At 40.7% G+C, this 57,671-nt stretch carries 53 protein-coding genes and 2 pseudogenes (1 of these 55 running past the window's edge); 13 read left to right on the forward strand and 42 right to left on the reverse strand.

The genetic code is table 11. From position 1 onward, the window contains the following. Window positions 1-402: 402 nt before the first annotated feature. From ACTQ45_RS06230 to ACTQ45_RS06300, 15 genes are all read right to left on the reverse strand, one after another. Complete coding sequence (locus ACTQ45_RS06230; RefSeq protein ID WP_441753182.1) at window positions 403-597, reverse strand: YwbE family protein; 195 nt, start codon at window positions 595-597, stop codon at window positions 403-405. Further along, a complete protein-coding gene (locus tag ACTQ45_RS06235; RefSeq protein ID WP_441763335.1) occupies window positions 594-1,454 on the reverse strand; it encodes an aminoglycoside 6-adenylyltransferase in 861 nt (286 codons plus the stop codon). The genes ACTQ45_RS06230 and ACTQ45_RS06235 overlap by 4 nt, the downstream gene beginning before the upstream one ends. A gap of 48 nt (window positions 1,455-1,502) precedes the next feature. Further along, on the reverse strand, window positions 1,503-2,222 hold the full coding sequence (locus ACTQ45_RS06240; RefSeq protein ID WP_441763271.1) for a YebC/PmpR family DNA-binding transcriptional regulator: 720 nt from the start codon (window positions 2,220-2,222) through the stop codon (window positions 1,503-1,505). Window positions 2,223-2,299: 77 nt separating this feature from the next. Beyond that, window positions 2,300-2,788, reverse strand: coding sequence for a PaaI family thioesterase (locus ACTQ45_RS06245; RefSeq protein ID WP_441753186.1), 489 nt, complete (start codon window positions 2,786-2,788; stop codon window positions 2,300-2,302). 195 nt (window positions 2,789-2,983) lie between these two features. Further along, window positions 2,984-3,937, reverse strand: a complete 954-nt coding sequence (locus tag ACTQ45_RS06250; protein ID WP_441753187.1) for a Gfo/Idh/MocA family protein — start codon at window positions 3,935-3,937, stop codon at window positions 2,984-2,986. A gap of 97 nt (window positions 3,938-4,034) precedes the next feature. Continuing rightward, window positions 4,035-4,448 (reverse strand): GNAT family N-acetyltransferase, encoded by a 414-nt coding sequence (locus ACTQ45_RS06255; protein ID WP_441753189.1) that lies wholly within the window; start codon window positions 4,446-4,448, stop codon window positions 4,035-4,037. A gap of 434 nt (window positions 4,449-4,882) precedes the next feature. Further along, window positions 4,883-5,785: an SDR family oxidoreductase gene (locus ACTQ45_RS06260; protein WP_441753191.1), complete on the reverse strand. Its 903-nt coding sequence runs from the start codon at window positions 5,783-5,785 to the stop codon at window positions 4,883-4,885. Window positions 5,786-5,921: 136 nt separating this feature from the next. Then, window positions 5,922-6,254: a DUF1294 domain-containing protein gene (locus ACTQ45_RS06265; RefSeq protein WP_441753193.1), complete on the reverse strand. Its 333-nt coding sequence runs from the start codon at window positions 6,252-6,254 to the stop codon at window positions 5,922-5,924. A 60-nt stretch (window positions 6,255-6,314) separates the two neighbouring features. Further along, a complete protein-coding gene (locus ACTQ45_RS06270; RefSeq protein WP_441753352.1) occupies window positions 6,315-7,307 on the reverse strand; it encodes a tRNA dihydrouridine synthase in 993 nt (330 codons plus the stop codon). Window positions 7,308-7,801: 494 nt separating this feature from the next. Continuing rightward, window positions 7,802-8,257: a PPC domain-containing DNA-binding protein gene (locus tag ACTQ45_RS06275; protein ID WP_441763272.1), complete on the reverse strand. Its 456-nt coding sequence runs from the start codon at window positions 8,255-8,257 to the stop codon at window positions 7,802-7,804. 192 nt (window positions 8,258-8,449) lie between these two features. After that, window positions 8,450-9,319, reverse strand: coding sequence for a MurR/RpiR family transcriptional regulator (locus ACTQ45_RS06280; RefSeq protein ID WP_441753197.1), 870 nt, complete (start codon window positions 9,317-9,319; stop codon window positions 8,450-8,452). 54 nt (window positions 9,320-9,373) lie between these two features. Further along, window positions 9,374-10,837 carry a PTS transporter subunit EIIC gene (locus tag ACTQ45_RS06285; protein WP_441753199.1) on the reverse strand — a complete coding sequence of 488 codons (1,464 nt, stop codon included), beginning with the start codon at window positions 10,835-10,837 and terminating at the stop codon, window positions 9,374-9,376. Between the two features lie 54 nt (window positions 10,838-10,891). Beyond that, complete coding sequence (gene murQ / locus ACTQ45_RS06290) at window positions 10,892-11,779, reverse strand: N-acetylmuramic acid 6-phosphate etherase (protein ID WP_441753201.1); 888 nt, start codon at window positions 11,777-11,779, stop codon at window positions 10,892-10,894. After that, window positions 11,776-12,873, reverse strand: a complete 1,098-nt coding sequence (locus ACTQ45_RS06295; protein ID WP_441753202.1) for a DUF871 domain-containing protein — start codon at window positions 12,871-12,873, stop codon at window positions 11,776-11,778. The genes murQ and ACTQ45_RS06295 overlap by 4 nt, the downstream gene beginning before the upstream one ends. 168 nt (window positions 12,874-13,041) lie before the next feature. Beyond that, window positions 13,042-13,461 carry a cupin domain-containing protein gene (locus tag ACTQ45_RS06300; protein WP_441753204.1) on the reverse strand — a complete coding sequence of 140 codons (420 nt, stop codon included), beginning with the start codon at window positions 13,459-13,461 and terminating at the stop codon, window positions 13,042-13,044. A gap of 132 nt (window positions 13,462-13,593) precedes the next feature. Here ACTQ45_RS06300 and ACTQ45_RS06305 point away from each other — a divergent pair, with 132 nt between their 5' ends. Further along, window positions 13,594-14,112 (forward strand): hypothetical protein, encoded by a 519-nt coding sequence (locus ACTQ45_RS06305; protein ID WP_441753205.1) that lies wholly within the window; start codon window positions 13,594-13,596, stop codon window positions 14,110-14,112. A gap of 687 nt (window positions 14,113-14,799) precedes the next feature. Here the strand turns inward: ACTQ45_RS06305 and ACTQ45_RS06310 are convergent. Further along, entirely contained in the window at window positions 14,800-15,855 is a 1,056-nt protein-coding gene (locus ACTQ45_RS06310; RefSeq protein ID WP_441763273.1) for a hypothetical protein, read from the reverse strand. A gap of 333 nt (window positions 15,856-16,188) precedes the next feature. On the opposite strand from ACTQ45_RS06310, the gene ACTQ45_RS06315 reads away from it, so the two are divergent. Further along, the gene (locus tag ACTQ45_RS06315; protein WP_441753208.1) at window positions 16,189-17,103 is read left to right on the forward strand and encodes a glycerophosphodiester phosphodiesterase; all 915 of its coding nucleotides are present in this window, start codon (window positions 16,189-16,191) and stop codon (window positions 17,101-17,103) included. A gap of 77 nt (window positions 17,104-17,180) precedes the next feature. Here the strand turns inward: ACTQ45_RS06315 and ACTQ45_RS06320 are convergent, their stop codons facing one another. From ACTQ45_RS06320 to ACTQ45_RS06330, 3 genes are all read right to left on the reverse strand, one after another. After that, on the reverse strand, window positions 17,181-18,371 hold the full coding sequence (locus tag ACTQ45_RS06320) for a DUF998 domain-containing protein (protein ID WP_441753210.1): 1,191 nt from the start codon (window positions 18,369-18,371) through the stop codon (window positions 17,181-17,183). An 88-nt stretch (window positions 18,372-18,459) separates the two neighbouring features. Then, window positions 18,460-19,143, reverse strand: coding sequence for a Crp/Fnr family transcriptional regulator (locus ACTQ45_RS06325; protein WP_441753212.1), 684 nt, complete (start codon window positions 19,141-19,143; stop codon window positions 18,460-18,462). Window positions 19,144-19,242: 99 nt separating this feature from the next. Continuing rightward, on the reverse strand, window positions 19,243-19,689 hold the full coding sequence (locus ACTQ45_RS06330; protein ID WP_441753214.1) for an organic hydroperoxide resistance protein: 447 nt from the start codon (window positions 19,687-19,689) through the stop codon (window positions 19,243-19,245). 242 nt (window positions 19,690-19,931) lie between these two features. On the opposite strand from ACTQ45_RS06330, the gene ACTQ45_RS06335 reads away from it, so the two are divergent. Then, window positions 19,932-20,771, forward strand: coding sequence for a DUF72 domain-containing protein (locus tag ACTQ45_RS06335; protein ID WP_441763274.1), 840 nt, complete (start codon window positions 19,932-19,934; stop codon window positions 20,769-20,771). A gap of 177 nt (window positions 20,772-20,948) precedes the next feature. Then, window positions 20,949-21,545, forward strand: coding sequence for a nitroreductase family protein (locus tag ACTQ45_RS06340; RefSeq protein WP_441753217.1), 597 nt, complete (start codon window positions 20,949-20,951; stop codon window positions 21,543-21,545). Between the two features lie 44 nt (window positions 21,546-21,589). On the opposite strand, the gene ACTQ45_RS06345 is transcribed toward ACTQ45_RS06340, so the two are convergent. Further along, a complete protein-coding gene (locus ACTQ45_RS06345; RefSeq protein ID WP_441763275.1) occupies window positions 21,590-22,918 on the reverse strand; it encodes an MATE family efflux transporter in 1,329 nt (442 codons plus the stop codon). A gap of 790 nt (window positions 22,919-23,708) precedes the next feature. Here ACTQ45_RS06345 and ACTQ45_RS06350 point away from each other — a divergent pair. The 3 genes and pseudogenes from ACTQ45_RS06350 to ACTQ45_RS06360 all read left to right on the forward strand — a co-directional run bounded on the left by ACTQ45_RS06350 (window position 23,709) and on the right by ACTQ45_RS06360 (window position 25,080). Then, window positions 23,709-24,119 (forward strand): annotated as a pseudogene (locus ACTQ45_RS06350) (aldehyde dehydrogenase family protein). Between the two features lie 4 nt (window positions 24,120-24,123). Next, window positions 24,124-24,732 (forward strand): annotated as a pseudogene (locus tag ACTQ45_RS06355) (aldehyde dehydrogenase family protein). Window positions 24,733-24,891: 159 nt separating this feature from the next. Continuing rightward, window positions 24,892-25,080 (forward strand): aldehyde dehydrogenase family protein, encoded by a 189-nt coding sequence (locus tag ACTQ45_RS06360; protein ID WP_441753221.1) that lies wholly within the window; start codon window positions 24,892-24,894, stop codon window positions 25,078-25,080. A gap of 238 nt (window positions 25,081-25,318) precedes the next feature. On the opposite strand, the gene ACTQ45_RS06365 is transcribed toward ACTQ45_RS06360, so the two are convergent. The 10 genes from ACTQ45_RS06365 to ACTQ45_RS06410 form a co-directional block, all read right to left on the reverse strand. Then, a complete protein-coding gene (locus ACTQ45_RS06365) occupies window positions 25,319-25,486 on the reverse strand; it encodes a hypothetical protein (RefSeq protein ID WP_441763276.1) in 168 nt (55 codons plus the stop codon). 509 nt (window positions 25,487-25,995) lie between these two features. Further along, entirely contained in the window at window positions 25,996-26,175 is a 180-nt protein-coding gene (locus ACTQ45_RS06370; RefSeq protein ID WP_441753222.1) for a hypothetical protein, read from the reverse strand. Between the two features lie 19 nt (window positions 26,176-26,194). Beyond that, entirely contained in the window at window positions 26,195-26,458 is a 264-nt protein-coding gene (locus ACTQ45_RS06375; protein ID WP_441753223.1) for a cupin domain-containing protein, read from the reverse strand. Then, window positions 26,455-26,583 carry a hypothetical protein gene (locus ACTQ45_RS06380; protein WP_441753224.1) on the reverse strand — a complete coding sequence of 43 codons (129 nt, stop codon included), beginning with the start codon at window positions 26,581-26,583 and terminating at the stop codon, window positions 26,455-26,457. The genes ACTQ45_RS06375 and ACTQ45_RS06380 overlap by 4 nt, the downstream gene beginning before the upstream one ends. 500 nt (window positions 26,584-27,083) lie before the next feature. Next, entirely contained in the window at window positions 27,084-27,788 is a 705-nt protein-coding gene (locus ACTQ45_RS06385) for an MIP/aquaporin family protein (protein WP_441753226.1), read from the reverse strand. 78 nt (window positions 27,789-27,866) lie between these two features. Continuing rightward, window positions 27,867-29,696: a type 1 glycerol-3-phosphate oxidase gene (glpO, locus tag ACTQ45_RS06390; RefSeq protein ID WP_441753228.1), complete on the reverse strand. Its 1,830-nt coding sequence runs from the start codon at window positions 29,694-29,696 to the stop codon at window positions 27,867-27,869. Window positions 29,697-29,712: 16 nt separating this feature from the next. Next, complete coding sequence (gene glpK / locus ACTQ45_RS06395) at window positions 29,713-31,224, reverse strand: glycerol kinase GlpK (protein ID WP_441753230.1); 1,512 nt, start codon at window positions 31,222-31,224, stop codon at window positions 29,713-29,715. A 208-nt stretch (window positions 31,225-31,432) separates the two neighbouring features. Continuing rightward, on the reverse strand, window positions 31,433-32,893 hold the full coding sequence (locus ACTQ45_RS06400) for a helix-turn-helix domain-containing protein (protein WP_441753232.1): 1,461 nt from the start codon (window positions 32,891-32,893) through the stop codon (window positions 31,433-31,435). After that, complete coding sequence (locus tag ACTQ45_RS06405; protein ID WP_441763277.1) at window positions 32,883-34,232, reverse strand: FAD-dependent oxidoreductase; 1,350 nt, start codon at window positions 34,230-34,232, stop codon at window positions 32,883-32,885. The genes ACTQ45_RS06400 and ACTQ45_RS06405 overlap by 11 nt, the downstream gene beginning before the upstream one ends. A 377-nt stretch (window positions 34,233-34,609) precedes the next feature. Further along, window positions 34,610-35,335, reverse strand: a complete 726-nt coding sequence (locus ACTQ45_RS06410) for a YcjF family protein (protein ID WP_441753235.1) — start codon at window positions 35,333-35,335, stop codon at window positions 34,610-34,612. A gap of 367 nt (window positions 35,336-35,702) precedes the next feature. Here ACTQ45_RS06410 and ACTQ45_RS06415 point away from each other — a divergent pair, with 367 nt between their 5' ends. Further along, entirely contained in the window at window positions 35,703-36,299 is a 597-nt protein-coding gene (locus ACTQ45_RS06415) for a nitroreductase family protein (protein WP_441753236.1), read from the forward strand. Window positions 36,300-36,479: 180 nt separating this feature from the next. On the opposite strand, the gene ACTQ45_RS06420 is transcribed toward ACTQ45_RS06415, so the two are convergent. Then, window positions 36,480-37,808: an MATE family efflux transporter gene (locus ACTQ45_RS06420; RefSeq protein ID WP_441753238.1), complete on the reverse strand. Its 1,329-nt coding sequence runs from the start codon at window positions 37,806-37,808 to the stop codon at window positions 36,480-36,482. 423 nt (window positions 37,809-38,231) lie between these two features. On the opposite strand from ACTQ45_RS06420, the gene ACTQ45_RS06425 reads away from it, so the two are divergent. Then, the gene (locus tag ACTQ45_RS06425) at window positions 38,232-39,704 is read left to right on the forward strand and encodes an aldehyde dehydrogenase family protein (protein ID WP_441753240.1); all 1,473 of its coding nucleotides are present in this window, start codon (window positions 38,232-38,234) and stop codon (window positions 39,702-39,704) included. Window positions 39,705-40,176: 472 nt separating this feature from the next. Here the strand turns inward: ACTQ45_RS06425 and ACTQ45_RS06430 are convergent, their stop codons facing one another. Both ACTQ45_RS06430 and ACTQ45_RS06435 read right to left on the reverse strand, forming a co-directional pair. Beyond that, the gene (locus ACTQ45_RS06430) at window positions 40,177-41,133 is read right to left on the reverse strand and encodes a 2-hydroxyacid dehydrogenase (protein WP_441753242.1); all 957 of its coding nucleotides are present in this window, start codon (window positions 41,131-41,133) and stop codon (window positions 40,177-40,179) included. A gap of 29 nt (window positions 41,134-41,162) precedes the next feature. Continuing rightward, complete coding sequence (locus ACTQ45_RS06435) at window positions 41,163-41,558, reverse strand: cupin domain-containing protein (protein WP_441753243.1); 396 nt, start codon at window positions 41,556-41,558, stop codon at window positions 41,163-41,165. A 549-nt stretch (window positions 41,559-42,107) separates the two neighbouring features. Between ACTQ45_RS06435 and ACTQ45_RS06440 the strand changes: the two genes are divergently transcribed. Together ACTQ45_RS06440 and yaaA are read left to right on the forward strand one after the other, a co-directional pair. Continuing rightward, complete coding sequence (locus ACTQ45_RS06440) at window positions 42,108-43,076, forward strand: nuclease-related domain-containing protein (protein WP_441753245.1); 969 nt, start codon at window positions 42,108-42,110, stop codon at window positions 43,074-43,076. A 721-nt stretch (window positions 43,077-43,797) separates the two neighbouring features. Beyond that, the gene (gene yaaA / locus ACTQ45_RS06445; RefSeq protein WP_441753354.1) at window positions 43,798-44,544 is read left to right on the forward strand and encodes a peroxide stress protein YaaA; all 747 of its coding nucleotides are present in this window, start codon (window positions 43,798-43,800) and stop codon (window positions 44,542-44,544) included. 81 nt (window positions 44,545-44,625) lie between these two features. Here the strand turns inward: yaaA and ACTQ45_RS06450 are convergent, their stop codons facing one another. The 4 genes from ACTQ45_RS06450 to nox all read right to left on the reverse strand — a co-directional run bounded on the left by ACTQ45_RS06450 (window position 44,626) and on the right by nox (window position 50,381). Then, on the reverse strand, window positions 44,626-45,585 hold the full coding sequence (locus tag ACTQ45_RS06450; protein WP_441753246.1) for a hypothetical protein: 960 nt from the start codon (window positions 45,583-45,585) through the stop codon (window positions 44,626-44,628). Window positions 45,586-46,144: 559 nt separating this feature from the next. Continuing rightward, on the reverse strand, window positions 46,145-48,448 hold the full coding sequence (gene cphA / locus ACTQ45_RS06455) for a cyanophycin synthetase (protein ID WP_441753247.1): 2,304 nt from the start codon (window positions 48,446-48,448) through the stop codon (window positions 46,145-46,147). Between the two features lie 9 nt (window positions 48,449-48,457). Next, complete coding sequence (locus ACTQ45_RS06460) at window positions 48,458-48,775, reverse strand: cyanophycin synthetase family protein (protein ID WP_441753248.1); 318 nt, start codon at window positions 48,773-48,775, stop codon at window positions 48,458-48,460. A 265-nt stretch (window positions 48,776-49,040) separates the two neighbouring features. Next, window positions 49,041-50,381, reverse strand: a complete 1,341-nt coding sequence (gene nox, locus ACTQ45_RS06465; protein WP_441753250.1) for a H2O-forming NADH oxidase — start codon at window positions 50,379-50,381, stop codon at window positions 49,041-49,043. Window positions 50,382-51,047: 666 nt separating this feature from the next. On the opposite strand from nox, the gene ACTQ45_RS06470 reads away from it, so the two are divergent. Then, window positions 51,048-51,584 (forward strand): hypothetical protein, encoded by a 537-nt coding sequence (locus tag ACTQ45_RS06470; RefSeq protein ID WP_441753252.1) that lies wholly within the window; start codon window positions 51,048-51,050, stop codon window positions 51,582-51,584. Window positions 51,585-51,758: 174 nt separating this feature from the next. Next, window positions 51,759-51,914: a hypothetical protein gene (locus ACTQ45_RS06475; protein WP_441753254.1), complete on the forward strand. Its 156-nt coding sequence runs from the start codon at window positions 51,759-51,761 to the stop codon at window positions 51,912-51,914. A 62-nt stretch (window positions 51,915-51,976) separates the two neighbouring features. On the opposite strand, the gene ACTQ45_RS06480 is transcribed toward ACTQ45_RS06475, so the two are convergent. The 5 genes from ACTQ45_RS06480 to spxB all read right to left on the reverse strand — a co-directional run. Then, complete coding sequence (locus ACTQ45_RS06480) at window positions 51,977-52,162, reverse strand: hypothetical protein (RefSeq protein WP_441763278.1); 186 nt, start codon at window positions 52,160-52,162, stop codon at window positions 51,977-51,979. 100 nt (window positions 52,163-52,262) lie between these two features. Beyond that, window positions 52,263-52,925, reverse strand: a complete 663-nt coding sequence (locus tag ACTQ45_RS06485) for a DUF6320 domain-containing protein (RefSeq protein ID WP_441753255.1) — start codon at window positions 52,923-52,925, stop codon at window positions 52,263-52,265. After that, the gene (locus ACTQ45_RS06490; RefSeq protein WP_441753256.1) at window positions 52,918-54,300 is read right to left on the reverse strand and encodes an alcohol acetyltransferase; all 1,383 of its coding nucleotides are present in this window, start codon (window positions 54,298-54,300) and stop codon (window positions 52,918-52,920) included. The genes ACTQ45_RS06485 and ACTQ45_RS06490 overlap by 8 nt, the downstream gene beginning before the upstream one ends. Next, the gene (locus ACTQ45_RS06495) at window positions 54,269-55,240 is read right to left on the reverse strand and encodes an alpha/beta hydrolase fold domain-containing protein (protein ID WP_441763279.1); all 972 of its coding nucleotides are present in this window, start codon (window positions 55,238-55,240) and stop codon (window positions 54,269-54,271) included. The genes ACTQ45_RS06490 and ACTQ45_RS06495 overlap by 32 nt, the downstream gene beginning before the upstream one ends. 946 nt (window positions 55,241-56,186) lie before the next feature. After that, window positions 56,187-57,671 carry the 3' portion of a pyruvate oxidase gene (gene spxB, locus ACTQ45_RS06500; protein WP_441753260.1) on the reverse strand. The gene runs 297 nt beyond the window's last position, so only the last 1,485 of its 1,782 coding nucleotides appear in the window; its start codon lies off the right edge, out of view — the gene reads right to left on this strand; the stop codon is at window positions 56,187-56,189.

Raw genomic sequence — 57,671 nt, forward strand, 5'->3', positions numbered from 1 at the left:
TCGCGAGTGGGATAATTAAAATCAGATTCTCTGGTAAAATTAAATTCACCGAATTATTCACCATCTTTGGACACTTTTTCTAAGCGAACTCTCACACTCGCTATGTAATCCATACTAATTGTCCCACTCGGAGTTTGAGTGGAACAATTAAAACTTTAACGTGACCACTCGGAGTTTGAGTGGAACAATTAAAACTCTAATGTGACCACTCAGATTCCGAGTGGGACAATTAAAACTTTAATGTGTCGCCTCGAGAAATAAGTTCACGGGTTAGACAGGTGCGTGTAGAGCACCTTAATCAATCCCCCCTCCCCCTACCAACACAAAAAAACGAGCGATCAATTTATTTCAATCGATCGTCCGCCCGCCTTATATTAGTCCTATTTTTCCGAATAAGTTTAATTAAATTATTTCCTTCACGCGCCCAACAATGTTGGATTCAAGCATTACTTTAATCCCGTGGGGATGTTTGGGTGAATTTGTCAAAATGCGTTTGACGACGCCTTCCGTTAGTTTGCCTGTGCCTTGATCTTGTTTCTGCACAACTCTTACTTGTGAGCCGATTTGGATATTGGCTCTTTGTGTTCCTGCTGTCATAAACTGCCTCCTTCGTAATAAATTTGCGTGTAGCGGCGAACGTTCTCGACCTCGGACGATGAAAATGGATAATCCAAGGCGCCCGCCAATTCTTGTGATACTTCTAAATACAATGCTTGGCTGGTTAACAAGGCCTGCCAGATGGAGTTTTCATTCGATAAATCATAAGTAGACTGCAAACGCCGCTCGGTGTCCTCATCCAAAAAGTCCGGCAAAAATTTATAGGCCTTGCCCAAATCCAGCGAGTGCCCCGCTTGATAGACCGCTCGCCAGGCCAACACCTTTAACAATTCCTGACGCACAATCTGTTCGAAATGAGCCGTCGCATACAGATACTCCCCGCGACATAAACCCTTCACCACGTAAGTCGACACCCACCAAAACTCATTACATGCCTTGGCAAACACCTCCGCCGCAGGTAAATGTGTGTGGTACATGACCTCTTGCGACTTTGGCGGACCAAGCAAACGCTGATCCTTATCCAGCAAAACCTGCACGGATGCTTCCACCGCTTGATAATGCTCCCATTCAGCCAGTGGCAGCACAAATAAATCAATCCGATTACCATCTTCAAACAACATCAGATAGGACAAACCCTTTTCAAATGGCGCTTCCGGCTTCTGCATTATCAACCGCGGACCGAAATAATCCAACCACTCATCACTTGCTTCAAAACCAACAATATCACTGACAAAATAAGACACATCGTAGTCTTGAAAAGAATCCCGAATGACAGCCGCCTTCGACCTTGACCCCTCTAACGTAATCAAGCGAATGTGTTCATTCTCTTTGGCAAAACTGAGCAACAAAGCCAGCATATCTTCTTCTGTTCGAATGGCAACCCCCTCCTCACTAATAGAAAATAGGAAAGACGCTCACATTATCCGGAGCGTCTTAGTCTCATGTTAGTAATCTGCGTTATGAATCACATCGGTCACATCATCATCATCTTCCAATGCATCAATCATCTTTTCAAATTGTTCGACACTTTCTGCTGGCAATTCGATTGTCACATTGGGGATCATAGCTAGCTCAGCTTGTGCTAACTCATAGTCAGCTTCCAACACCTCGCGAACCGATTGGAAATCCGCTGGGTCAGAATAGATTTCAAAGACTTCATCAGATGTTATTAACTCCTCGGCACCTGCTTCAAGCACAGCCAACATCATCGTATCTTTATCCACCTCTAAACCTTCTCGCTCAACTGCAAGATAACCTTTGCGCTCAAATTGGAAAGCGACAGAGCCTCTTTCCCCCAGCGTGCCGCCATTATGGGTGAAGGCGGTTCGGACTGAGCCACCCGTGCGGTTACGGTTGTTAGTTAAAGCATAAACTAATACAGCCACACCATTTGGTCCATAGCCTTCATAACTCACTTCATCATAATTTTCACCAGCGCCAGCATCGGTAGCTCGCTTGATGGCGCGCTTAACATTCTCGTTGGGTACGTTAGCTGATCGCGCCTTATCTAAAGCTTGACGAAGCGCTGGATTTAATTCTGGATCTGCACCATTTTTAGCGGCCACATAAATTTCACGCGCTATTTTTTGAAATATTTTGCCACGTTTGGCGTCTTGTGCATTTTTACGGCCTTGTATATTTTTCCATTTTGAATGTCCTGCCATTTCCTCACGTCCTATCTTGTAGTCTCTTTAGCTTATCATATTGCCTTGTTAGCGACAAATCCGACTCAACATTCTAATCAATCTGTAAATTTCGGTGGAATTGATGTAATACCGTATTTTTCATACTGGCTCTTCATTTGCTCTTGACGTTCTTTAATCACCAGTAGTTTCGAAGTTCCATGACACAATAATTTACCGCTTTGGTCAGTAATGGTCGCTTCCGATAGGCAGACCGTACGCCCAACCTTAACTGCTTTTGATGTAACAATCAACGTTCCCTTTGTAACGGTTCCCAATAAATCAGCCTTTAGATCAATCGTCGTCAAGCCATCCGCTTCATCTAGCTGGCCGTATGCCGCCCAGTAAGTCGCGCTATCGATTAAAGATTCGTAGACACCACCATGAATGCCACCATAAGGATTCAAGTGTTTTTCTTCTACTATCATTTCCATGCGGCAAGAATCAATGCCCAACTCGATTGTTTTCATTCCTAATAGCGAAGCGAATGGACTCGCGTTCGCAAATTTTAATAAGACGTCTATATGTTCTGGATTTAATGTTTTCATGTTATGCTCCCTTCAATTATACCCTGTCGAAATACTATGTATTACTTATATTAACCAGTGCTATGACCGTTTTTCAGCCTCTAGAAGATCCTTTCACCTCGCGTGACTAGGGCATTCCCCACCAATCTTTGTCAAATCCAGCCAAACAAAAAAAGCGCCTAGCCACACACGGTAGACACTCTCCATTGATTTCTCTTAGCCTAAGCCAACAGACGCTTTCAATTGATCAACTAAACGTGCAATGTTCAAGGTATCCTGATGGGACATCAAAGGACTCTCAAGCTTTTGCTCACGAAGACAGTCAACCGCATGCTGAATTTCACTATAGAAATCGTCATGGTCGTAGCCAACGTCAATCCGCTCTGTTTCCCCATCAATCGTCAACTCATAGCTAGCCGCCCGGTGGAAATCTGGAATACGTACTGACCCCTTCGTTCCTTCAATGATAGCAACCGTCTCAGTTTCACGGTCAAAAGCCGTTTCAATCACACCTGTCACTCCACCTGCTTCCAGAGTCGCGTTAACATAAATTTCAATATTATTCGGATGCATCACATACTCAACCTCCACCACTTCCATCGGCGACGGCATAAAATCCTCCAGGACTGATAGATTGTAAACGCCCATATCCAACAACGTCCCGCCTTGCACCGGTTCGAAATGATAGCTCGACGTCGCCTCATTGAACACATGACATAAAGAAGTCGTCACTTTACGAATTTCACCAATTTCTCCCTGGTCAACACGAGCCTTTAACTCGATATAAGCCGGCACAAATCGACTTTTCTGCGCCTCCATAAAGAAAACTCCCTCAGCGGCCGCTAAATCTATCATTTCCTTAGCTTGAGTATGTGTCAAAGCCGCAGGCTTCTCACATAATACCGCCACTTTCGCCTTCAAAGCTTGCTTAACCCACTGAGCATGGTATTTGTGCGGCACCGCAATATAGACTGCGTCGACCGCTGGATCCTCCAATAAGGCTTGATAGCTATCGTAAGCACGCTCACTGGGATGAACTGCACGAAACTGCTCGGCCTTCTCCATCGTACGACAAGCCACCGCATATAAACTCGCCCCCTCAACTAACTCTAAAGCTTCCGCAAAGCGATTCGCAATATTGCCTGCACCAATAATTCCCCATTTGACCATTTGACACCTCAATCTCTAAATTTTCCTACTTAAACAATAAGCGTTTCCAACCTCAAGAATAGCACAATCCGTCACATTCTCAAAACAATTTAACTAGTTATTGACGCAACCTAGTGAAAGCTCGTATCCCGATCTGATTGACCCTTTCAAAGCCCAGTGACTCGTAAAACAACTGCGTTTTCTCGGTATCATCAGTCATCAAATGTAATTGATAAACTTTTGAGAATTCGGACACAATAAGATTCAACAATTTCTGGCCAAGGCCACGGCGTTGAAAATTTGGATGAATTAATAAATCTTGAATAAAAACAATTGAATAGCCATCGCCAACCACACGAATGATGCCGACTAATTGCTCCCCCTCAAAAGCAGCCAATACTTTTAAGGAATGTTTGAAGGCACTGCGTAACATTTGAGGATTTTGCGTATAATTGGTCCAGCCAACACTTGCATAAAGCGCCAAAACTTCTGCCTCTTGATAAGTTTCATAGACCTGAATCGTCACCGTCATCTGTTCCACTCCCTTTCTAGACCACCTAAAAGACAAACTAAAAAATACCAACTATTGACTAATAAAGACAAACACATTGAGCGCTTGCCACTTAGACTTGTTTGTCTTAAATATTAACACAGTTACTTCATTCATTGCAGTCGCAAGCATGAAGTCCTGTTAATTTCCACTGCCACATCCCATGATTAATGCTCCTTAATCGCAGCCTATCAACTTTTCCATAAGGAACCCCACCTGATAGGCTTCTACTCAATAACTCTTACTCAAAACGAAGAACTTTTAGACGGCTTGATCCATTAAAAGCCAAGTTCTCACTTAGATTCTATTCCATAAAGAATCCCCCTTATAGACGGTTGCAAAAAGCAGCCGTCTATAAGGGGGATTTGTTAGTCATTCTGATAGCAGACCTTCATCAAGTGCAAGCTCACTAATTGTTATAAGTCTGTTTCCGAACCACCTGTGACACCATAAATTTGACCAGTGACATAACTGGCTTCTTGAGAAGCTAAGAAGACATACACTGGGGCTAATTCAACAGGTTGTCCAGCACGTTCTAAGGTCTCTGATTGACCAAAAGTTTCTAAATCGCCGTCTAATTTCCCGCCATCTAATTGGAGTGGTGTCCAAATGGGTCCCGGTGCCACACTATTCACGCGCACACCTTTTTTACCAAAATACTTGGACATTCCAACTGTAAAGTTTGAAATGGCCGCTTTGGTTACTGCATAATCCAATAGTGAAGCAGATGGATCTGTCGCTTGAACAGAACTGGTTGTGATGACTGCACTCCCTGCTTTTAAATGCGGTTCAGCCGCCTTTAAGGCCTCATACATACTTATAATATTGACTTGGAACGTATCATTTATTTGTTCCATTGTTAAATCCGTTAAAGTTTCTGTTGCGATTTGTTGGGCGGAATTTAAGACTAGAATGTCTAAGCCACCTAAAGCTTTGACGGTTTGTTCCACTAATTGCGTTGCGACACCTTGTTGACGTAAATCGCTAGGAATAGCAACGGCCTTACGACCGGCTGCTTCAATTAACTTCGTCACCGCTTCGGCATCTGGCTCTTCGCCTGGGAAATATTGAAAGACGACATCAGCACCTTCACGTGCATAAGCAATAGCAACGGCTCGTCCAATCCCCGAATCAGCACCCGTAATTAGCGCACGACGCCCTTCCAAACGCCCCTTACCTTCATAAGACTCTTCTCCACAATCTGGTACTGGCATCATGTCTTCTTGTAAAGCGGGTGATTTTGCAATTGCTTCGTTTTCTTGTGAGAAACCTTCTGTGTAATATTGCTTTCTAGGATCTTTGACTTTGTCATTTGTCATAAAATTGCCCTCTCTATGTTTAGATACTCTTAGTATAGCATGCAAGAAAACACATCGTTAATGATATGCAAGCTCTAATACCTAAGCACATGATAAAGAAGCTAAGGACATTCTTTTCTTTATAAAATATTAATTTTTATAAAGAAAAGGTTAAACCAACAATCCCTTCAATCATTAAGACATCCAGCAAATGAACGAGTAGCCAAACACCGACGCAAAGTGTGAACAAAGCACTCAAGGGGACAACAATCTGGAATAATAAATGTTTCGTTTTATGACGGGCGATTCGCATGGCCAAAAGCGCACCCACGCCTCCTAAACACACACTTGAAAGAACTAAACGCTTTTCTGATAGACGATAAGCCCCGCTTCGCGCTAGCTTTTTATCTTTTGTAAATAAATAATAACTATAACTATTTAAAACCAATAATAATACCATTGCAATCAGTATTCCTTCGATTTTTCTCATTCCTTTCCTAAAAAAACACCTTCTAATCATAATGTTTAGAAGGTGTCGATTAGATTTAAATTAATCATTTTCAAAAGCCAAAGCTTCTTCTGCTTGTTTTACTTCAAAGTCATCTAACATCACACGAACTTCGTCAGTTGACTTGGTATCCATTAAGGCCACACGTAAATCACTTGCGCCACGGAATTCGCGCACATATATTTTGAAAAAGCGTAAGAGCGGTCTGAAATTACGCGGCTCTTCAGTAGAATGTTGATCAAATAAATCAAGATGTAATCTCAATAGATTCAATAAATCCTTGCTGTCGTGCTCTTTAGGTTCGATTTCAAATGCATAAGGATTGTGGAAGACACCGCGACCAATCATCACACCATCCACGCCATATTTGTCAACTAATTCTAAACCAACTTGACGATTGGGAATATCACCGTTAATCGTTAATAAGGTATTCGGCGCAATTTCGTCACGCAATTGTTTAATTTCCGGAATCAATTCCCAATGTGCATCCGCTTTACTCATTTCAACTTTCGTACGTAAATGAATCGATAAGTTTGCAATATCTTGCTCCAATAAATGTCTCAACCATGTACGCCATTCCTCAATCTTCGCATGACCTAAACGCGTTTTAACACTGACTGGTAAACCACCCGCTTTAGCCGCTTGAATCAAATCAGCTGCCACTTCAGGACGTAAAATCAAGCCTGCACCGCGTCCATGTTTAAAGACGTTTGGCGCCGGACAGCCCATATTTAAATCGATGCCCTTGAAGCCCATCTCGGCCATCCCAATGCTCATACGCTCGAAGTATTCAGGCTTATCCCCCCAAATATGCGCCACAATCGGCTGCTCATCCGCTGTAAACGTCAAACGCCCACGTACACTCTCGATACCATCTGGATGACAATAGCTCTCACTATTCGTAAATTCCGTAAAGTATACATCCGGTGCCGCCGCCTCAGCAATCACATGACGAAAGACGACATCCGTCACGTCCTCCATCGGCGCTAATACGAAAAATGGCCGTGGCAATTCTTGCCAAAAGTTTTCTTTCATTTTCTCACAAATTCCTTTCATTCACACTCGCTCTTCCCTTTGATTCTTGAACCAAAGTCAAACAGCCAGTCAATCTCCCGTTTATAAACAAAGAAAAAGCAGATTTAATCTGCTCATTTAAAGTGCATTTAATTGTTATTAGTCCTATATTCCAAGAAATTCTATTGTAACAAACTTCGCTCAAAAAGACAGTACTAATTGCACTCTGGACGCTTTTTTAGAGAATTTTTAAGCAATTAAGTCCGCTTGTAACCAGTCATTAGACACAATGACGCGCTTTGCTTCATAAACAGATGATCAGCCTCGTAAATAATCTGGACTTTCACCCCTTCAACATTCTGCCGCTAGTTTACGGCGGTTAAAACCAGGATGAATGCTATCCGACTAAACGCTCCAAATTTTATTCTCGCCTGATAACAATAAAAAACGCCTCCCTTGGCATAACTTTCGCCAAAGAAAACGTTCCCTTCAGAATAGGACTTTAAGCCACATGACTATTTATCAAAATCCATTAACTTCAAACCGACGGCCTCATCCTGACTCCGCTCAATAGTACCGTCTAACATAGTACCGTCTAACATAGTACCGTTTAACACCGTTGCATAACTCTCCATTGTGACACTCGTATAAGCTTCGTTTAAATGTCCACCAATTGTCGACAGATCACTACGCCCCAGCACAATATGTAAGGGCGGATGGTACTTGCCGTCATTTAAAGTCAAGCTTCCCGTTAAAGAGAGTACCTCAAATTCTTCTTCTAATTGGTGTTTTTCATAATCACGCGTATTTAGATGGAAGAACGCTAAATCAACCTTATCCACAGCGCCAATGCCAGTAATAGTCGCCGCTTGAATTGTCCCCTTTTCAGTTAAAGCCTCCATACTAGCCATGATTTTCTCACCAACTGCTAATTTCACAATAATCTGTTCACCAAATAGTTTGTATTCCAAGCCAAATTCTCCTTTCGAAAGTGGTCTTCCTAGCCAATCTAACCGTCGCTTACTCTACTTTAGTCTATCGAAGCTTGCCCTTAGTTTTTTTAAAAAAAGAAGATGCTCGACAGCTTGTGGACCTAAGCCTCCGCTACCAATAGAAAATCCCCGTCTAAGCGACAGGTGTCAGCTTGAAAACGGGGCTTCTCGCTATTTTCTAAATTCTTCAAACAGTTGCTCGAATTTGGCAGTAGCTTGGCGGGACTTATTTAAATGGGTCAGATTGTGTTGATAATTCTTCGCCATAAAATGATAGAAGATAATATCAACGGCATACATCTGACTCAACAATGAGATGGTCGCGCCACTTCTGAGTGGTGCTTCCTGCGTATCAGCTGTTGTCAGGCCAATATCGGCTAATTCTCTTAGCGGGTTAAGGGAGTCTTTCGTTAAAGAAACCGTGTTTAAGCCGAGGTCATTCGCCAGTTCCATTAACAATAAACCTTCTCCTTTATCGCCACTATTGGAGATACCGATATAAACACACCCTACTTCAGCGATTGCCATCAATGCCGACATTTCGTGCGCATCTTGCGTACAAAAGACTTGCTTGCCAATCCGGTTAAATTTTTGTTTGATGTCTGAGGCAACTAAAAACGAAGCGCCCAGACCATGGATAAACATTGCGGGAGCTTGAGCAATTAAATCAACAACTTGATCAATCGACTCATCTTCTAAGACTTCATTGGTTTTTTCAAAGAAGAAATTAGTATTAAATAATAATTTTTTCTTGATGTCTTCTAGAGCCTCATTAGGGGCAATATCGGTCAAGAGTCCCGCATCGATTTGCGCCGACTGTGCTGAGAGCTGTATTTTGAATTCGGTGAAGCCTTTAACACCAATCGAATTACAGAAACGGATGACTGCGGCTGAACTTGAACCGGCCTCGGCTGCCAACTTGGTGGCACTCATTTGAATAATCTCCGTCGGTTTCTTCAGAATAAGTTCGCCAATTTTCCTTTCGGATACAGGCAATGACGGTAATTGGCTTTTAATTGTCATCAATAATGTTTGAGCCACTTCGTTACTCCTCTCGTCATCTTTTTATCTATCTATTATACTTTATGCTGTTGATTAAAGTGATGCGTCGATTTCAGTTGCTTCCATAGCTTCTGCTGGTACACCGAACAAGTAAGTTGCGATGAAACCACCAACGTATGCTGCGACTAAACCTAAAGCATACCCCCACCATTTGCCATCAGCAATTAATGGAAGTAAAGCAACACCACTTGGTCCAACGGCAGTTGCGCCAACTTGACCAATCGCACCGATTACAGCACCACCAATACCACCACCAATACAAGCTGTGATGAATGGACGACCTAAAGGTAAAGTAACTGCATAGATTAAAGGTTCGCCGATTCCTAGGATACCTACGGGTAATGACCCTTTAATGATGTTAGTTAATTGTTTGTTTTGGCGACATTTCATCCAAATCGCGAATGAAGCCCCCACTTGCCCCGCACCTGCCATCGCAAGGATTGGTAATAATAAAGTTGAACCAGTCTCAGCAATCATTTCAATATGGATTGGTGTTAATACTTGGTGTAAACCAAACATTACTAATGGTAAGAAGGTTGATCCCAGTACGAAGCCGGCAAATGCGCCACCTACTTCAAGTACCCAGTTAATACTACCAATTAAACTAGCTGAAATCACACCTGCGATTGGCATAATTAGGAAAATTGTGATGAGTCCCACTACAATTAATGATACAGTTGGTGTCACAATAATATCTAATGAATCTGGCACAACTTTGCGTAATTGTTTTTCAACGATTGATAGAATGAAGACTGCAAAGATTACTCCGATCACCCCACCTTGACCAGCACTTAACGGATCACCCGTGAAAAGGTTAGTCAGTGGTTGGTCGACGTTCATACCGTTTAAGTACACAACCCCGGCAATAACCCCACCAAGACCTTCAGTCGCGCCAAAGACTCTTGCAGCATTAATACCAATATAAACGTTCAGGTAAGCAAATAAACCATTTTGTAAAATTTTCATAACTGAGAAAATTTGTGTCCAAGAGTTTGGATCAAGTGTTCCAGCCGTCATTAAGTTTTGAATAATCGACGCAATCCCACCAATAATCCCTGCCGCAACAAAAGCTGGAATTAACGGAACAAAAATACTTGCGATAATATTTAAGGCACGTTTGAATGGTGTATCATTTTTCTTTTTATAAGCACTTTTTACTTCTTGAGTGATTCGTTGGCCTTCAGCACGACCATCCGTTAAAGAAGTGTCTAAGTTTTCATTGATACTCGCACCTTTTTCTTGACCAGCCATACCTGCCATTTGAGTCGCCACTTTCTGAGCAGTCCCTGGCCCCACAATCACTTGCAGATTGTCACCATCTTGCACAACACCCAAAACGCCCTCAATTTTCTTTAAGGCCTCTTGGTCAACCTGCCCCGCGTTTTTCAAATCAATTCTTACACGCGTCATACAGTTATAGACTTTCGTCGTATTTGCGTGCCCGCCAATGTGCGCGTAAATCCCTTGCGCAATTCTTTCTTCTTTCGATAATGCCATTTTATTTCCTCCTTTTAATCTCCTAATAAAAACACTCATTGCAAAATATGACTCTTATAGCGTCTGGTGAATAAAACCTTTTGCTTGCTCTAGTTTCGCTGTCGCCTCCTCTTTGTTTGAGCCTGTTAAAATCATAACGATAGCCAATTTAACATGCTTATCCGCTGCTTCAAAAGCCCTTTCTGATGCTTGATAATCACAGTCTGTGGCTTCCATAATAATTCGTTTCGAACGTTCTTCTAATTTCTCATTAGTCGCTTGCACATCGACCATCAAGTTTTGGTAAACTTTACCAATCCCAATCATGGATGCTGTCGAAATCATATTTAAAATCAGTTTTTGAGCTGTCCCAGCTTTTAAACGCGTGGAACCTGTTAAAACTTCCGGTCCACAATCCACTTCAATAGGCATTTGACTGTACTGACTAATCTCACTATTCAAATTACAAGCAATCGTGGCGGTACTTGCGCCAACTTGCGTTGCATATTCCAAGGCACCAATCACATAAGGCGTGCGACCGCTGGCCGCAATTCCTACAACCGTATCTTTAGCGGTTAAATTTAAAGCGACTAAATCTTCCTTACCTAAGACGGTCGAATCTTCAGCCCCCTCAACCGCTACGGTCATCGCTTGTTCACCGCCTGCAATTAAACCAACGACCATTTCTGGTGACACACCAAAGGTCGGCACGCATTCTGCAGCATCCAAGACACCTAAACGGCCACTAGTTCCAGCCCCCATATAAATAAGACGGCCACCTTGTTTAAATGAGGCAATCGCAGCTTTGACGACCGCTTCAATGTCTGGTAACGCTAATTCAACTGCTACTGGTACTTTGCGATCTTCTTGATTCATTTTCGCCAACATCTCTGCTAAACTCATTCCATCCAAATTCATGGTCTCTCGATGACGACTTTCGGTCGTTAATTTATCTAAATTCATTCTATTTCCTCCCAATCAAACTCAAACTTTTGTCCCGGTCCACAATAATTGACTAAGTCCCTATAGTCACTTTGAATATGACCTAAAACATTGACACGTTCATCTGCTTTTAATGCTCTTTTCGTTACCTGAACTTCTCCTGCATATCGTTCATAAGCGTCATTGTCAATCGTAATAGTTCCTTTCGGCCGCTTGGCTGCCTTGCTCAAAGCCTTGACCGGCTGACTTTTCCGCAAGCGTGCCTCGGCACTTCGAATCACATCTCTCGCTCCATCCAGACGGTTGCTGTGGCGCCCTTTCAAGCTAGTCACTTGTTGCTTTATTAGTTGATCATCGGCTGGCGTTATGCCTTGAGCTAATCGAATGGGTAACGTGAGGACATCTTCTTTTATATACTTCTCAAACAGCATGATTGCCTTAGCTGATAATTGTGGATCACCTATGTAAATATGGTCGACTTTAAAGCGTTTGACCATTTCAAGTGCCGCCACAAATGCTTGGCCACCGCGGTGTTTTTCTAGTGTGGGTAATGTTTCATAGAGTGGCCCTCTCAAGCGTTGATCCCCTGGTACAAAAGCCATGACCGTAAAGCCTTGCGCCTGCAACCACAGATTTTTCAACTCAAATTCTTGACTCCCTAATCCTGTTTCTGGCCTTGGATAATAATTATGCCAGGCCTCCATCCGCGTGAAATCGGCCTTTGCAGCTTTCAATTGTGACACGTCAGCTTGTGTGAGCGTGCTGGCGTTTAAAGCAATCTTTATGTGCTGACTTAAGCCGGCAATCACCTGATTTGAAATACCATAGTCCATTCGAAGGCCCGTAATCCCCCAGTCCACTAAGGGAAAAACATTGTCAAAGTCCAAACCTAATTTAGCTAACGCATTCCCTGAAATATCAATGACTAATTCCAAGCCGTGTTCTTTGGCAATGGCCCCAAGACTTTGCAATCGTTCCAAGATTGGTCCGTTCTCTTCTTCTGGTATATGAATCGACGAGAAGATCCCCTTGAAGCCGGCTACTTTCATGGCTTGTATATACGCCAGATGTTCATTGGTCAAAGCCTCATTGAGAAAAATTGAAAAGCCAAACATCGAACCCCTCCTTGTAATCGTTTTCCTTCATCTTTATTATACTGACGTAAAATAATATTTCAAGTATTTTGCATAATTATTCATTTACATAAAACTTAATTTTACAAATAGGTCGGTTTTTCAGGCGAAAACAAGCAAAAAAAGACCCAGAATGGGTCTTTTGCTTGATTAATGTTCGTTTGGATCGTCAAGGTCATCTTGTTGCGTTTTGTGAACGGTACCTGGCTTATGTTCAATGGCACCATAGACCGTAATCATCTTCACATCTTCCTTACCTTCATTAATGATATTGTGCCACATGCTTGCTGGGACGAGCACGCTGTCACCTGCTTTAACTAAGTGTTCTTCTAAGTTATCTTCCATCTTTCCGACTTGTGCGGTTGCTTGCCCTTGAACGATTTGGTAAAGCTGGTCAATGCCAGCATGGGTTTCGAGTCCCATCTCAGTGCCTGTTGGAATTGTCATTAAAGTGATTTGTAAGTTAACACCTGACCAAAGCGTGGTTCTAAAATTATCATTCTCGAGTGCCAATGCTTCTAAACTATCAAATCTTGGTATTTTGCCATTGTCTGTAAAATCAAAACTCATTGTAAACGCCTCCTTGTTAAGGTAAGTGTAATTCAAAAATCAGTCGACAAGCAAGAAGGTTTAGTTGGTGTAAGCACTCTAGGGTTTTCGTTCCTATTTTGCTATAATTGTTTTAAGGAAGAAGGTGGGCCGTTGGAGGCAAAACATTTACAATTAGTGGCGTCGGGGCCTGAGGAAAAGGTTTGGCTGGCAGAGATTACGGATGAGGATGAAACCTTTAAGTTAAAGCGAGATTTCTTGCCGGAAAAACAGGCCAGTATTTGGGATTTGTATCCGGGCTGGTATCAAATTAATGGTTTGGTGCCTGGTTTGGCGCCTTTTCAAAAGGAATACGTCAAGGTGGAGCATGGCGAAATGACGCGTTTTCTGAATTTTCGTTGGATGATGCAGGAGTTGCCCAAAATCAAGGCCTACGAGCCGCAGCGTTTAGAGCGCGTCAAACATCAAATCCGTTTGGAATTGGATGAAATCAAAGAGGCGGCTCCTTATGAGCCAGTGGCCGAGGCGATTGAGCGTCAAAAAGAAGATTTGGATCTATTGGAGTCGTCGAGCCAGGCGATTGCCAGTTTGGGCATGGTGCGTAAGCGAAAAGCTGCGATTATTAAGCAATACAATGACCATTTCGAAAATTGGGAGGAACATTGGGACTAGAATTGGAAGCTTTCGGATGACATAATGGCGGAGTATTGCCTTTGCAAGGCTTGCCGATAGCATTCTGTGAATTTTGATGAATTTAGGCTTTAATTTCCGCGATATTCTTAAGGTAATTAAATATTTAACTTTTAATGTGTTAACTCGCGGTTTGAGTCGACATGTTAACTGGTCTAACGTGTCGACTCGATCTCCAGTCGACACGTTAGATTTGTTGCCGCAAGTCAAATTTCTAACAAGAACTTTAGCGAACGAGTATGTGCCAATTCTACTATTCAAGGTGTCAATAATTAGTCATTTAGCTATCTCGCTACTTTCATAAAATCGTCACGCAATGCAATGGAGTGACTCCTTTAGCTTTCTTTGAAGAAGCACTCGGCTCCAAGGTCTACCTGAAATGCTACACCACTACCAGAAAACATAAAGGTGTCCGACTCTGACTAGTCGGACGATTCATACAAGAGCCAGCTCGCTTCTTTCATAAAAGCGTCACGCAATGTAATGGAGTGACTCCTTTAGGTTTCTTTGAAGAAGCACTCGGCTCCAAGGTCTACCTGAACTACACCACCCCAAGGCACCACAAAAATCACCCAACAACCAGTACTATACCAGTCATCGGGTGAGGCTTAGCGTCTATTCAATTTTACTGTTAATGTTTAATGGCCTCTAAACACTTAAGCACATAAATTATTTGGCTGTGTCGACTTGCGCTTGGAAAGTTTTGGCACCCGCAAAGCCTGCGAATGAACTAATAACTAAGGCGATTAACATACCAAAGAATACGTATAATGAGTATCGGGCCGTAGCATTAGCGATTTCTTCTGCTTGGATGCGTGCGTCTTCAATCGCTTGTTCCGCATCTGCTCTTAATTCCGCAATCGCAGTTTCGGCTTCGGCTAACATTTGCTTCGCTTCTTCAGTGGCTGCAGGATAACCTTCCTGAATATTCTGCACAGCCTCTTCGACTTCTTGCTCTGTTAAATCTGAGTTGTCCGCGATTGCTTGCGTCAAGTCTTCTTCATCAATTTCAGCAGCAAGCCCTTCGACACGCTCTTGAATCGATGTCGTGACCTCGTCAAAGACTTGGGCTGGATCTTCGCCATCAACTACAATACGTTTACCCGCATCAGAAATTTCATTCACGGTCGCATCTAATTGTCCTTGTAAATATTCAGGTTGTAATTGCTCAATATCTGAATTTTCTAGGGCATCGACCACATCTTGTTCTAAGTCCATCGTTGATAAATCAACATTCACATTCTCTGAAATTGTTTGGAAGGCCTCTTCGGATAAGTTGCCAACTGCGTCGCCCGCTGTCGCTAAAGTTGTACCTACCGCATCTCCCGTCACACCGACTAAGGAGCCAACCGCATTAAAGGCTGAAGTTGCAGTGGATGTCATTAAAAAGAACATCGCGATTAAGCTGACTGCCCAAGTTAAGAAACCATGAACAAAGCCGGCGCGACTCGCGGTTAAACCAGCCACGTAACCTGCCAAACCTAAAGAAACGACTAAAGCAAAAATGATCCAAATAACTAAGCCCATGCCAACACCTTTTAAAGGATTGGCGGCGGTTAAGTCTGGCGCTCCAAAACCAATCGACGCTCCTACTAATGAAAACATCAAGCTAGTCGCAATAAAAGTAACAAATCCGGCAAAAATACTGGCCCATGAAATATTCAAACCTGCTTCTCTTGACGGTGCGTCATATACATATTTACTGAAAAAATTACCTTTTCCCATTTCATTCACCTCTCTAAAATTAGTTTATCGACAAGGCAACGTTTGCCCTTTTTTCATACGTTGCGTTAACAATGCATAAGTTTATTACAAACGAGATACATCCTCTTTACATTTTGTTAACTTCTATAAACTATCGTAAACCGGAATTATATTTTTCTCAATTGATACGCTCACTAACTTTCATTCAATCCCCTCTAATATTTCGCCGTAAATTTTATAATAATATTGTACCTTTATATTGTGGGCTTAATATCTTCCGAATGAACTAGCTTGGTTTGCTTTAGGTAGCCAAACTAGCCTATAATAAACTTACAACATCCTTAGGAGGTTCAAATGAAAACACTCAAGACACTGGCAAAATATCTCTGTAAATATCTCCCGCCACTTTGGTTGCTCCTTTATTTATGGCCCAACAAGCAAAAACAATGGCCTTTTTTCGCGGATGCGACAGACAAACCTTATAACATTGCCCACCGTGGCGGTCCTGCTTTAGCGCCTGAAGAAACGTTGGAGGCTTTTACCAAGGCCGATGAGGTCGGTGCGGATATGTTTGAATATGATGTTCACATCACTAAGGACGGTCATTTAATTGCCAGTCATGACCCGACGGTTGATCGCGTCACAACGGGAACTGGGCTAATTAATGGTATGACACTCGCAGAAATCAAGGCCCTTGATGCTGGCGAGAAGTTCGTTGATCTGGATGGTAAGCACGCTTTCCGTGGCAAAGGCATTACGTTAGCAACTGTTGAAGAAATTTTCCAAACCTTCCCAAATAAGCGGGCGGTGATTGAACTAAAAGACACGAATCATCCGGCTTTATATGAAGCAATGGTCCAAGAAATGTGGCGCATTGTGCAAAAACATCAGATGGAAGACAAGGTAATCGTGGCCAGTTTTGACCATGCGATTAATCAGCGTTTCAAAGAAATTTCCAAAGGTCGTGTCGCAATCGGGGCTGGTGAAAGCGAAGCCACGCAATACATCGTCAAGATGGTGTTGCGACTCAACTCTCTGGCCAAAACAGATTCGCAGGCCCTACAGTTGCCGCTCAAACAACGCGGTATTGATTTGACTCAAAGAAACATCGTCAAAGGCGCCCGTCGCCAAGGCATCGATATTTACTACTGGACAATCAATGACCCGATAACCATGCGCAAACTTTTGCGTCAAGGCGTGGACGGTATCATGTCGGATAATCCCGACTTGCTACAAAAGGTTATGGATGAAGAATTTCGGAAAGCCTAAGTAAGCGTCACTGACCAAGCATTTCACCAAAATAAAACACCTCAACGACCGTTTTTTCAAGGTCGCTGAGGTGTTTATTAATTGTCGTTTGGATTTCGGTAATGAACTATCACTTGATATGTCAAAACCTCAGGGTGCAAGGCTTTTTCCAAATGTTGTAAGAGTAACATCAGCCAACTGAAAGCTAAGAAAAAAGCAATTAATTCAAAGCCAGTTAAGGTGATATAGTCACCTACCATATAGAGAGTCGTTACTGCGACCAAGACCGCCCCTAGCGCATACGACAACCATTGAAATTCACGCGTTACTTTTGGCAGTAGCCACTTGACCCCAATAATCATCAAGATGATCATAATTACCAACATCTCAGCTGACTTATTATGATAGTATGGCATCCTGCCTGGCCCATCTGCTGGGAAATAGCCTACCATGCCTAAACTAATAGCGGTGATTGTCAACAAGATACGCAAAATACTTGCACCTAAATGCTTAGGGAACTGCTCTTTCAAGCCGACAAAAATATAATCGACCAAGGCAATCATCAATAAAGCCGATAAAATCAGGGTTGAATTAAATTGCCAAGAACTTGTCGCCTGATTTGACCCTAAAAAGCTCAAGTGAACTTGCCACCACTCTTCTTGATTATTTGTCACCATTGCGATGACTACACCCCCTAATACGACAAACACCAATAGCTTCGTCATAACGGAAGGCGATAGAATCAAAACGAAATGAATCATTAAGTAATGCACCAAGGCAAAGACAATAAAAGCCAATAAAGTGGACAGATAGAGATCCAAATAAAGATTCACAAACAAAGTGGATAACAAATAAAACAAGAAGAGCATGGCGATTAGAATGATGATGGCAAAGGAAATAAGGATGGTCGGGAAATTCCGCCAATAAATTTTCTCTAGATGCGAGTAGCCCTGCCTTTTCCAGCGGACGAAATAAAAAGCAAAAGTCAAGACGCCACTCACGACGCCTAAGGCGGTCACTGTACTCCCAATGGAAAAGCCACCAGTCAAGGCAAATAAGGCTTGCCCACGAAAGAAAAAAATCAGGAAAAAGATGGCCGTCACTAAGACAGAGGGAAACAGAAATTGCCTAAGTGCTGCAATCTGATGGCCTTTATTTAGCGTATCGGACTGTAAACTGTACATATGATTGTCGATAATTAATTGAATTTGATGTTTCTGGGCTAATTGCAGCGCCTGTTTCGATTCAATATATAGATCCATTGTCTGTTCTTGCTTTTCTTGGGTCACTATTCTCCACCTTTTCCTCTGCTTCAGCCATTCTCCACAACTCGTTTCATGCCAACTTCAAAATGGCATCAACTTGAAGTTGGACCGACTAAGCTTGATAAGTTAACTGCTTAAGGCCAGTCTGATCCAAAATTTCAAGCCGATTCGGCTTGGGTTGCTTGACTAGGCCGGCTCTGGTTAATTTTCCCAAACCTCTACTAAAGGACTCAGGTGACATGCCCAAGAAAGAAGCAATATTCTTTTTAGTGGAAGTGAGCGTAATGGTCGTCGTCGCTTGCCTAGCGGCTTCCTCCAATAAATAATTTGCTAAACGACTTTGGACACTTTCGGACGTAATCCAGGTCGTTTGTTGTTCAGATTCCTCCAAGCGCTCAGACAACACACTCAATAATTCAAGCGCAATCTGAGGATTGCTTAACAATAAGTCCTTAAACGTCTCCCGTTGAATACAACAAACTGTCGTTTCCTCAGTTGCTTCAACAAAATATTCATAATGACGGTGTGCAAACAATGCCGGTACACCAACAAAATCGCCAGCTTCCAACACACGCAAATGCTGTTCCTTACCTGAAGTTGCTAATCTAAACATTCGAATTTGACCTTTTTGAACCAGATATAAAGTATCCGCCTCATCGCCTTCTCGGTGAATCAAGTCGCCGGTCGCAAAGTCGCGTTCGATAATCTGCGCTTGAATCAATTCGATTTGTTCAACAGACAGTGACTGGAACAAAGGCATGGTGCTAATGCAATGATGATACTGTGAAAAATCCAATCAGCCACCTACTTTCTCTCAGAGTGTGTCTAAATTTTACCACCAAAACAAATAAAGACCAAACATACACACGCATGTCTGGTCTCAATCACTCACTCTTTATTTTTCTTGACTCGCATCATAGTCCACAGCTTTCACGAACACTTCGATATTGCCCGCAACCGCTTTTGAGTAAGGACACACCGTATGCGCTTCGTCAGCTAATTTCTGTGTAGCCTCACGGTCTAAATCTTGAATCCCCACTTGAATTTCAACTTCCAATTTAAAATCGGCCGCTTCCGGTTTCTTAAATAATCGAACAGTATTCAATACTTGAGACGCATTGGTCACTTTATGCTGACCTTTGACAACCTCTAAAGCACCATGGAAACAAGCCCCATAACCTAAGGCAAATAATTGTTCCGGATTTTGACCCTCACCCGTTCCACCCATCCCTTTTGGTGTTGAAATTTTCACTTCATATGACCCATCCGCTAAATAACTGAAGCCATCACGTCCCCCAGTATTCACAGCACTTGTTTCGTAAAGTTGTTTGTAATCTGACATATTTAAAACCCCTTTCCTTGATAACTCTATTATAAAACACTTTCGCAACAAGCGCCTTGACCTAGGTCAAGCTCCCCACATTCAGGAAGGTTCTATTTTTTTATGATAAACTAATGACACGAACAAACTGAATCAGACAAGCCATTAACCCCTCCGTTCAAAATAGGACCCATCACTTGACGGCGCTTAATAATTGACGGGTGGCTGACAAGTTTAAAGTAAAAGATTAAAGGAGGTGCCACATGATTCAAATTGGTTTGACAGGTTGGATGGACCATCCGATGCTACACACTCAATCTAAACACAAACTCGTGGACTACGCGTCTCACTTTCCAATCGTTGAGCTGGATGCAAGCTTTTATGCGATTCCTTCCCAAGAGCGGATACTTCAGTGGCTGAAACAAACACCAGACAACTTTCAGTTTATCACCAAAGCCTATGGACCGATGACGCAACATGCCCGGCGCCCTGACGAAAGCCGGCCGCTCAAAGAGCTTTTTGCCACCTTTAGCCAACACTTTAGACCGATGGTCGACAGCGGGAAACTGACCGCCTTTCTCTTTCAATTTCCACCTTACTTTACTTGTGTGAGAGAAAATGTCAGATACTTGCGCCAAGTCCGCACTCTAATGGGCGATGTCCCAATTGCGGTCGAATTTCGTCATCCTAGCTGGTTGAGTCCCGACTACGCCACCGAAACGTTACAATTTTTGCAGCACTACCACTTGATCCATGTCGTGGTCGACCAACCTCAAACACCGCATAATTCCGTGCCTTTGGTCGCCACTGTGACACATGAGAAACAAAGCATCCTGCGTTTACATGGTCGCAATTACGACGGCTGGCTCGGTGTAGACGACAGTCAAGATTGGCGTCAAGTCCGGACCCTATATCAGTATTCACCCGATGAATTAAACAACTTTAAAGACATCACGCTCACTCTAGCGGATGCTTCAGAAAATGTGGCTGTTATTTTCAACAATAACTCTGGTGGACATGCGGCTCCAAACGCCAAAGAATTTCAGAAACTACTGGGAATCCATTACGAAAACCTTGCCCCTCGACAGTTAGATTTATTCTGATAATTATCCATAGGACTCCCCTCGTCATATGATTGGGGGTCTTATTTTGCCATTAACTTTATAGAAAACGTATTCATTATATTTATTTCGAATTCGAGGGTTTACAATCATTCAAATGCATGTTATATTATTAATCAGTTAGTTAAATACATTCAAAAACAGAGGAGATTTACATTCATGACAGCATTTAAACAAGTAATCAAAAACCGTCGTTCAATTTACGCCTTAGGTAACTCAAGCGAGTACTCAATCGAGGAAATCGTTTCATCAATCCGTGAAACACAAAAAGATGTTCCTTCAGCTTTCAACAGCCAAACCTCTCGCTTAGTGATTCTAAACGGTGAAGCGAACACTAAATTCTGGGACTTAATTTTAGAAGTTCAAGAAAATGTCTTAGACCAAGCGACTTGGGATTTCATGTCACCCATCATGCATGGTGCGAAAAACGGTATTGGTACAATTTTATTCTTCGAAGACCGCGATGCTGTCGCAACAATGCCTACAGTGGGTCAACGTACTGAAGCATACAAACAAAACAACTCAGCTAACTCACAATATGCTGCATGGTTAGCATTAGCTGAAATGAACTTAGGCGGATCTCTACAACACTTTAACGTTGGCTATGAGCAAGGCTTTGATAAAGCCATTCGCGACATGTTCAATTTACCAGATTCATACGAATTAATCGCTCAAATGCCTTTCGGTTCAATTGAACAAGCAGCTGGCGAAAAAGAATATATCGATTCAGATGTTCAAGTTCAATTAATTAAATAAATCTACACAAAAACCGCCAAAATTAGGCGGTTTTTTTCTTGTTATTAGTTAAGTCGCTCGACCGATTTTATTAGCAAGTAAACGGCTAAGACACAGGTCAAGGCTTCAACGATTAATAAGGTTAACCAGATACCTACCAAACCAAACCACATGGACATGACAAACAGAATTGGAATGATAAATACGATACCACGTAAAGCAGACAGTCTTAGGGAGGCCCTCGCTTGATTGATGGCTGCTAAGAAATAGATGACAACGAAGTTGACTCCCGTTAATAAAAATGAAGCGAAATATAAAGGAAGCCCTTGACTCGCAATTTCAGCTAGTTGAACATTCTGTTCACTATTAAAGACAGACACTAAGGCATCTGGCATTAAAAGACCAATCAGGAGAATTATCACGCTTAAAGCGCCTCCTGATCCTAGGGCCATCGTAAGTATTCGCTTAATTTCTTTAGCATTTTTCTGACCATAATAATAACTAATCAAGGGTTGAAACCCTTGACCAAGTCCTGTAAATAAGGAGATAACAATAATATTCAAATTGGCGATGATTCCGTAAGCCGAAACACCAATGGTGCCAACTACTTGTAAAATCATGATGTTGAAGAGAAACATCACGACAGCAGATGAAAATTCATTAAAGAAAGACGAGAAACCTAAACTAGCGATGGCCTTCAGTTCTTTAATGCGCAAGCTTACCTTATGAAACTGTAAATGATGATTGCTTTGACGCCAATGTAAACTTGCGACTAACATCGAGACAATCGGTGAACTTGTCGTTGCAATTGCAGCACCTGTTAAGCCCATTCGAAGTGGGAAAATAAACACATAGTCTAAGACAATGTTAGTTAAACCACCTGCTAACAACGCGATCATCGCTAAACGAGGATTATGATCATTGCGTAGAAATGATATCAAGACAACATTCAACATAAAAAGCGGTGCAAACAGCATGAGAATACCGTAGTAACTAGCAGACATCTCATAAATCTCAGAATTTGCACCAAATAAATTCAATAGTTCTTGAGCAAATAAAGTCGTTAATGCCGCAAATGTTGCAGAAACGAGTAAAGTAAACCAGACCGTCATATTAAACAAACGATTTGCTTCATCTATTTGATTTTTACCTAACGCAATCCCAAACAGTGTTGCTCCACCGATACCAAATAACCAACCTAATCCATTGAATAGACTAATCATCGGCAAGACGATGTTTAAGGCCGCAATCCCTTTAGGCCCCACACCATTTGCGATAAAGAATGTATCCGCAAAAATAAATAATGATTGTCCCGACATACTTAAGACAGCTAAAGATGTATATTGGACAAATAATTGACGTGTGCTACTTGTTTGATTACTTAATTTTTCCACTTGAAACTTCCTCCTCAACATAAAAAAATGCCCCTTCTCTTTTGTTTCAAAGACCTACACAAAAGAAAAAGAGCGTTTCTATCCTATCCGGTGATAAAATAGTCGCATTGATTTAATTAAAATGAATTCTATCACCCCATCTTAGGAATGCCAACTCGTTTCATAAGTAAATTGCGTGTACTATATTACACTTTTAAACATTAACTTATTAGGCAAGGAAGCTTCAATAAAAAAACTTGCCGCGGCCCATTGTCAATCAATAGGCACAACAAAAGATTAACCGATTAACATAATAGTATGACAGCTAAGTTGATTTGCAGAATGTGAATTGGACCAGCAAGCCGCTTTCCCACAAATTTCCCCCGCGAGATTTACGAAAACCTTTGTCTATCATTTACTTATCGAACAAAGTGAATTAACATTAAGGGCTAGAAATCGCCAAGGACATTTTAAAACAATACGTTTTTTTGCTATTTTCTGAGGATAGTTCGAAAGTTTCCACTTTATGTCAGCCTTAGAATCGATAATAAATATTTTTTAGCTTTCAGGCTGATTTTAAACGTATTTTGTTAATGTAAAACTAATAAATATCTTTGATTCGTTGCGCTAAATGAAATATTAGTTGTAGAGCGCTTTGAAATCTCTTCATAGTGAAAGCACTAAATGAAGTAGGTGTGAGAGAATATCCTTGACGATAGATTTAAATTACAAATTGCTCATTAACGGTGAATAGGTTCATGAGACCGGTTCAAATAAAATTACTTCTTATAACCCAGCAACTGGTAAGGTATTGGCTACTCTGGTCGACGCAACGGATGATGATGTCGACAAAGCAGTTGAAGTTACACAAGTTGCTTTTAACTCTTGGAGCCATACAGATGTAAAAGAACGTTCTGCCCTTTTGTTAGAAGTTGCTGATTGAATTGAGACAAAAGCTGATTTTCTTTCTGAAGTGGAATCTCTTGATAATGGATAACCAATTCGTGAAACGTCTGGTGCAGATATTCCTTTAGCAATTAATCACTTCCGTTATTTCGCTAGCGTGATTCGTTCAGAAGAAGAGACAGTCCAAATATTAACCAATCAGACCTTGTCAATGATGTTACGCGAACCAATTGGTGTCGTGTCAAAGAGTGTCCCTTGGAACTTTCCTTTCCTAATGGCCGCTTGGAAAACTCCCACCTGCCCTAGCAGCCGGTAATACGATTGGATTTAGCCCTTCCTTTAGTACGTCGCTGAGTGTTTTAGAAATAACAAAAATATTAAACAATGTTTTACCTCATGGGGGCTTCATTTTACTGACAGGGCGCAGTTCAAAATCAGGTGAATACTTACTACATCATAAAGTAATTGATAAAATTGTCTTTACTGCTTCAACGGAAGTTGCACGCTAGAGTGATATCACAGCCACTAATTATTTAATCCCTTCAACTTCAGAGCTAGGAGGAAAATCTACCAATATATTCTTTGCAGATATGGAGATGGACTTAACTTTAGATGATGCAGCTTTGCGAATCCTCTTTAATCAGTGACAAGTGTGTTCAGATGATTCTCGAATTTTTGTTCAGGAATCAGTTTACGATGAATTTGTTGGTCGTCTAGTAGAAGATTTTGAGAGAGTTATAGTCGCTAGTCCACTGGATTTACAGATACAAACGGGTGCTCAAGTGAATGAAGACCCAAACGAACTGATTGAAAAATATGTGAAAATTGATAAAGAAGAAGAAGAAGGTGAGACACTCCTTGTGGGCGGAAGTTTTTATCCAGATGGTGAGTTGTGCCAAAGGTGCCTTCTACAAGCCAACCTTACTTGAAGCAACGAATGATTGACCTACTGCGCATGAAGAATTCTTTGGTCTTGTTGGAGTTGTAATTACTTCCAAGGATGTGGATGAGGTCATCGAACGAGCCACGATAATGAATAGGCTTTAGGTGATGGCGTTTGAACGAAAGATATCAATACCGCTTTTAAAGTGGCACGGGTTATACGCACAGGTCGTATCTGGGTTAACACGTATGCAGGTTTTGAAGCCGGCGCACCATTTGGTGATTTCAAGAATTTACGAATTGGACGCGAAACTCATAAGATGATTTTAGATGTTTATACTCAAGCCAAAAATATTTATATCGATTTAAGTGATGAAGCTCGCGGTATGTACTAATCTTCTTGACACTTGAAAGGACGGATGATATTTCCGTCCTTTTTTTGGTCTACACATTCTCAATTATGAGCTATAAGCGATTGGTGACTCCTGATTGTGTTCCTTTGTGATCGTGTATTCCCCTTAAAAGACTGCCCGCCTAATAATGGGGACAGTTTAGTATGACTTAGCGAACGATTACATTTTATGGCTTACCATCTAAGAAGCCTAAGCTGTTGTCAAATGCGATACGCGCTCTTTATTCCATGGCTTCGTTGTTAAGAATCCGACGTGCGGCGTTAAAATCGCATGTTAACGTATAATATGGATAACCTGCTGGAATGAGTAATTCCATATCGAAGACGTCAATGATTGCCCCAGCGATTTGACCTGTGTTCAATGCGTCAGCTAGAAACGCATTGTGCACAATTGATTAGAGTCACACTTTCCTTCATTAATTGTAGTTTTCTAGTCGAATTCAAATCTTATGTAGCCGGTAATAAGGGCAGGTGTAGTGTGACAATGTCAGCTTGTGTTAAGACATCATCTAGTGATAAATAAATGATACCTAATGCGGCTGCATCTGAGTTGGGGGATGGGGTCACAAGCAATTAATTGACAACCACACGCTCAATATAATTGGGCCGTTATGATACCGGTTTTACCCTTTCCTATCACGCTGACTGTCTTGCCGTAATTTCACCACCTTGGAATGGTCCAGAGAAATTGGCATCACAGATGTGTTTCTTTCCTAGGGTAATTTTGCAGTAAAGGTCCAAAGTGATTTCAATAGATCATTTTTTGCAAAGGTTTGATTGGCATAGTCTGCCGCATTCGAAGGTAGAATCTCTTGATTTTTAGCATCCGCGATCCCTATATGATCAACATTTGTAAAGGCGACGTCATGTACTCTAGGTTTGCTGCTTGGTCGATTGCTTACGTTGGATAAGGATTATTTGCGATCATTCTAACGTCCGAATTTTTACTACGTTCGGCTAAGTCAGTCGTTTTTTCTTTGTAATAAGTGAATTTATGACTTTTTTCTCTAATTGGTGCAGCAAATTCCTCAATCAAGTCGTGTGAAACAGTTAATGATTCTAATGCTTTAATTCGCATGTCAATTCTCCTTATCTGTTTAAAAAAAAAGCCATAAGTGTTGTTCTTCATGAAAGATAAAACCGGTAGGTGTTGGTCCTGTAATTTCTAACATCACAAAATCCTTGTCCGAGTTAATCGTTATACTGTGTTTTTCTCGGGCACTTGCTATAACGATGTCCCCCACTTTAATCATAACCTTCTTGCCACATTCAGAATAAAACTCTACCCTTCCTTCAATCACAATCCAAATATCGTGTGCACCGTCTTGTGAATGAACCGGTAAATATTGTCTTGGCTTCATGCATCAGACAGCACCTGAAGTGTTTGATGTTCGTATGGAATTCGTTTGGTAACGGCTTCTTCTCTATACTCTTGCACCTGTTGCCAACGAAAAACTCGCTCTTGTAACTCTTCACGCATCATCATTTTAAGCGACAGCTTAATTCCGTCTATTTCTTATTTTTAATTTAATCACAAATCGATTGATTAAGTGTTCACATGTTGAATTGAGACAAACCCCAACTTCTATTATGCTAAGTGACTAATGTTTGTCACTTAACCTCCAAAAAAACTTATGATACTTCATATAACGAGTGTTTTATCAGTCTATTTATATTATTCAGTTATAGTTCTAGGTTGCCACCAAGAACACAATTAAAAATCCATACCCCGTTTGTAATTTTACGAACATTCGAATCAGCGTTAGTTAGCAGCTTATTTTATACTCGGTTGAAGTGAATGATCGCATTCATTTATAAGCGGTGTGTCATAAGTATGTTTCATGAGTGTAAAACCCCAATGACTATTCAACTATCTGACGAGCTACTCTCGAATAATCACTAAAAATTAATAACGACTGCCTCCCCCCAAAAAAAACAGTGCGACACTCCTATCGAGGGATCGCACTGTGAATAGTCTGACTTTAATTAAATCATGCCGTAAACTAATACCGCTAGAATTGCACCAATGATTGGACCTACGATTGGAACAAGAGCATATTTCCAGTCTGAGTCGCCTTTATTGGGGATTGGTAAGATTGCGTGAGCAATACGTGGCCCTAGATCACGTGCAGGGTTAATGGCATAGCCTGTCGTTCCACCTAATGATAGACCGATACCGATGATTAACGCACCTGTGATTAAGTTACCCGCCCATGGGAATGTATCGTAGTTAGAGAATGAAAGGATACCAAACATCAATACGAAAGTACCAATCACTTCACTAATCGTGTTCATGATTGGATTGTAAATTGCAGGACCTGTCGCAAACGTGCCTAAGATAGCCCCTTGGTCTTGGGTAATGTCATAGTGATCTTTATACTGTAACCATACAAAGACTGATCCTAAGAAAGCACCCACCATTTGAGCCGCGATGTAAGGCAGTACTGAACTCCAAGCAATACCGCCTGAGATTGCGAAAGCAATCGTTACGGCCGGGTTTAAGTGAGCTAAACTCATGTAACCTGAGACGAAAGCCCCCATTGTTACCGCAATCCCCCAACCGATTGTGATTGTTAACCAACCAGCATTGTTGCTTTTAGTTTTATTTAATAAGTTACCCGCAACAATTCCATTTCCTAGCAACACTAAAATAAATGTACCCAATAATTCTCCAATAAATTCTGTTCCCATAAATTTTCTCCTCTTATATCAAGGAGCCCTACAGGACTCCCTGCTTTTATATTTTGAATGCTCTATTGTGTCAATCGATTAGTTTGCGAGTGCTTTTAAGTCTCTTAAATCACTTTCAGCTAGCACACGGTCTAATTCCGCTAGGTGAGCTGCTTGTTCTTCTTCACTCCAACCTAAATATTTAGCCATTTCGTTTGCGATTGGTTGAATTAAAGCATCCAATGACTCACGCATAAATAATAAGTGGTTGGTTCTTCTTAAGAAGTAGTCAACCGGTGTTAAAACCATTTCTTCACGCATTGTGTAATGTAAGACTAAGGTGTCGCGTAACGTTAAGCCTTCTGCTGCTTCTAGATCTGTTGCTAATTTAAAGACACGAGGTGCATTCGATCCGAATACATTCGCAATATATCGCGCATCGGCTGCATCTAAGCCACGTTTGACACCTAAATGAGCGAAAGTCTCTAACTCTGAATCCACGTTTGATGGATTCAACTCGCCACCAGATACAGGATAAGTTTTTGAGTTAATTAATGTATAGTGACGACTATGAGTCTGGGCAAGTAAACGTATGATTTCGCGCATCGCACCTTCAGCCATCTTGCGGTAGTCAGTAATTTTACCACCTGCTAATGTGATTAGCCCGTTATCGTCTATATCTAGAGAACTTCCACGAGAAATGCTTGATGGATTTTTCTCTGAACTACTGCTTTCAATTGTCATAATCGCTTCTGTTACATCTTCACGACTTGCCTCTTTGTTCAAGTAACGACTAACAACCGCAATTAAGTGATCAAAACTTTCGTCTGAAATCGACCCATTATCTCCACCGTTATAATCTGATGCATTGTTACCAGAAATTAATGGTCTTAATCCAGCCCAGCTACTTTCAATATCTTTTAAAGTGATCATCGCTTGTGGGAATCGACTGTTCACGACTTCTAATAAGTAGTCAACGTCTTCTTGAGTCACGGTTGGATGAGTTAAATCACCCGTATAGTCTGTATCGGTTGTTCCGAAATATGTCTTATTCTCACGCGGAATCACAAAAACCATACGTCCATCGCCTAAGCCTGTATCGAAGTAGGTCGCATTTGGAACTTTGATTTTACTGCTATCTACCACTAAATGAACCCCTTTAGTTGGTCGCATTTGTAGCTTTTGGTCACCCGTGTTATCCATATTACGAACAACGTCGCTCCATGGACCTGTTGTGTTGATGACATAACGTGCATTGATGTCGAATTCTTTGCCTGTCAGTAAATCTTTCGCTTTCACCCCAAGGATTTGACCTTTCGCATCTTTCAAGTAACCAATCGCCTTGACACGACTAGCCACTAAGGCGCCATCTTCATTGGCTCGTTTGATGTTCTCGATGACTAGGCGCGCATCATTATTGATGTAGTCTAGATACTCTCCTCCACCTAATAAGCCTTCTGCTTTAATTTCTGGTTCGCGCTCTAAGACTTCTTCTTTTGTTAACTGTCTATTCGCTAAAGGCGTACCAGTCACCCCAGCCAACAAGTCATATAAATCCATCGCGACTTTTAAGCGGAACATACTGAAAGTTGAGTTGGGTTCATCATAGACAGGCAATAGCATGCGGTCTGCTTTTGGAATATGTGGCGCAATTTGTTGAACCACTGCACGCTCTTTCACTGTGTCAGATACGACTTCCACATCAAACTGCTTCAAATAACGAATCCCACCGTGAACTAATTTTGTTGAACGGCTACTTGTTCCTTCCGAAAAATCTTGCATCTCAATCAAACCAGTGTCTAAACCGCTGGCTGCCGCTTGTAATGCCACACCCGCTCCCGTAATTCCTCCACCAATAATTAGTAAATCCAAGGTACGCTCTTGTAATTTTTCAATGGCTCTTAAACGTGTCTCTTTTGAAAATCTCATCATTATTCTCTCCTTCTTAAAGATCTAATGCGTCATCTTGCGAAAAGACGCGAGTAGCATGAACAGCTTTCTTCCAGCCACGATATAATTGTTCTTTACGTGCATTATTCATCGAAGGCGAGAAGACTTCACCCGCTTCATTTAATGTTTTAATTTCGTCTAAATCTTTCCAGAAACCTACCGCAAGACCCGCTAAGAAAGCTGCTCCTAAGGCGGTTGTTTCTAAGTTTTTCGCACGCGCGATTTCAATGCCAATAATATCTGATTGGAATTGCATTAAGTAGTTATTCATCGCTGCGCCACCATCCACTTTTAAGACAGGGATCTTCATCTTTGTGTCGACTTGCATCGTATCAATAACATCGCGTACTTGATAAGCAATCGATTGAACAGTCGCTTTAACAAAGTCTTCTTTCGTCGTTCCACGCGTTACGCCGAAAACAGAGCCTCTCGCATTTGAATCCCAGTAAGGTGCTCCTAAGCCGGTAAAGGCTGGGACTACATAAACTTCGTCATTGTTTGTTGAGCGACGTGATAACTCTTCAGATTCCGCTGAATCGCCAATCATTTTTAAACCATCACGTAACCATTGGATCGAACTACCCGCAATAAAAATCGATCCTTCTAAGGCATAGTAAATCTTACCGTTAATGCCGTAACCAATTGTTGTTAATAGGTTGTTGTTAGACATTTGCACTTTGTCACCTGTGTTCATAATAATGAATGATCCTGTTCCATAAGTGTTTTTTACCATACCTGGTTCGAAAGCTAATTGACCAAATAATGCTGCTTGTTGGTCCCCAGCCATTCCACCAATGGGGACTTCACCTCCATAGAAATGGAAAGGGGCGGTAATACCGTAAATCTCTGAGTTTGATTTGACTTCTGGTAACATTATTGTTGGAATATTTAACAAATCAAGAATTTCACGATCCCATTCTAAGTCTTTAATATTGTATAACATGGTTCTGGCAGCGTTTGAGTAATCCGTGACGTGTTTTTCTCCATTCGTTAATTTCCAAACTAACCACGTATCAATCGTACCGAATAATAATTCACCTTTTTCCGCACGTTCTTGTGCCCCTTCAACGTGATCTAAGATCCAACGGATTTTAGTCGCTGAGAAGTAAGCATCGATCACTAGTCCTGTTTTTTCGTGAATCATTTCAGAATGACCTGCTGTTTTTAGTTGATCCGCAATTTCTGCTGTTTGACGTGATTGCCATACAATCGCATTGTAAATGGGTAAACCAGTCGCCTTATCCCAAACAACGGTTGTTTCTCGTTGGTTCGTAATACCAATACCCGCGATTTGACTTGGCTTAATACCGCTTTCAATAAATGCACCCGCAATAACCGATTGAACTGAAGTCCAGATTTCATTCGCATTATGCTCGACCCAACCTGCTTTTGGGAAGATTTGTGTAAATTCCTTTTGGTAACTACTCACTTTTTCACCTTTTTTATTAAAAATGATTGCTCTCGAACTAGTTGTGCCTTGATCGATGGATAAAATATAATTTTCCACTGAAAGTCCCCCTGTTTATTTGATTTAATAATTGTATTGACATCATGATGTTAATGCTTTCATTTGTAACTTAACACTACTTTACTGTTTTTTACTTCTAGTAACTATCGTCTTTTTTCTACTTTCATAAATTAATGAGAGCCCTTCCATCAAATCCTTGAGGTGACAATAAAAAATCTAGCCTCAAAAAAATGAAGCTAGTCGTTAATTAAGGGGATTTCCCAACCAAATAATCGTTAATCGTCTCTTCTAATTGCCGAATATCATAAGCGTTTGGTGCCCCTTTCAGATAATAGGTTGGCATACGATAGGTCTCGTTATAAACATTTGAAATCACAAAGTCATAATCGTCATTAGAATTCCAAGGTTCTAGAATAACCAAACGACTAACTTCCAACTGCTGGCGCAAGACGCTCAGAACCGGCAAGCGTTTGGTCTGTGAACCGGACAAGTCGACACCAATCACTAATTGCCGCGGTGCTTGATAAATCACATAGGACAAGACTTCCATAATTCGCCAACGGGCTTTAACTAACAAATCACCATATTGCTTAGGATGAAAGCCATAAACCTCTACAACGACTTCATCAATCATTGCCTGAGCTAGGTCCACATGATCCAAAGCCATGCTTCCACCAATCACTGCTAAATCCTGATCCAACCGATAGGCATGGTCAATCAAGGCTCCTTTAAAGAAATACAATTGACCTAAGATTTGATTGAGTGTGTACATCCCTTGTTCACTCAAGTTCTCTTCAAGCGGAACGATTGAACGAATCACCCGCAAACCTTTCGTCGTCGCCTCACTGACCGGTCCACCATAGCCTAATTTTCGCTCCATCACATAGGGGGATAAAATAGACATAGTCGTAATAAATATAAATTGACACATTACTTCTTCTTCTTCCACTTCCAATGCGTAGCGACTGAGATAACGTAACATTTGTTGACGTACTTGTTGGAAGAAGCGGTGCGTTTGATACACTCTCATCTGTTGTTTTAAGCCTTTGAAATATTTCTTCTTCAAGCCAATACGTTTCTTTGTAATCGAAAACCATAAAGCTAATTTAAATTCATTCGTTGTCGGCATCTCGATCGACCACACTTGCTTGATTGCTTCAATCATTGGTTGATATTGAGGGAATTCAAATCGTTCAGCCATTTCTTTCTTGGGTATCGTCAACCAATATAATTGATAGTAGAAATAACGAATTTGATGTTCTTCTCCTCTTAGACGGCCGTTTTTAATACTAACGCCAAACTCTTCCAGTAAAGTATTCAAAGCAGCCAGTTGACGGTGCAAAGTTGCTTCACTAATTAGCAATTCTTGCGATAATTTCTGAACCGTAAATTCTTCCTTAGCAAAAAGGTAATGGAGAATTTGAATTTTCAGGGAAAAAGGTAGCAACAATTGAATCAATTCCTCTTTCGTTACCTGGGCGCCCAGGCGCAAATCCAAGCGGTCACTGTTGAGGAATATCGCTAATTCAAAGCCACTCTCTTGGGCCAGGTCATTTAAATCATCGATGTATTTAATTAAAGTTGTACGCGACAAGCCCGTTTTTGACAAAATATCTTTCAAAATCGCTTCCGAAGTTTGTTCCATCAAGGTGCCAATTAAGACTAATTGACTTTTTTCTCTCTTTTCAAATAAGTCTTCAAGATGCATCTAGGCTAGCTCCTTTCAGACGCTTTCGGTAAATCGCAAAAGCTGCTTCGTGTAATAGCGGTGCCATTATAGAATCCATTGAATCATATAGATAATCTTGGAAGGCCAAATCACGGTCGGATAAGTTCGCTTTGATAGCTACAGCTAAAGTATCCATCAAAGCTATCACGTTGACGTCTGAATAGACTTGCCCTCCTAATAAGCGACCACTTGTCTTCTCTACGATTAATTTAAGCGTCATCGGGCATTTTTGTTCATCAGTTTGACGGTGAATGATTGTGATTGTCTGATGGTACAACTGAGCTTCTTCTTCAGTCAAGCCTGCACTGGCTATAAAAAGTCCAAACAATTGTGAGCCTACCACTCTTACAAAAGTGTCGACTTTTTCTGACATACCTAAAGCATTCATCGCTGCCAGTCGTCCGGTAATAACCGCATTATTCACAAATGGCAAATAATACTCACTATTGGTGCCTGTATAAGGGACTCGGATTAAGTCGCCTGCTGCATAAACATCTGCTTGACTCGTTTGTAAATAATCGTTGACGACCACCGTTCGGTCTAGGTGACAAGCCAGATGATTTGTTACAAGTTGGCTATTGGGTCTGAAATTGACTGCAAGTAAAACGTGACTCGATGCGAGTATTTCGTTTTGGCTAGTGGTCGTTGTCAAACCTTCTTCGCTTACTCTAATTACTTCAGCTTGCTGATTTTTATAAATCGTCACGCCACTTTCAAGCATGCGTTTTTCTAATTCAGTCACCATCTCAGGGTCAAAGGATTTAAAAGCGAGTGAAGCGAAGGCTTCAACGAGCGTCACCTTTTTACCGGCCCTTGTATAGGCGTCTGCTGCTTCTAACCCTACTTGTCCGCCTCCTACAATTAAGAGGTGCGTCGCTTCTTTTAATTCTTCTTGGCTTTTTAGACTAGCAGCTAATGTCTTTGTCGTTAAAACTGCTGGATGATCAGCCCCGTCAATTCGTTCAGACAGTTGAATAGAGCCCATTGCTAGAATCAACTTATCGTAGTGGAGTGTGCTGATTTCCCCTTGATGCGTCAACTGTAATTGCTTGATTTCTGCATCAAGTGCGAGCACTTCATGACCTAACAACAAGTCGATTCCCGCCTCTAACATTCTTTCCTTTGTCTCAGGCATTTGATCCGTCAGCTGTTTGATTTTCCCCTTCAACAGGCGATTGATACTATTGGGGATAAAGCCCACGGTTTCTTGGCGATCAATTACCGTGACACTAGTATTCTCATTTAATTGTTTGATTGTTAGCGCACTTGATATACCGGCAAAGGATGCACCAATAATCACGATGTTTAATGGTTCCATAGTTGATAATCCCTTTCTCTTGTCCATCCTACTGATTTCTCTTTAGTTTCTATCTTACCAATCTTTAGTAAAGGATAGAATAACAATCTTGCGAAATGACTGCCGTTTATCAAATGACCTCTTACGCTTCACTAGGTGTCGCTGCTTTTGAGCGACTTGGTTTTGCTGAGTAATCTTTTAACTGGACTTCTCTTGATTTCGCTTATTATCCTCTAATGCGACGCGAACCGTTACTTTAAGAGAATCGGCTAGATATTCACCTCAAGTCGTCTCCTTCACACTCAATTTTCAGCCAAAACAAAAGCACTCCAAAAATCAGTTCTCCCCTGACTTTCGCAGTGCTGTTTATCGCCTATATTTTTAAATTTGAACAACTTTTATCTTTTGGTTGTTTTACCACTCGATTTAAGGGCCTTTAGCAATAAGTTAAATTGCCCTTTAAATGAAAGAACATCGTCAAAGATATCGACCCCTTCATTCAACATCTTAACGCTCACCCAGCCAAGTGTCTCAGTAATCGTGCTAGCGACTAAACCATTGATTGCCGCGCCAGCAACTGTCCCAACACCTGGTACGAATTTAATGATGTTTCCAACAACGCTTCTTCCAAAACCTACCACTAATAATTCTTTCGAGAGGCTTGAGCCTAAGCTTTTAGACCATGATTGACCGAACGTCTTGTGCAAGCGAGCCATCATCGTCATTTGCACAGGTACCAGTAAGACAGCATCCGAGAATGGAATGGGTGAACAACCAATTATTGCGGCGCTTAGTGAAGCCGCATGAATAGTTGAGTGGCATTTCTTTCGAGTGTCCTCGTCCACGCCTTCTAAAAACTCATCAAAGATCCCTTCAAACTGTCCTTTACTGTTGGCTAATATTTTTTCTGCTTGTACTTTTGACTTTTCAAAAGTATTTATAATAATAGCTGATGTTTTCGTTGGCAGTTGTTTCAAGACTTCATCGAAGAAAGACTTAAAGGCTTGTTCTTCATCAGCCGCGTTAAGTTCAAGCTCTTGCTCAGGGCTCACCTGTACTAAAGAAATCACGTCCTTTGCAGCCTTTCTTCTGTTAAATAAGCCCTTTTTTGATTTACTTTTCATGTAAAACCCTCCTATCTATCATCGTGTCTGTTTTATTTGCGATTCTCAACTTATTAAATACGTTCACGTACTTATTCACAGTATGTTAGCTTATTATAAAAAAGTAAAGCGAAAGCCTTCCAAAATTTATCCCTCTCAACTCATTGTTAAAGACGGATGAGCGCTTCCGTGTTAAGATAATAGGAACGGATGAGCGAAAGGAATTATTATGAAATTTATTATTTCACCTACTAAAAAGATGGTCATCGAGACGGACAGTTTCTTGGCCGAGAGTCACCCTCTTTACCTCAAGGAGGCAAAGGATATTCTTCAGAAATTAAAGTCGCTTTCTTATGAAGATGCCAAACAATTGAGGAGAATTTCATTCATGACAGAATTTAAACAAGTAATCAAAGACCGCCGCTCAATCTACGCATCAGGTAACAAAAGCGAACATTCAATCGAAGAGATTGTTTCATCAATCCGCGAAACTCAAAAAGATGTTCCAACAGCTTTCAATAGCCAAACTTCTCGTTTAGTTATTTTGAATGGCGAAGCAAACACTAAATTCTGGGATTTAATCTTAGAAGTTCAAAAAAACGTTTTAGACGAAGGAACTTGGGACTTCATGTCACCAATTATGATGGGTGCTAAAAATGGTATCGGAACAGTTTTATTCTTCGAGGACCGTGATGCTGTTGCAACGATGCCTACAGTTGGCGCGCGTACTGAAGCTTACAAACAAAACAACTCTGCTAACTCACAATTCGCAACTTGGTTAACATTGACTGAAATGAACTTAGGCGGATCCTTACAACATTTTAACGTTGGCTACGAACAAGGCTTTGATAAAGCAGTTCGCGAAATGTTCAACCTACCAGATTCATTTGAATTAATTGCTCAAATGCCATTCGATTCAATCGAACAAGCGGCTGATGCAAAAGAATACATGGATACCAACATCCAAGTTCAATTATTTAAATAATAATTTATATGTAAAAACCGCCAAATTTGGCGGTTTTTTTTGTTCTAACTTTTTTGAGTGTTGGTGGCTACAGTCAAGCAAAGCGATTCACCACGCTGGTTTTTAAACACTCTAAATTAAAATGAATGTCAGTAAGCTACTTCTCGCCAACATTCAAAATTTTAGAAACTTTTATGGGTATTAGTTAAGGCGTTCGACAGATTTTTTAAGTAGATAGACTGCTAGAACACAGGTCATTGTTTCGACAACTAATAACGTCAACCAAATTCCGACTAATTCAAACCAAAGGGACATCACTAGTAGAACCGGAATGATAAAAACAATTCCTCGTAAGGCTGATAATCTTAAAGATGCTCGTGCTTGATTAATCGCGGCTAAGAAATAAATCACAACGAAATTAACTCCTGTAAGTAGAAAGGAAGCGAAATAAAGCGGAATGCCTTGGCTTGCTATGGTCGCTAACTGGACATTTGAGTCACTATTGAAAATACTAACTAAGGAATCTGGCATTAAGGTGCCTATTAAGAAAATCACGATACTCAAGGAGACAGCTGTCATTAGAGCTAATTTAAGCACTTGTTTAATTTCTTTCGCTTTTCTCTGGCCAAAATAGTAACTAATTAGAGGTTGGAAACCTTGACCAATCCCTGTAAATAAGCCAATGACAATAATATTTAAGTTAGCAATAATGCCGTAGGCCGCTACCCCAATCGTTCCGGCAACTTGTAAAATCATAATATTAAATAAGAACATCACGACCGCTGAAGAAAATTCATTAAAGAAGGACGAGAACCCTAAGCTAGCGATTGCTTTTAATTGTTCGAATTTTAAACTAACTTTACGAAACTGGAGATGATGATCCTGCCGGCGCCAATGTAGACTAGCCACTAGCATTGAGACGATGGGTGAACTAGCTGTTGCAATAGCAGCTCCTGTTAGCCCCATTTGTAAAGGGAAAATAAAAATATAATCTAAAATGATATTGGTCAAGCCGCCTGCTAAGAGGGCAATCATCGCTAAGCGTGGATTATGATCGTTGCGGAGAAAGGAAACCAGCACGACGTTTACCATGAATAAGGGCGCAAACAACATTAGAATATTATAGTAGCTGGCTGACATCTCATAAATTTCTGGATTTGCTCCCAGAAGATTCAAGAGTGGATTGGAGAATATGGTCGTCACGCCCACGAAGATGACTGATGCAAGCAATGTAAACCAAAGTGTCATGTTAAATAGTTGATTTGCTTCTACTACTCGCTTTTTACCTAGCGCAATCCCAAAAAGTGTTGCACCGCCAATTCCAAATAACCAACCTAAGCCGTTAAACAGGCTGATCATTGGTAAAACAATATTTAAAGCAGCAATTCCATGTGCCCCCACGCCATTTGCAATAAAAAATGTATCGGCAAAAATAAACAAAGATTGGCCCAACATACTCAAAACTGCTAAAAATGTGTATTGAACAAATAATTGGCGGGTGCTGCTTGTTTGATTTTCAAATTTTTCCATCTGTAATTTCCTCCCCAACATAAAAAACGCCCCTTCTCTTTTGTTTCTAAGACCTACACAAAAGAAAAAGAGCGTGTCTATTTTACCCGGTGATAAAATAGTCGCATTGATTTAATTAAACTGAATTCTATCACCCTAATTTTGGTAAGTCAAATTTTCTTCAAGTAAATTGTTAAGGCTATATTCTGTCAGTGATCATTAATTGAAAGCACAGATTCTTTTTCAAAGGCTTTTAAATTGATTTTCTGTGAATTTACCGAAGATATATTTTTTTGGAAAAATGTTTACCTAATGGCTGTGTCAATTTATCTAATTTCATTAAATTATCTTTCAAATGGATGTTCCACAATGCGGAACAATCATTTGAAAGCGCTTTACAAAAATTGGTATACTTAGATTATTAAATGAAGTAGGAGTGGAAAAATGTCGATTAAATTAGACTCAAATTATAAATTGCTCATTAACGGTGAATGGACCCAAGGTACGGGGGCAGACGAAATTACTTCTTATAATCCAGCAACTGGTGAGGCACTGACGACACTTGTAGATGCAACAAATGATGATGTGGATCAAGCAGTTGAAGCTGCTCAAGCAGCTTTTAAACATTGGGGCCGCTCGGATGTCAAAGTTCGCTCAGCCATCCTATTGGAAATCGCCAATCGGATTGAAGCAAAAGCTGACTGTTTCGCTGAATTAGAATCCTTAGATAATGGGAAACCAATTCGCGAAACGGCAGGTGCAGACGTACCTTTGGCCATCGACCACTTCCGCTATTTTGCTGGTGTCATTCGTTCTGAAGAAGACACAGTCAAAATGTTATCCGATCAAACAATGTCGATGATTTTACGCGAGCCGATTGGCGTTATTGCTCAGATAGTTCCGTGGAATTTCCCCTTCCTAATGGCTGCTTGGAAAATCGCGCCCGCTTTAGCTTCAGGTAATACAATTGTCTTCAGCCCATCATCTAGTACCTCTTTAAGCGTCTTAGAATTAGCTAAAATTCTAAACGATGTTTTACCTAAAGGGGTTTTCAACTTAGTGACTGGACGCGGTTCTAAATCGGGTAATTATTTACAACGCCATCAAGGCATTGATAAAATTGCCTTTACAGGATCAACTGAAGTTGGGCGCCAAATTGGTATTTCAGCAGCAGAAAATTTGATTCCTTCAACGTTGGAATTAGGAGGCAAGTCCGCCAATATCTTTTTCGAGGACATGGATATGGATTTAGCCTTAGAAGGAGTTTCTTTAGGTATTCTCTTTAATCAAGGTCAAGTTTGTTCAGCAGGCTCACGTATTTTCGTCCAAGAATCAATCTACGATGAGTTTGTCGGACGTTTGGTTAAGGAATTTGAAAACGTTAAAGTGGGTAGTCCTTTAAATACAGAGACACAGATGGGCGCTCAAGTAAACGAGAGTCAGATTAAAACAATTGAAAAATATGTAAAGATAGGTAAAGAGGAAGGTGCTAGAATACTAACCGGTGGTAGTCGCTATCAAGAAGGTGAGTTAGCCAAAGGGTCATTCTTCCAACCGACACTCTTTGAAGCAACTAATGACGCTCGTATCGCCCAAGAAGAAATCTTCGGTCCTGTTGGGGTCGTGATTAAATTTAAAGATGCGGATGAAGTCATTGCTTTAGCTAACGACAACGACTATGGTCTAGGCGGCGGTGTGTGGACGAGTAATTTAAACACTGCTTTCAAGGTGGCGCGTGGTGTGCGTACTGGTCGCATGTGGGTCAATACGTATGCTGGTTTTGAAGCCGGGGCTCCATTTGGTGGTTATAAGAATTCTGGAATTGGGCGTGAAACGCATAAGATGATTTTAGATGCTTATACACAAGCTAAGAATATTTATATCGATCTGAGCGGTCAGAGTCGCGGAATGTATTAAACAGTCTCCTAGTTTAGTTAAAGGGACGGGGTTTTCCCGTCCTTTTTTTCTATGCTTGTTTGTGGAGGCTTGCGGCTGGAAGATTTGATTGTTGGGTGTGAAGGTGAAAGCTTCGATCCAAACTTTTTATTATCTGTCTAATCATCAGCTAACGCTATTCGAGCATCGAAAGATTCAGAAGGTGTGCTGGCTCGCCAGCACGATTTAAAGTCTAGCGCCCTTTATATAATCGTCCCGAACGCAGCGAGGGACTCCTTTATATTTCTAGCCCGCCCGGCTTTATTTGAATGCCAGATTAGTTTGTGGCAATGATCCAACCGCCTGCTCTGGCTGCCGTCACGCTGACAACCGCGCCACGTTTTGCTGATTCTAGCTAATAATCCGAGGGATTCTTAGCACATTGTAAAATGCACGCTGTGTTAAAAAAACACAGAAACCGCCCGCCTAATTTAGGCGGACGGTTTGCTGACGTTTAACGGTTGATTAAATTTTGTGGTGCGCCATTTAAAAAGGCCATGGTGTTATCAAATGCAATCCGGGCTCTTTTCACCATCGCTTCGTTGGTTAGAAAGCCAACGTGTGGTGTCAAAATCGCATTCTTTGCAGTTAATAATGGATACTCGGTCGGGATTGGTGGCTCCATATCGAAGACATCAATTCCCGCACCAGCAATTGTTCCCTGGTTCAGTGCCGCGGCTAGTGCTGTATTGTCGACAATCGGGCCACGTGCACAATTGATTAAAATCGCGCTTTTCTTCATTAAGCCAAGTTTTTCAGCCGAAATCAAGCCTTTAGTAGCGGGCAATAATGGTAGATGTAATGTCACGATATCTGCTTGGCCCAGGACTTCATCCAAACTTAAATATGCAATATCCAAAGCTGCTACGGCAGGATTTGGGTAAGGATCGTAAGCAATAACTTTAGCGCCAAAAGCTTGATAGAGCTTGGCCGTAACTAGGCCAATTTTTCCTGTTCCAATCACGCCTACTGTTTTGCCGTTAATTTCGCCACCCTGGAAAGGTCCAGGAAAGTTAGCATCACGGATTACTGAATTACCTTGCGTGATTTTGCGGTATAAATCGAGCGTTAAGCCGATACACAATTCCGCAACCGCTTGGTTCGCGTAGCCGGCCGCATTAGACAAGAGGATTTCTTGATTTTTAGCAGCTGCTAGTCCAACATGGTCGACCCCCGTAAACGCAACGTTGATGTATTTAAGTTGGTCGGCTTGGTCGATAACTTCCGTTGGATATGGGTTATTCGCGATCATCACCACGTCTGCGTCTTGACTCCGTTCAACTAATACAGCTGGGTCGGTCGTTTTATCTTTGTAATAAACGAATTCATGGCCTTTTTCTCTAATCGGTGCGGCTAATTCCTCAATCAAGTCGTGGGAAACGTTTAATGGTTCTAATAATTTAATTCGCATGTAAATTCTCCTTATTTGTTTTATATTATTTAGGCTATAAAATGTTGGTCTTCATGAGAGATAAATCCGATAGGTGTGGGACCTGCAATGCCTAGCATTACGAAATCTTGATCCGATGTGTTCGTCATCCCATGTTTTTCACCGGCACGTGCGACAACAATGTCACCCGCTTTAATTGTCACTCTTTCACCACATTCAGGATAAAAATCGGCTTTTCCCTCAATCACGATCCAAATATCATCTGCACAGTCGTGCGAATGAATCGGCAAACTTTGCCCAGGTTTCATGCACCAAACTGCACCCACAGTATTTGGCGTTTCATATAAAATTCGTTTCGTAGCAGCTTCTTCTCTAAACACTTGCATCTCCGGCCAATGAAAAATTCGCTCCTGTAAATCTTCACGCAACATCGTTTTAAGCGACATCTCAATTCCCCCTATCTCTTATTCATCTCTTCTGTACATATACATAATAACCCTATCGCTCAAAGTTTCACATATTGTAAATCGATAAAACATTCTGTCTGATTATGCATTATAGCTAATTTTTGTTTAAACACAACAAAAACTCTGCTAAATAAGGCTTTTACCAACCGACTTATCTTTTAATCTCTTTTATTTTGATTTGATATACTAAGAGCAATTAGAAAATTGACTTCAATTGTGAAACATCAAACAATTATATTCTGGTTGTAATTTCCAGTTCATTGGCCATTAAGAATCACCCGGCTAAAACTTAGACTCCTTGACCCGACAAGATAGTTATTCAATACTCCGGATTTACCGACTAAATGACCAAATGTGACAGCGCGACTCTCAAGTGGTTGCCAGCTCCTTCTTCTACCAACCTTTAAAAAGCAGTTTATTAATGCTTACAATTTTTCATAAAACTTAATAAAAAACTATACTATTTAAAAGCATATTTCTCTCCAAAATACGTATTTATATATAATTAGATTTTTAGGAGGAATGCAAATGCAATTACAAAAGCACCAACAATTATTGTGGTTAGAAGAAATGGAAAAGCGCAAGGGTTTGACAACCAGCGAACAAAGAGAACTCAAACAAATGCAAGCCGGTTTCAATGGGGAGGAGTATTTTGGCAAGTATATGAGGAATTTTATACCGAAAGATTGGGTATTGTTGCAGGATCTTCGGTTGAAAACAATAAATGGTGAAATCCAAATAGATGCGATTTTAATCACCAATTTAGGCCTAACTTTGTTTGAAGTTAAAAATTACTCCGCCGATTATCACTACAACGATGGGCGTTGGAAAGTAAATGGCAAGGTGAAATATCACAATGATTTTCTGCAACTCGATCGCACAGTGGGCCTGCTCAGGTTTCATATGCAGCAACACGGAATCAATATACCTGTTGATAGTTTTGTCGTGTATATAAATGAAGAGGATTCGGTCGAAATTGATGACCCGACTCTGCCGTTTATTAAGCATGCGAAACTGGGCCGTTTTGTAAAGAATACTCTGAAAGACTGTCAGCAGGCGCCAACTCAAACGTATCACCGCGAGACCGAATGGCTGATTAGTCAGCACCAAGTTGATGAACGGCGGCTCAGCCTGACGGATGACCGTTTCGCGACGATTCAAAAAGGAGTTCATTGCGTCGCTTGTAACTCCTTCGACATTGCCGGCGATCGCTACCACATTTATTGTAATAGCTGCCAATTTAGCGAAAGTAAAGAAAAGGCAATAATTAGAACGATTTGTGACTATGGGATTCTTTTCCCCTTTAGAAATCTCAGCGTGCCCGATTTGATGACATTTCTCAGCCCAAACACAAACTACAATACACTTTTTTTGATTCTGAAACGGCATTTTCATAGGAAGTCCAACTCTAACCATTACATAAATCGCCAACTCAACTATAATGCCCAATTTCCGGAGCTAACTTTTAGGTTCAAGGACAGACCCCTTAGCAAATAAACCAATTCTAGTTTTCATAAAAATTCCCCTTATATCAAAATATTAAAAAAATACCCAGCTGATTTGATAGTTGTTGGGATCTAAAAGGTAAGGTTTAGTGGCTCACCTAAGAACTCAGCCAACTTTTAGTGGCTCACCTAATCGCTCAGCCAACTTTTAGTGGCTCACCTAAACAGTCAGCCTACTTTTAGTGGCTCACCTAAACAGTCAGCCTACTTTTAGTGGCTCACCTAAGCAGTCAGCCATGTGTTAGTGGCTCACCTAATCAGTCAGCCAACTTTTAGCGGCTCACCTAAGAACTCAGCCAACTTTTAGTGGCTCACCTAAGAACTCAGCCAACTTTTAGTGGCTCACCTAATCGCTCAGCCAACTTTTAGTGGCTCACCTAAGCAGTCAGCCAACTTTTAGTGGCTCACCTAATCACTCAGCCAATTTTTAGTGGCTCACCTAAACAGTCAGCCAACTTTTAGTGGCTCACCTAAACAGTCAGCCTACTTTTAGTGGCTCACCTAAACAGTCAGCCAATTTTTAGTGGCTCACCTAAACAGTCAGCCTACTTTTAGTGGCTCACCTAAACAGTCAGCCAAGTTTTCATGACCGCGTAACGTGATTCGTCGCTCAGTAAACACGATTTAACCAGATACGCCACTTGCATTAGATGCTGACGAATTTCAACTGCCGTGTTAAACTAATAGGAACTGCTCTAATGAAAGGAATTATTATGCAAATTATTATTTCACCTACTAAACAAATGGTCGCTGAAACAGATAGTTTCCTCGCCGAAAGTAAGCCGCTTTATATCAAAGAAGCCAGCCAGATTCTTAATAGCTTGCAGGCTTTGACATATGTAGAGGCGAAGCAACTTTGGAAATGTAATGATAAGCTGGCAACTGAAAATTTCGAACGGCTAAGAAATATGCAATTAGATAAGCAATTATCGGCTGCGGTCATGTCTTATAAGGGCCTGCAATTTCAGTATATGGTGCCCGATTTATTTACTGCGAGCGAATTGAGCTATGTCAAAGAGAATTTACGGATTCTTTCTGGTTTTTACGGGATATTACGTCCCTTTGATGGGATTTCGCCCTACCGACTTGAAATGCAGGCTCCGCTGCCTATCCAAAATCACACCAATCTTTACCAATTTTGGGGGCAGAAAATCTATGACGCTCTTCAATTTGACGAAGGTCCGATCATTAACCTGGCTTCTAAAGAGTATACCAAGGCCCTTACTCCTTACCTCAAAACTAGCGATCAATTTATTGATATTGTTTTTGCAAACTTAATCGACGGAAAGCTGAAAATAAAGGCTACTCCGGCGAAAATGGCTCGTGGTCAAATGGTGCGATTCGCGGCTGAACACCAGGCTTCACAGATTGACGATCTAAAACATTTCGATCATCCTCATTATATTTTTTCAAAAGAACGCTCGACTGACAAACAACTCGTCTTTCTCTATCAAACATAAAGAATCCAGAATCTGACTGAGAGACAGTCAGCCAAAATATAACAAGTCCTCATCAGTCTATCCTGACGAGGACTTTTCTGGTTATTGGTGTGCAATTCTTCGAATATTAAATAAACGTTTGCGGCGATGGTGATAATTGTAGTGCAACCAAGTGTAAATGAATACGACGGCGATGGCGGTCGCGTTGTTGGTAAGGAAGACGGGTAAAACTCCCGAAAGTCTCAGGATAATCGGCAGACGGATGAGAGTGCTGAAGAAATAACGACTATCCCCCATCAAAATCGTGTAAATCCCGTAATTAAGCATCAGTATAATGAGAACTACCACAGTGGCTAACTTGAGATAAGTCGCTTTTGAGACGTGCCCTTTTTGCTTGCGATAGCAGGCAAAGCCCATCGCGACACTAAAAAAGCTAGGCAACCACCCGTAAAATGAGTAGTTGATAGCCGGTCCCCACATGAGAAATGCCACCAGTGTTCCCAAGGTTCCCCCGAGGATTGCCCCTAAGATGCCACTATAAAGCCCAGTTATTGGGGATTCTTCTCGCTCCGTGTACTTTGCTTGTTTGTTAAGGATTTTCTGATAGTTGGAATTATTCAATAAATAATAAGAATTATCGTAGGCATATAAATCGATGGTTTCTTCGACCAGTTCACTCATGAAATCCGTTTCCATTAAAGATAATTCTTCAAATTTCAAAGGCAACTCAGTTAATAAACCAGTCATTAGTTTTTCAAATTCTGCTTGTTTAGCTGGTATCTGGCCCTTCACTTCGAAAAAAGTTGATCGAGTAGTCGGCGTATATTCAACTTTCTCCGCATCATACGTATGATTAAGCTTTTGGATGAAGTCTTTCATTTCATCCGCTTCTAGTATTTCATACTGCCTTTCCATCCCTAATCGTAAAAAGTATTCATTAGCACTTGGATTTAGCCCAACTATCACTGGATAAGCTTTTGCAGTCCCAGTCAAAAGCTCGACCTTATCTAGTTTATAATGTCTGAATTGATATTCTTTTAGTAAAAATTCTGTCTGGTACATTGAATCACCCGCTTTCTTAGAAGTTTTTATTTAAATGATATAACAAAAATGGCAAAACTTTAAATATAATCTCACTTTGCTTTAATTTTTTTGTAAAACTTGTGGTCAAGCAATAGGAAAAATCGATGTTTAAAATAATAATAATATCAACTCCGTTTAAGTCTTGGATCACTGCTAACGCAAACTTTTACTAGCAAGCTATCTTAATACTTGTAATTAAACATGACCAAACAATTTGTAGCGCTAAAGTGTTCTAACCTATTTTCTTTGGTCCACAATAAAAAAGACCTCTAAACAAAAACAGGTCTTTTAAAATTACTTACCACTTAATTTTTGCGATGTATTTATTCTTTTACTAGCCCTAGCTTCCCCTTTGAAGGTTCGTATACTGTGATGATGAATGCTTATAATCGTTGATAATCCAACATTTAGAAAAAAAATCAGGCATCGTAACACTTTATTTATTACGAACCTTTAATTTAATAGAAATATTTTGTATCAATGATTATGCTTACCTTGTTACACATCCGGAAATCAGTATATTCGACCCAAGGCGACCTTATTGTTTCAATGAAAGAATTTGGTTGGCGGTATATTCCCTCTTGAAATCCAGAACGTCTTGTGTGACCTTGGCAATATTATCTGCTTGAAGCACCACTAGATCATTCGGTTCCGCCATCTCCAATGCACGGCGAGCAGCAAGAATTTCATCATAAACCAGCTCAATCGCATTGGCTTCCATACCGCCTTCAAGCATACCTTGTTTGACTATTTCTGCCGTTTCACCTAATGGACGATTTCTTGGCGCCGAATTACAAAGAATGACCTGGTCGAAATAATGTGCAACTGCTTGACCATATGCTTTAATATCCTCTTCACGTCGATTACCAACCCCAGAAGCTAAACGAATCTTGCGCCCTGGCATTAAGCGTCGGAAAAAATCCCCCGTCGCATGGATGGCACCAGGATTATGTCCATAGTCGATGACGACTTTGAACTCCCCAAAATCGATGACGTTCATTCGTCCAGGCGACTGGCTAATCGAAGTATTAAAACTCATTACACCCGCACGAATCTGCTCTATTGGCACACCTAAAGCATAGGTGGCTGCTATCGCTGCCATCAGATTTTTAACATTGAACTGCGCTTGTCCCGCGAACGTCATTGGAAACTCATCTATCTCGCCAATGACCACTTGCTGGTCCGGCTTTTGAATCACCACTTGCTTACCAACTAGCGTGACATTAGCACGTCCATTCTTTAAGTTTTCCAACAGAATATCATTCTGATCATCAAGTGAGAAATAAATCGTGCTTCCTTTTGTTTTACCAGCCCGACTCATGACTAATGGATCATCCGCATTATAAACGGTATACCCTTCCGGCTTGACTGACTCAGTCACAACGGACTTCAGACGAGTTAATTCCTCGAGTGTATCGATACCGCCAAAGCCCAAATGATCCGATGAGACATTTAGTAAAACACCGACATCGCATTCCCGAAAACCTAATCCTCGGCGAATGATGCCACCCCTCGCAACTTCTAAGACAGCATAATCGATTGTTTGATCAGCCAACACACCCACCGCCCCAGCCGGCCCACTGTAATCACCTTTAAGAATCGGTGTATGATTAATTTCCACTGCATCGGTTGATGCCAACCCTACGATTTGTCCTTGTTGCGAGAGTATATGTGTAATTAATCGGGAGGTCGTAGTCTTACCGTTTGTTCCTGTTATCGCACAAATTGGGACAGTGTGTGGCGTCCCTTCGGGAAACAACATGTCAATCACTGAGGACGCAATATTACGAGGTATCCCTTCAGAAGGACATAAATGCATACGAAATCCTGGTCCAGCGTTAACTTCTATGATGCCTGCTCGGCTTGAATCCAATGGCTCTTCTAAGCTATCCGCAATTAAATCAATTCCCATCACATTCAGTCCAATCAACTGTGACACCCGTTCTGCCATCCTTTTAATCGTAGGATGGACAGTCTCAGTCACATCGACAGCCGTGCCTCCCGAACTTAGATTGGCAGTCGCCTTAACATAAGCCCGCTGCTTTAAAGTCAAAACTGTACTCAAATGAAAATTCTGCAAGCCCAATACTCGTTGTGTGTCATGGTCAATCTTAACCTTCGTCAAGACTTTTTCATGCCCATTCCCTCTTAGTGGGTCATCATTCAAGCGATCAATCAATTCACTAATACTCGCTTCACCATCGCCGATAACATAAGCTGGTTGCCGCAAAGCCGCTGCTACAAACTTACCATCAATCACCATTAAGCGATAATCAAACCCCTCAAGATGCTGTTCAACAATCATCTGAGAAGTCATCAATGAAAGCTTCTCAAAAGCTAGACGCAGTGTACTCTCATCCTGAATATTAACCACCACACCCCTACCATGATTACCAGTTTGTGACTTTAAAACGACAGGGTAACCAATACTTTCAGCCGTCTCAATCGCATCGTTTAGCTGGGTGATTCGCTTTCCTTTTGATACTGCTATACCACTATTGGCAAGTATTTCCTTGGTTCGTTCTTTATCAGCAGCAATTTCAACTCCGATAGCAGACGTACTATCCATGAGGGTCGCTTCGATGCGACGCTGATATTTACCATCACCTAATTGAACATAACTATCTTTGTTTAATCGGTTATAGGATATACCACGGCTAGTCGCCTCATCAACTATAGCTTGCGTCGACGGTCCAAACGAACTTTCTTCTTCTAGCATTCGTAGTTCAGCAAGTAATGGTGCGATTTCTGTGAGTTTCCCTTCAAATAAACGATTGACTAATTCCACTGCCATTTCGCCCGCTCGCAAGCCAACCGCTTCAATGCAGTAGCGATAAACCATGTGATAGGTTCATTTAGGTTCTTTAGTAAACGTCTTTCCAAAGTTTACGGGATGACCAATCAAATTCTGCAACTCTAAAGCCACATGTTCCGAAATATGCCCTGCCCAAGTACCACTCTCAATTCGCTGAAAGAAGCCACCCACCACACCAGGCGAGCATGTGTGTTCTTGTAAGCTAGGGAGTAGAGTTTTAAGATTAATCAAAAAGTTCGGTACTGTATTACTTGGCCGTTCCTCAAGTTCACCCAATTCCAATCCCATAAAGATAACCGGAAGCTGATGATAATAGTTTGCCCCACGTAGAGCTCTCTTTTCGAATATTCTCATATGATTATTCCCTCCAATTAATTGACCAATCACAGTCACAACACTGAAAACGCTTTCTTTCTTGGTGATATAAAAAGTATACACACTCATCTAATGTTAGTACAAATCGATACACCAAGAGTGTTTATACTCTCAAAAATCGAACACTCTCCGATTTAACAGTGATGTGAGGAACATTGACTAATTATTCAAGCAAAATACTCAGTAAAACAGTTCTATTTCCAAGATAAAAAGCCCATCCGAAGATGAGCTTTGGCTAACTAAATTATTTAATTGCTTTTAAAGCGGCTGAAGTAATGTAGTTAGTCACTTTATTGAAATGTGGTAAGTAGAAAATGTCTAATAATGCTAGTTGATCAATCGTGTAACCTTGTTCAATAGCTAATGAGAACGTATGAATCACACTTGAAATATTCAATCTTGAAACAAATTGCGCACCAACAATGCGGCGGCTCTCTTTTTCCCAAACAATACGTAATTTAACAGTACCATTTTCATGGTCTTTGATTGATTCTTCGATTTGGGTATCTTCGTAGTCAACATAGTCGACTTCAACTTCAAAACGTTTAGCAGCACGAACACTTATCCCAGTTGAAACTAAGTTTAAACCAAAGATTGAAATCCCATTTGAACCTTGAACACCTGGAGATTCAATGTCTTTGCCTGCTAAGTTAGAACCTGCAATAAAACCTGATCGAACAGCATTTGATGCTAATGCGATGTAACCTGTTTTGCCTTGTGCGGTAGAGAAAACAGTCGCACAGTCACCAATTGCATAGACATCTGGATCACTTGTCACTTGTTTACGGTCGACTAAGTAAGCACCATTGACAAATTTTTCTAAATGATCGCCACCTAAGTCAGCGCTTGGACGGAAACCAATACAGTTGATAACTAAATCAACATCGTATTCGCCTTCAGATGTTTTAATACCTGTCACATGGCCTTCTTCATTTCCGATATAGCCTTGAGCTAATTGACCGAATTGTAATTCTAAACCATTTTCAATTAAGTTTTCATCCATTTTTGAAGCGAACTCTTCGTCATAGTAGTTCATTAATGAATGTGCTTCCGCATCAAACATCACAACTTCTTTACCACGTAGACGGATACCTTCAGCAATTTCAACTCCAATGTAACCCGCACCAATAATACCCACGCGTTTTACTTTAGGGTCTGCCATAGCAGCTTCAACTTCACGGCCTTCTTCGAAAGCTTTTAAGAAGTGAATTCCTTTTAAATCTTTACCTGGTAAATTAGGAGCAATTGGCAATGAACCTGTTGCTAAAACTAATTTATCGTATGACTCTTCAATCGTTTCACCATTCTTGTCTTCAGCAAAAACAATTTTATTTGCGTAATCAACGTTTGTTACCGTTGTCTCCATTAACATTTTAGCGCCTAAAGCTGCTAATTCCTCAGGATTTGTATAGAAAAGATCGTTAGGATTCTCAACTTTTTGACCTACCCAAAGAGCTGTTCCAGCACCTACATAAGAAATGTGGCTGCTTTTATCCATCACTACTAATTCGTTTTCTGGATTCGTTAAGATCATTTTAGCTGCTGCAATTCCAGCATGATCACTACCGACTAATACAATTTTCATAAAAAGTCTCCTTCTTGCACTTAGGCAATGTTATAATTTACATTTAAAAGTATAACACTTCCCTCATAAAAACGGGAGAGAAAACATTGTTAAATAGGCATTTATAACTGATTTCATTTTAAATTCATTGTTAAACTCGTTAAATCATAAGCTAACTAACTATACAATATAATACTGTCATGACAACTATTTTTTCACAATAAACTTATGACAATTTCATCCTTGTTCACTTTTGGATAAGTTGATTTACTTTTCCTTCACAAAAATATTCTTTTTTTATATGAAATTCACAAACTTCACTTTAATTAAAATTTAATTTATTTTTTTATCCCCTTCGCAAGCTTATTACAATGGCGTTTAGAATGAATTATCTCGCTTTCGAATCACTTCATGGAAAACAAAACTATTCACAAGCATTTTGAGTTCATTTGATTATTCTTCTCCTATAAACTTGCGAAAAAATAATTTTCTAGCAGCGAATTATCAGCATTTTAGCAGGCTTTCTATCTGGTCCTCCAATTTTTTTATTTCAAGGAATATTTTGACAATGTTGGAAGTGTTTGGCGAGATGAGCGTTTTGATGATAAGTCCCATAAATGTCTCCTCCATGATATAATGAGATAAAGGCATTTTTGAGTTTTCAAAAAATCATAATTGAGGCATTGAATGAAAAAATGGTTGGTACAAATAGTCTTTGTGCTTTTAGTTAGTTTGAATAATCTGAAGTTAACGTCTGCAATAGCACAGACCGAGGCGCGGTTCAGTGAAATTGAAGCAGAGATAGCTTTACTAACCTCAGAAATGAGGGCATTACAAAGCGATATTGTGGACTACGAACCTGGTATTAACTTACCAAGTGGTCAAGTGATTGCTGAGATTAAAAAGGTTGCCTTGACTAATAAGCGTTATGATTACGAAGAAACGACGTTCAAACATGTGATTGTCGTTGAATATGTTCTGCACAATCATACGAGCGAAGAATACCGTACGGGCCACGACCTCGACGTTTACGTTAACAATGTCAAGGCAGAACATTACTACAATTTAGATGAAATTAAACAAGAGTTTGTCTCAGCAGGACGCGCCATTAATCTAATGATTTATTATGGTACAAATGAAGAGCCAGAAAATGTGGAGATTGAATTTAAAGAATTGTTCTTGGATGACGTTCCTACGATTATGCGTGTAGGCTCGCTCAAGTAAACCTGTTGACTGGTCCTGAGTTTTCCAGAGCGATTTTCGATTACCGTCGCTATTAAATCGTTTAAGGCAGAGGATTTAACCTAAAGGAGAGAGTCATGTTAGTTATAGTATCTCCGAAATTCACGGTTTTATATGGTATTATGTAAGGAAATAATATTAAAAAAGAGTTTTTAGATGAACATCTACGAATTAGATAATGAATTATTGGGTAGCACTTTAAAAAGCATCGTTTTCGCAGCTTATTTCGGTAGTCATACCTCATTAGCCACAGCAACTGAGACTGGTATCGAGGATGATAGCTTGAATTCAAATACGTCAAAGATCTGTTGAATTTACCAATGGAAGAGCTGATTGATACCTGGTTTGGCGGCGCTGAAACAATGGAAAGACATTTAGATAGCATCGACGAGTAGAGCTTTACTTGCCGGGTATTTCTTAGGTCTATTCGCATGCAAGGCGGTTTCCTGACTCGACGGATTCGAACTGAATATGAGTAATAAAAGAGCCGCCTCTGAAATGAGACGGCTCTTTTGCTTGTTATTCAGAATGTCGACTGATGATATACGGCTTACTTCCACAACATTTCAAGCAAACTTAGAGTAAGCCTACTTTGCAATCATCAACTATCGCTGTACTGCTGTAAATCCAATCAAAATATTCTGAGTAAAGAGTCATTTTCTAAATAAAGGTCCGTTTCTTTAGTTCGCGACGGATATCCGGCCAACGGAACAAGACAATTAAAATCAAGGTTAAAACGCTCAAAAAAACTGAAATCGCCGCGGGTGTTGTCACTGTAACCCAACCTAAAATTAGAAAAATCGCTGGCACGAGCCCAAGTATGTCCGCAACAGCTAAATAAAGAATATAATCCCCTGGCTTCAAGTGGATTAATCTTGTGGAAACAAACATCCCCACGAGCGATGCACTACAAAAAATTGGTATCGCGTAAGTCAACGACCAGCCTGTCCAAGTCAGAAGGTAATCTAGATAGGCGCTGACTAATGACAGGCTCACTAGCAAGTACAGGACACTTTTGGCTAAATTTCGCCGTTTCCGTACAACGATTAATACAATCAGCCAAATCGTTCCAATGCCTAAAACAGATCCTTCAAACACACGTATTTCTCCCCGCCAAATATAAGCGAAAGCAAAAATTACCAGTATAATCAGGATGGACAGCCAAACTAGCCATTTAACAATTCGTTGATTATTAAATTGAAGCGGAACGTCGGGATATGAACTGGGAACGACTCCTCCTGTTTGAGCAATTGCTTGGTGACATAAGGGACAAGTTGCCCAATCTCCATTTATTTCAACTTTACACCGGTCGCATTTACGCATGGCTGCCCTCTCCTAACTCTTCTTCAGTCACCTTATTAACAGTTGTTGTGACCGGTATGCCCAAATCAGTTAAATGAGTCGCAAAGTTTTGAAAAATATCAGTTTCCACAAACGGTGAGGTAAAGGTAATCGTCATCACATCATTATGACTGATCGTACAAAATTGAGGTCTGACAGCAATCGTATGAAAGAAAACTTGCTTGACCCATTGATCAATCATTTGAGAAAAACTGACGCGTCCTAAATTGGATATCGCAATTGTGATATTTCGGTTATTCAGATAATTAATTATTTTTAAACCAAAATCTTTGATTGGCCGAAGAACCACACGGCTAATCGGCATATATTCGAAATAAACGAGTTGCTTTAGCCAGCCCTCTAGGTGATCTTTTTCGAGTTGAGGATCAAGCTCGGCTTTGAGCTCATAACAAATGTCATGCAAACTATTCTCATGACCTTTTTTATAAGTATAAGAAATATTGGTCACCGAGAAAAAATTTCGCGCAGACGTCGAGGGGAAATATTGGCGCAGGTTAACTGGAACAGAGACCGCAATTGTTTCATCACCTTCAAAATCCGTGACACTTTGCCGTAAAGCTTCTATAAATAAAGCGGTTAAATAAATAGTTACCGATACGCCGATTTTCTTCGCTTGGCTAATAATGTCTTTGACTGGCATTTCTAACTCGACAACTCGTGGCCTGTTATCCGGAGTATACGTCCCTTTATAGTGATAGACTTTCTTTTTGCTTCGTTTGGCGATTGGAAAAAGAATTCGTTTCACTCGCACGCCTATTTCTGTAAAATTACGTAAAGCAGATTGAGCCTCTTGAGTAAAACTGCGCTGTTCAGTTTTACGGAAGTGACGCGAGAAACTATCTTCACTTGAGCTCTCGTGACTATAAGTTGAGGTTTCTAGAAGCATACTCTGGGCTTCTGGATGTTTTAATACCAAATACTCGCGCATTAAATCTTGGAAAAACCACATAGCGCCCGTTCCATCTGATAAAACATGGAATACCTCCAGACTAATTCGCTGATTTAAATAAAGCACGCGAAAGAGCAATTCTTTGCGGTCAAAATGATAAATTGGACGGCAGGGTGATTGTGTATCTTCTTTTACAGTTGGTATTAAATCGCTTTCTTCTAAATAATACCAAAAGAAGCCACGCCGTAAGACACTATGGTATAGCCTGTATTGGTCATAGACTTTCTGCAAGGCCATTTGCAACAAATTAGCGTCGACTGCTTCTGAAACTTCCGCACTGAATCGGAACACTTTGGTGTCCCTTTGTGTCATGGCAGCAAGAAATATATTCGAAGCGTAGTCTAACCTTACCCACTTATTCTGGCTTCGAGCTTCCCGTTTCGTCATATGCGTCACTTCCTTTCAAGTGATTATCTAGAAAGCGTTCGATTAAATCATAAGAATCTTCGACAATTTTATGGTTGAGTGGTCCAAATATATAATTATGAACCGTCTGAGTTGCTTCAAAAATTTCTACCGAATTCCCCGCTTCTTCTAACAACTCGCCATACATCAGCCCTTCATCACGTAATGGATCAAATTCAGAAATAATGATTAAACTGGCCGGTTGCTTAGAAAAGTCTTGTGTCATCAAAGGAGCGACATAAGGTGACTGACGAGCTCCAATATCTGGTTCATACATATCCATGTACTCTTGCATTTTCTTAGCGGTTAAGCCATAATCAGTCGCATTTTCACAGACACTTTTAAAAGGTGAGCGTTCATCGTGCGCCCAATAAGTCACTGGATTAATTAATATTTGCTTGGTGGGGATAGTTTTACCTTCATCACGTAAACGTAAAGAAACAGCTGCTACCAAGTTGGCTCCTGCTGAGTTGCCAACTAATGTTAATTCATTTCCTTCTAACAAACCGGTCGTTTTTAGATCAGTCAATAACCTATCAGTTACTTGATAAACATCATTAAAGCCTGCTGGAAATGGATGCTCTGGTGCTTTCGAATAGTCGACAGATAAAACGGTTCGGCCTGTTCGATTGGACAGTTTGCTGCAGTCCTTTGTATAGGTATCAACATTACCAAGTACCCAACCACCGCCATGAATAAATAGTAGTAATTCATTACTACGTTTAACGTCTGGTTGAAAGACACGAATTGGAATTTCATGGCTGCCATCTTCCGCATAAATATGCCAATCTAAAAACTCATATCGATTTTTTACACTTAGAGCGAAAAATTCTTGAATTCTTCGAATTCGCTTGTACCACTCGCGCATATTTATTTTTGGGGAAGAAATAATTTTCAATAGAAAACGTACGATAATGTTCATAATAGTCCCCTCACTCATGATTGTTTTATTGTAGTGTGTCTGATGTTGTGCTGAAGGTCAAGCAAAAAGATAAGCCGCCTGAATAAAAAGCCTTATCAGATTAAAGTAAGTCTTATTTCTAATACTCGCTATAACTTTCTACTTATTGAGTAGTTTCGATAGTATTTCAACACTTTTTTATATTGTACAGGAATGTTGGCACCTTTTTCCATACAGGCAAATTTTTATTTCATCTGACTATCCCACACCACGTATCATCTAGCTAGTTAGCAATAACCATTTGTCAGACCGTTCTATTTTGCCCAAAATATTATTCTACATCCCTCATTTTAATCACTGAGCCATGTTTTAGTGGCTCACCTAAGAGCTCAGCCATGTTTTAGTGGCTCACCTAAACGCTCAGCCATGTTTTACTTACTGACCTAAGTACTCAGCCATGTTTTACTTACTGACCTAAGAGCTCAGCCATGTTTTACTTACTGACCTAAGTAGTCAGCCATGTTTTACTTACTCACCTAAGTAGTCAACCATGTTTTACTTACTGACCTAAGTTGTCAGCCATGTTTTACTTACTCACCTAAGTACTCAGACACTAAAAGATAGCTCACCTAGACAACTCCGAGCCACTTAGGCTCGCGCTAGTTGAAAACACAAGAGATGTTGCTCGCTTCGTATCGCAAGGATTAAAAAAGCAGCTAAGCTTTTAATCGTGCTGGTTCAGCCAGTACACCTATCGAATCTTCCCAAGAAATTGGTAAAGAAATGGTTATAATATTTTGAGCATTGTGAGAAAATTTTCTCTAATACTTTTTTCAACTTAGATCCTTAAATTGGCCAGTATGAGGATCTATAGCCCTTTTCTATTGCTATCAACATTAAAAAGACAAAAAAGGTGAGTCACTTTAATCAGCGACTCACCTTTTCTCGAATTAATATTCTGTCAAAATTATTTAGCTACTTTAGAAGTAAGACCTTCAGCTTTTAAGAATTCACTGAATGCTACTAATTCTTCTGCTTCATATTTCTCTTTATAAGCAGCGATTTCTTCTGCAGTGTATAAAGATGCATCTAATTTCAGTGTTTCTACTGGAATTGGACGTTCTTTTGTAATTTTAGCATCGATGACAACTGTTCTGCCTTCTTTGTATGCTTTAACTGCGTCAGCCATCACTTGGTCCATATCTTCGATACGACTTACTGTGAAACCAACAGCTCCTTGTGCTTCAGCAATCTTAGCGTAGTCAACGTCTGTAAATTCAGTACCAAACGTGTTTGAGTTTGTATCTTCATATTTGTTCTTGATGAAACCATACTCAGTGTTTGTGAATACCACGTTGATAACTGGTAAATCGTAACGTACGTTTGTAACGATATCTTGGTAGTTCATTGAGAACGCACCGTCACCAGCTAAGTTCCATGCTTGACGTTCTGGGTAAACTTTCTTAGCTGCGATACCACCAGGTAATGCAATTCCCATTGATGCAAACAATGGAGAAGTTCTCCACATGTTTTTAGGCGTCATGTGTAAGTGACGAATAGATGTTTGAGTTGAGTTACCAACGTCGATTGAGTAGATTGCATCTTCATCAGCATACTTGTTGATTGCATTGTACACTTGATAAAGTTGTAAAGCGCCACTTTCTTTTGTTTCTAATTTCGTCATGTATTCACGCCAGTTTTGAATGTTTTTCAAGTTAGCGTTCCACCAAGCTGATTCTTCAACAGGAGTAACTTTAGCTAATAATGAATGAACTGCTTCACCAGCATCTCCAAGAATTGCAACATCAGCATTGTGACGTTTACCTAGCATTACTGGGTTGTTGTCAATTTGGATGAATTTTTCAATGTTTTCGAATGTTTTATCTACTTCAGCAAACGGGAAGTTTGATCCAATAAAGATAACTGTGTCAGCTTCTTTGATTGTCTCGTTAGCAGGTTTCCAACCAACACGGTAAGTAGAACCAGCTAGCGCTTCAAAATCATATTCGAAAGTCTCGTAGTTTTTACCAGTTACAATGACTGGTGCTTTGATTAAGCGAGATAATTCTGTTACTGCAGGACCGTGTCCCATAGTCCCAACACCTGCATAAATTACAGGACGTTTAGAGTTATTTAACACTTCAACTGCTGCGTCGATATCAGCTTCGTTAATTGGTGAAGATGTATAATCACGGAAGCTTTTAGCTGAAGAGTAAAATGCATCGTTATCCATTTCGTGGAAACCAAAGTCTCCAGGAACTTCTAATACAGCAACCCCACGTTTAGCGATAGCAGTACGGATTGCTTCGTCAACTAATTTAGGTAATTGTTCAGCGTAAGCAACACGACGGTTGTAAACTGCAATGTTCGCAAACATTGGGTTTTGGTTTAATTCTTGGAATGCATCCATGTTTAATTCTTTTAGTGGACGAGATCCTAAGATAGCTAATAC

The sequence above is a fragment of the Fundicoccus sp. Sow4_D5 genome (genome assembly GCF_052116365.1).
Lineage (GTDB): Bacteria > Bacillota > Bacilli > Lactobacillales > Aerococcaceae > Fundicoccus.

Bases quoted from the DNA above. Each gene is read 5' to 3' on its own strand.
- ACTQ45_RS06230 (WP_441753182.1), bottom strand. From the start codon at position 597: ATGACAGCAGGAACACAAAGAGCCAATATCCAAATCGGCTCACAAGTA.
- ACTQ45_RS06240 (WP_441763271.1), bottom strand. From the start codon at position 2,222: ATGGCAGGACATTCAAAATGGAAAAATATACAAGGCCGTAAAAATGCA.
- ACTQ45_RS06245 (WP_441753186.1), bottom strand. From the start codon at position 2,788: ATGAAAACATTAAATCCAGAACATATAGACGTCTTATTAAAATTTGCG.
- ACTQ45_RS06250 (WP_441753187.1), bottom strand. From the start codon at position 3,937: ATGGTCAAATGGGGAATTATTGGTGCAGGCAATATTGCGAATCGCTTT.
- ACTQ45_RS06255 (WP_441753189.1), bottom strand. From the start codon at position 4,448: ATGACGGTGACGATTCAGGTCTATGAAACTTATCAAGAGGCAGAAGTT.
- ACTQ45_RS06260 (WP_441753191.1), bottom strand. From the start codon at position 5,785: ATGACAAATGACAAAGTCAAAGATCCTAGAAAGCAATATTACACAGAA.
- ACTQ45_RS06265 (WP_441753193.1), bottom strand. From the start codon at position 6,254: ATGAGAAAAATCGAAGGAATACTGATTGCAATGGTATTATTATTGGTT.
- ACTQ45_RS06270 (WP_441753352.1), bottom strand. From the start codon at position 7,307: ATGAAAGAAAACTTTTGGCAAGAATTGCCACGGCCATTTTTCGTATTA.
- ACTQ45_RS06285 (WP_441753199.1), bottom strand. From the start codon at position 10,837: ATGGCATTATCGAAAGAAGAAAGAATTGCGCAAGGGATTTACGCGCAC.
- murQ (WP_441753201.1), bottom strand. From the start codon at position 11,779: ATGAATTTAGATAAATTAACGACCGAAAGTCGTCATCGAGAGACCATG.
- ACTQ45_RS06295 (WP_441753202.1), bottom strand. From the start codon at position 12,873: ATGTTTGGCTTTTCAATTTTTCTCAATGAGGCTTTGACCAATGAACAT.
- ACTQ45_RS06300 (WP_441753204.1), bottom strand. From the start codon at position 13,461: ATGAGTTTTGATTTTACAGACAATGGCAAAATACCAAGATTTGATAGT.
- ACTQ45_RS06310 (WP_441763273.1), bottom strand. From the start codon at position 15,855: ATGGGAAAAGGTAATTTTTTCAGTAAATATGTATATGACGCACCGTCA.
- ACTQ45_RS06315 (WP_441753208.1), top strand. From the start codon at position 16,189: ATGAAAACACTCAAGACACTGGCAAAATATCTCTGTAAATATCTCCCG.
- ACTQ45_RS06330 (WP_441753214.1), bottom strand. From the start codon at position 19,689: ATGTCAGATTACAAACAACTTTACGAAACAAGTGCTGTGAATACTGGG.
- ACTQ45_RS06335 (WP_441763274.1), top strand. From the start codon at position 19,932: ATGATTCAAATTGGTTTGACAGGTTGGATGGACCATCCGATGCTACAC.
- ACTQ45_RS06340 (WP_441753217.1), top strand. From the start codon at position 20,949: ATGACAGCATTTAAACAAGTAATCAAAAACCGTCGTTCAATTTACGCC.
- ACTQ45_RS06370 (WP_441753222.1), bottom strand. From the start codon at position 26,175: ATGCGAATTAAAGCATTAGAATCATTAACTGTTTCACACGACTTGATT.
- ACTQ45_RS06375 (WP_441753223.1), bottom strand. From the start codon at position 26,458: ATGAAGCCAAGACAATATTTACCGGTTCATTCACAAGACGGTGCACAC.
- ACTQ45_RS06380 (WP_441753224.1), bottom strand. From the start codon at position 26,583: ATGATGATGCGTGAAGAGTTACAAGAGCGAGTTTTTCGTTGGCAACAG.
- ACTQ45_RS06385 (WP_441753226.1), bottom strand. From the start codon at position 27,788: ATGGGAACAGAATTTATTGGAGAATTATTGGGTACATTTATTTTAGTG.
- glpO (WP_441753228.1), bottom strand. From the start codon at position 29,696: ATGAGATTTTCAAAAGAGACACGTTTAAGAGCCATTGAAAAATTACAA.
- ACTQ45_RS06400 (WP_441753232.1), bottom strand. From the start codon at position 32,893: ATGCATCTTGAAGACTTATTTGAAAAGAGAGAAAAAAGTCAATTAGTC.
- ACTQ45_RS06405 (WP_441763277.1), bottom strand. From the start codon at position 34,232: ATGGAACCATTAAACATCGTGATTATTGGTGCATCCTTTGCCGGTATA.
- ACTQ45_RS06410 (WP_441753235.1), bottom strand. From the start codon at position 35,335: ATGAAAAGTAAATCAAAAAAGGGCTTATTTAACAGAAGAAAGGCTGCA.
- ACTQ45_RS06415 (WP_441753236.1), top strand. From the start codon at position 35,703: ATGACAGAATTTAAACAAGTAATCAAAGACCGCCGCTCAATCTACGCA.
- ACTQ45_RS06420 (WP_441753238.1), bottom strand. From the start codon at position 37,808: ATGGAAAAATTTGAAAATCAAACAAGCAGCACCCGCCAATTATTTGTT.
- ACTQ45_RS06425 (WP_441753240.1), top strand. From the start codon at position 38,232: ATGTCGATTAAATTAGACTCAAATTATAAATTGCTCATTAACGGTGAA.
- ACTQ45_RS06430 (WP_441753242.1), bottom strand. From the start codon at position 41,133: ATGCGAATTAAATTATTAGAACCATTAAACGTTTCCCACGACTTGATT.
- ACTQ45_RS06435 (WP_441753243.1), bottom strand. From the start codon at position 41,558: ATGTCGCTTAAAACGATGTTGCGTGAAGATTTACAGGAGCGAATTTTT.
- ACTQ45_RS06440 (WP_441753245.1), top strand. From the start codon at position 42,108: ATGCAATTACAAAAGCACCAACAATTATTGTGGTTAGAAGAAATGGAA.
- yaaA (WP_441753354.1), top strand. From the start codon at position 43,798: ATGCAAATTATTATTTCACCTACTAAACAAATGGTCGCTGAAACAGAT.
- ACTQ45_RS06450 (WP_441753246.1), bottom strand. From the start codon at position 45,585: ATGTACCAGACAGAATTTTTACTAAAAGAATATCAATTCAGACATTAT.
- cphA (WP_441753247.1), bottom strand. From the start codon at position 48,448: ATGGTTTATCGCTACTGCATTGAAGCGGTTGGCTTGCGAGCGGGCGAA.
- ACTQ45_RS06460 (WP_441753248.1), bottom strand. From the start codon at position 48,775: ATGAGAATATTCGAAAAGAGAGCTCTACGTGGGGCAAACTATTATCAT.
- nox (WP_441753250.1), bottom strand. From the start codon at position 50,381: ATGAAAATTGTATTAGTCGGTAGTGATCATGCTGGAATTGCAGCAGCT.
- ACTQ45_RS06470 (WP_441753252.1), top strand. From the start codon at position 51,048: ATGAAAAAATGGTTGGTACAAATAGTCTTTGTGCTTTTAGTTAGTTTG.
- ACTQ45_RS06475 (WP_441753254.1), top strand. From the start codon at position 51,759: ATGAACATCTACGAATTAGATAATGAATTATTGGGTAGCACTTTAAAA.
- ACTQ45_RS06485 (WP_441753255.1), bottom strand. From the start codon at position 52,925: ATGCGTAAATGCGACCGGTGTAAAGTTGAAATAAATGGAGATTGGGCA.
- ACTQ45_RS06490 (WP_441753256.1), bottom strand. From the start codon at position 54,300: ATGACGAAACGGGAAGCTCGAAGCCAGAATAAGTGGGTAAGGTTAGAC.
- ACTQ45_RS06495 (WP_441763279.1), bottom strand. From the start codon at position 55,240: ATGAACATTATCGTACGTTTTCTATTGAAAATTATTTCTTCCCCAAAA.